Raw genomic sequence first — 40,676 nt, 5'->3', positions numbered from 1 at the left:
GCCACCTGGTCGCCACGCGACAGGGCGGCCTCGACGAAGTCGCGGCCGAGGCCGCGGGACGAACCGGTGACGAACCAGACCTTGCTCATGATGTCTTTCCGTTCTTTCTGCGGTGGCGGTCACGCGACGGGGTCAAGGCGATCACTCGTGACGTCGTGGTGCCGCGTGGATCGTCCGCGCGGCGTCCCGACGACCATGAGGCACCGGCGACCCGACCTTTGTGACAGCGCGGTCATGTGACGTATGCCACCGATCACGGGTGTCACAAAGCGGTCATGGGCGGCGTCTCGTGAATGGACCACAGTCGAGAGCGAACAGGCAGGAGCCGCCTATGAACGAGCGCAGCGGGCCAACGACGGGCACAGTCGAACCGCCCGCCGGCGGCGGCCGGATGGCTCGCGCCACCGAGGTGTTCGTCGCCCACCGCAACCTGCTGTTCACCGTCGCCTACGAGATGCTCGGCTCGGCGGCCGACGCGGAGGACGTCCTGCAGGAGACCTGGCTGCGGTGGATGAAGGTCGACCTGAGGCAGGTGCGTGACCAGCGCGCCTACCTGGTCCGGATCACGACCCGGCGCTCACTCGACCGGCTGCGTGCCATGAGCCGCCGTAAGGAGGACTACGTCGGCTCCTGGCTGCCCGAGCCGCTGCTCACCGCGCCGGACGTGGCCGAGGACGTCGAGCTCGCCGCAAGCGTGTCGATGGCGCTCATGATCGTGCTGGAGACGCTGTCGCCGACCGAGCGCGCCGTCTTCGTGCTGCGCGAGGCCTTCGGCATCAGTCACGACGAGATCGCGGCCGCCGTCGGCAAGAGCCCCGCGGCCGTCCGGCAGATCGCACTTCGCGCCCGCCGGCACGTCGATGCCCGCCGCCCTCGCGAGGAGGTCGCCCCCCACCAGGCCCGGGCGGTGTTGGAGTCGTTTCAGGCCGCACTCGAGACCAAGGACCTGCAGAGCCTCCTCGACGTGCTCGCCCCGCAGGTCGTCCTGATCAGCGACGGCGGCGGCGTCAAGCGGGCCGCGCCGCGGCCGATCACCGGAGCCGGCAAGGTGGCCCGTTTCGTCGTCGGCGGCCTCGGCAAGGCCCAGGTCGCGCTCACCACTGACCACACGGTGGTCAACGGCAACCCGGCACTCATCCTCCGCGTGAACGGCGAGATCGACGGCGTCATAGCAGTCCGGGTCGAGCACGCCCGCATCACCGGCCTCTACTACGTCCGCAACCCGCAGAAGCTGACCCGCGTTGAATCCAAGACCCCACTCACGCTGACGTAATCCTTCAGCCGCCGCATGATCACGATTGCGCGACCGTGGGGAGCTCCCCGAGCGAAGACATCTGCTCATCGTCAGAAGCGCGTACTGGTCACCCCGTAAAGCACGCTCTCTTCGAGGAGCGGACATGGCCCATGACGGCCGTGCGATCACGCTGCCCAGGTCGCCGGCAAGCAGCACAAATCTCGGCCAGATCCATTACCAGGAGGTCATTCATGACGAAGAACGTCGCCGACGAACTCGCCGGTCTGCAACTGCCGGTCGAGCGGGGCTGCCCCTTCGCTCCGCCCGCCGCCTACGAGCGACTGCGCGAGCAGGCGCCGATCAGCAAGGTCCGCCTGACCAGCGGCGGCGAGGCGTGGTGGGTGTCCGGGCATGAGGAGGCCCGTGCCGTCCTCACCGACGGCCGCTTGTCCTCCGACAAGCGCAAGGACGGCTTCCCGCTCTTCACCCTCGATGCGGCGACCCTGCAGCAGCTCCGCAGCCAGCCGCCGTTGATGCTCGGCATGGACGGCGCGGAACACTCCGCGGCCCGCCGGCCGGTGATCGGCGAGTTCACCGTGAGGCGGCTGGCCGCGCTGCGCCCGCGGATCCAGGACATCGTCGACCACTTCATCGACGACATGCTCGCCGCCGACCAGCGGCCGGTCGACCTGGTGCGGGCGCTGTCCCTGCCGGTGCCGTCCCTGGTGATCTGCGAACTGCTCGGCGTCCCCTACACCGACCACGACTTCTTCCAAAGCCGCACCACCATGTTGGTGCGCAGGACCTCGCTGGAAGACCGCCAGCGAGCCTTGGCCGAACTGCGCGCCTACCTCGACGACCTGGTCACCCGCAAGGAGTCCGAACCCGCCGACGACCTGTTCGGCCGACAGATCGCCAGGCAACGCCAGGAGGGCACCCTCGACCACGCGGGCCTGGTGAGCCTGGCCTTCCTGCTGCTGACCGCCGGACACGAGACCACGGCGAACATGATCTCGCTCGGCGTGGTCGGGCTGCTCTCCCATCCGGAGCAACTGGCCCTGGTCAAGGCCGACTCGGGCAGGACGCCCATGGCCGTGGAGGAACTGCTGCGCTACTTCACCATCGCCGACGGGGTCACCTCCCGCGTGGCCACCGAAGACGTGGAGATCGGCGGGGTGAGCATCAAGGCCGGCGAGGGCGTCATCGTCTCGGCCCTGTCGGCCAACTGGGACCCGGTGGCGTTCAAGGATCCGGCCGAACTGGATGTCGAGCGCGGGGCCCGCCACCACCTCGCCTTCGGATTCGGCCCGCACCAGTGCCTCGGCCAGAACCTGGCCCGGATGGAGCTGCAGATCGTTTTCGACACGCTGTTCCGCCGCATCCCCACCCTGCGGCTCGCCGCACCGGTCGAGGACCTGCCGTTCAAGACCGACGCCGTCATCTACGGCGTTCACGAACTCCCGGTCACCTGGTGAGCAGGACATGATGTGGATCAAAGCGGACACTGGCCTCTGCGTCGGCTCCGGCCAGTGCGTCCTGACCGAGCCGGCCGTCTTCGACCAAGACGACGACGGCATCGTGGCGCTGCTGACCGATCACCCCGACGACCGGAGCGCCGCGCAGGCGCGCCACGCCGTCACCCTGTGCCCGTCCCGAGCCCTGTCCATCCTGCAGGAGTAGGCGCTACCCGGGTGGACTACACGTCCGTGCCAAGGCCTTGCCTTCAGTTCGTCCGAACTGGAGGCAGGACGAACCGGGCCGCTGCCGACCGCGCGGATCAGTGAGCCGTAGCCGGTCGTGCCCCCGCTCAGCTCGGCCTTGCGCCCGGCCGCGTCGATCCGGGTCACGTTGTCGATCACCAGCCGTACGCCCTCAGCCAGGATCTCGCGGTGGTCGACGACCGCGTCGTGGGATCCGCCCACCAGGTGGTGGAGGCGCAGACGCGGGACGAAGACCCGGCGCGGGTTCGCAGCGCGGGTGCTGCGCCTGGCCGCGGTCGGCGCCGGGTCACCACTGGGAGATGAGCGGCGTGTCCGGTTCGTGCTGCCGCCAGGCTTGGGTGAGGCGGGCGAGGCGGGTGGCGGCGGCGATGCCGCGCACGGTTGCGATCTTGCCGTCGGTGATGTCGAACGTCACGGCGCCGACGACGTGGTCGCCGAGCACGAAGAGGATGGCGGGGGCGCCGTTGACGAGCGCGTAGTGGATGGCGGGCGTGCCGCCGGCCAGTCGCCGTTTCGCGGGTGTGGGTTTGAAGCCGGCCCGTGCGATGGCGGCGATGCGCTGCGGAGTGTCGTACCGCAGCAGCGTCTCGGTCAGGCCGGCGCCGTCGGAGATCGCGGTCGCGTCGTCGGTGAGCAGCGCCGCCAGCCGTTCGGTGCGGCCCGAGGAGGCAGCGGCGAGGAATTCCTCGACGATCCTGCGGGCGGATGCCAGGTCGACTTCGCCGCCGCCGCCGCGGCGCGCGGCGGTGATACGGCGCCGGGCCCGGTGGAGGTGCTGCTGGCTTGCGGACTCGGTGATGTCGAGGATCTCGGCGATCTCGGCGTGGCTGTAGGAGAACGCTTCGCGCAGGAGGTAGACGGCCCGCTCGACGGGTGACAGGCGCTCCATGAGAGTCAGGACGGCCAGGGAGACCGATTCGCGCTGCTCGAACGTGTCGGCAGGGCCGAGCATCGGGTCGCCGTCGAGGAGCGGTTCGGGCAGCCAGGCGCCGACGGTGCGTTCGCGGCGGGCTTGTGCCGAGCGGAGCCGGTCGAGGCACAGGTTGGTGACGACCTTGGTCAGCCATGCTTCCGGCACCTTGATCCGCTGCCGGTCGGCGGCCTGCCAGTGCAGGAACGCATCCTGCACGGCGTCTTCGGCGTCGGCGGCGGAGCCCAGCAGCCGGTACGCCAGCGAGGCCAGCCGGTTCCGGCTGGCCTCGAACCGACTGGTGTCGAAGCGATCAGTGGCGGTGCTGTCCACGCGGACCAACCCTAGTCAGGCGGCTACGCGAGCGCCTTCTCGGCGGACGCGTCCGGCGCGGCGGCCAGGCGGCGCCTGCGCTTGGGCAGGCCGAAGGTCGGGTGCGAGATGCCCCACAGCGAGATCTTGAGGATGCCCGTCTTGATCCGCGCGGCCTTCCGGCCGCCCACATACGTCGGCTTCGCTTGCGCTTCGTCGTCGACCATCTGCAGGATCCCGTCCCGCCGCCCGAGGCTGATGTGGTTGCCCGGGTAGACCAGCTTGGTGTTGGCAATCTCGCGGCCGGTCAGGCGTCCCACGATCGCGTCCGTGGCCTGCCGGCCGGTGTAGCCGGCGGTAGCGCAGGACATCGGCAGCGGCCGGCCGTTGTCGCCGATGGCGTAGGCGCTGTCGCCGGCGGCGTAGACGTTCGGGTGCGAGACCGACCGCATGGTGCGATCGACGACGATCCGACCGTTCTCGGTGACCTCCAGCCCGCCGGCGGCGGCGATGGGGTTGACCGCGAACCCGACCGTCCACACGGTTGCGTCGGACGCCAGGGCGGTGCCGTCGGCGCACAGCACCCGCGTCGCTTCGACGGCTTCGACGCTGGTGTGCTCCAGGACGGTGATGCCCAGCCGGTCGCAGGCCTCGCGCAGGTGGCTGCGGGCCCCGGCGGAGAGCCGCGCGCCCAGCTCGCCGCGGGCGACCAGCGCCACCGACAGGCCGGGCCGGGATTCGGCGATCTCGGTGGCGGTCTCGATGCCGGTCAACCCGTCGCCGACGACCAGCACGCTCCCGCCTTCGCCCCGCCTGCCCAGGCTGTCCAGGCGCTCGCGCAGGCGCAGCGCCGAGGGCCGGCCGGTGACGTCGAAGGCGTGCTCGGCCACGCCGGGGAAGCCGCGGTCGGCGACGTGGCTGCCGAGCGCGTAGAAAAGCGTGTCGTAGGCGAGCTCGCCGCCGCCGTCGGCGTCGGCCACGGCGACGACCTGGCGCTCGGGGGCGACGGCGGTGACACGGGCCAGGCGCAGCCGTATCCCCGTGCCCGCGAAGACGTCGGCGAGCTTGCGAGCCTCGATCTCCTGGCCGGCAGCGAGCTGGTGCAGCCGCAGCCGCTCGACGAAGTCCGGCTCAGCGTTGACCACGGTGATCTCGGTGTCCGCCGGCGACAGCCGGCGGGCCAGGTTCCCGGCCACGTAGGCCCCGGCATAGCCGGCGCCGAGGACGACGATGCGGTGCTTCATGCGTTGCTCCTGTCGGTTCGCTTGCTCCCGGTGACTTGAGCGGAACGGCGCCCCGATTGCTGACAGGAACTGCCTGTGGCATGGGTCACAGAGCGGCAGGAGCGCCGCCCGACGATGCTCGCGACGCCGAGGCGGCGCAGACACAGGCCGAGCTGAACGAGCCGGCAAGGCCGAGCAGCCGGCTATTCGCGGGGCAGCGTGCGGGCGAAGTGGGCCGCTGCGGCGTCCACTGCCCTCGTGACCTGCGGTTCCTGGTCATAGAAGGCGAACTGGTCGCCCTCGGTCCAGACGAACTCCTTGGGCCCGGCCAGCGCGGCGTGGAAGCGCCGCGCCCCGTCCGGGATGGCGGCGTCCTCGCTGTGGACGAGCAGGACGGGCTGGGTGAGGCGGGAGGCAAGGGAGATCGAGTCGTAGCCGAGCCAGTCCCGCCATGCCATCACCGCGAAGCGGTTGGGCCACTGCGGCAGGCCGCCGCGGTCGGGGTTGAGGTAGAAGTCGATGTCGAACGGCATGGCCGCGCGAGGGTCGGAGCCGCTGACGACCGGCACGTACTCGACCTCGCCGGTCGCCTCGTACTTCGCGCGTGCCCGTGCGGCCTCGGCGAGCCTGCCCGCGACGCCCTCCTCGCCGCCGTACACCTCCCGGCAGATCTCGGGGTCGTGCAGCCAGGGCGCGACGAGCGCCAGCGATCGGATGCGCGGATCGTCGACGGCGTTCCCGCTCATGTACATCGCGGCCGCGCAGACGCCGAGGGCGCCCAGACGGGCGGCGTTCACCGCAGGATGTTCGGCGAGGAAGGTGACCGCGTGGTTGATGTCGCCGACCTTCCGTTCCGGCATCTCGTAGTCGCGAGGCTCGCCCTCGGATTCGCCATAGCCGGTGAAGTCGAAGGACAGGGCGGCGAACCCGCGGTCGGCGAGCCGTTCGGCGTACCGGTCGGCCATCAGCTCCTTGACGCTCGTCCAGGTGCCCGCCACCACGATGCCCGGCGCCGGGCCGGCGCCGCCGGGCAGAAACAGGTTCCCGGTCAGCGCCACGTCGCCGGCGGAGAACTTCACCTTCTGCACAGTGGTCATGAACGTCTGCTCCTTCGGTCAGTTCGCATAGGTCAGTTCGGCTCTGGTGATGGACGAGCCGTCGACGGTGAAGGCGTAGTAGGCGTCGAAGCCTCCCTGGCCGCCGGGGGCGAAGCGCACCAGGAGGCGCTGGTGACCGGGCCGGTTCTCGGTGACTTCGATGACGGTCAGGCTGCCGCCGATGACCTCGGCCCTGGCCCAGTCACGGATCGCGGCGCGACCCTTGAAACGCCGCCCGACGTCAATGAGCTCCGCGTCGGCGGCGAACGCTCCCGCCAGCGCGTCGAGGTTGCGGTCGTTGACCGCGGTGACGTAGGTGTTCACCGGCGCGAGCAGCCCGCCCGCCCCTTCCTGGGGGGTGTCCGCGCAGGCGGCGGGCGTCTTCGCAGGGTCCTCGGCGGTCAGCTCCCGCGCGACGGCCTTGATGTTCTCCTGCACGATGGTCGGAAGGTCCGCGACCGGTGGATGGCCGGGGTAGGCGCGGTCCAGCTCGGCGGTGATCGACTTCTGCTCGCCGGGGGCGACCGTCCTGCCCTCGGGCGAGTCAGGGGCGACGGCCGGCCGGACCAGCCCGCGGAACACCTGGAGATACCGGCGCTGCTCGTCGATCAATGCGCGGGCCGGGCCTGCGGCACCGTGCCCCGGGTACATCGTCCTGGCCCCGGAGAAGCGCCCACCGAGCTGATCGAGGATCTGGAGCCAGCCGCAGCTGGTGCCCTCGATCAGCGCGGGCGTGACCTTACCGGTCGCCAGGTCGCCGGAGAAGAGGTCGCCGGTGTCGGGACGGTAGTAGACGTTCGCGGTGTCGGACTCGCCGTGGGCGAACGTGGCGGTCTCGAAGCGGAGGCCGCCGACCTGCAACGGTGCGCCGTCCTCGAAGGTCCGGTCGGCGTAGGTGATCTTGGCGGGGAAGTCCGCGTTCGCCGAACGGGCCAGCGGGTAGAAGCCCCGGCTGTCCTCCCGCATCGTCTTGTCGGTCGCCTTGGACGCGTAGATGGGCGCTTGGGGGAACGCCTCGTGGAAGGCGCCCGCCCCGCCCACATGGTCGGGATGGGAGTGGGTGAGCAGGATGGCGGCGACCGGCTCGCCGGTCTTCTTGATCTCCGCCACCGCTTTCCTGGCATCGGTCGGCGTGCGGAGGGTGTCGATGATGACCAGGCCTTCCGGTGCCTGGACCCAGTAGGTGTTGACCGAACCCGGGTTGGACGAGGCGAAGCGTCCCGGCTCCACCTTTCGCGTGGGCTGCGCCACGGGCTTGTCGTCGTTCGAACAGCCCGCCACCGACGCGATCGCGCATGCGGCGGCGGAGCTTGCGGCGAGAAGGCGCCGCAATCTCTGGTTCATCTGGAGCTTTCGTGAAGTCGGGATGCGAGGGGGTTCAGCGGAAGTCGTCCGCGTGGGCCTGTGCCCACTGCTCGAAGGTGCGGGGCTCGCGGCCGGTGACCTCGCGGACGGTCGGGCGGACGATCGACTCGTCGAGCGAGCCGTTCACGTAGAAGTCGAAGAACGCGTCCACATACTCGACGGGCATGGTGGCGAGCAGGTCGGTGCGCGCCTCCTCGTTCGTCAGGCCCACGAACTCCAGATCGCGGCCGAGGGCCCTGGCCAGCACGGCGACCTGGTCGGCGGGCCACATCGCGACCGGACCGGTCGGCCGGAGGATCTCGCCCCGGTACTCGTCCGACAGCAGCGCGCGGGCGGCGACGGCCCCGATGTCGTGCGGGTCGACGCTCGCCGTGCGGACGTCAGGGAACGGGACCCGCACCCGATCGCCGGACCGGAGTTGCGGCAGCCAGCGCAGGGCATTGGACATGAACGCGCTCGGCCGCAGGAACGTCCACGGCAGCCCGGACTCCCGCACGGCGGCCTCGGACGCGGCCATGAAACGGGTCACCGCGTTGGTCATGTCGCCGCTCCCGGCCGAGCCGCCGGACAGCAGCACGACCTGTTCCACTCCCGCACGCCGGGCCTCGGCCACCAGGCCCGGCATGTCCTCGTACCCGGGGAGCAGGAACACCGCGCGGGCCCCGCGCAGCGCGCCGGTCATGCTCTCCGGCCGGTTGAGGTCGCCCGTCACCGCCTCGACGCCGTCCGGCAGCGGTACGGTGTCCGGCTTCCGCACCAGCGCCCGGACGGGTTCACCGGCTGCGGCCAGGGCCCGGACCACTTCGGAGCCGACGTTGCCTGTCGCGCCCGTCACCAAGATCATTTCATTGTCCTTCACAGGGTGTCTACCAGGGGAGGGGACGGCCGTCGCGGAAGAACCCGCCGGTCGGGCCGTTGTCGGGCAGCGTGGCCGCCCAGACGACGCCGGCCGCGCCCTCGGAGACGGGACGGCCGCCCGGTCCTCCCATGTCCGTCGCGACCCAGCCAGGGCAGATCGCGTTCACGAGGACGCCGTCACCGCGAAGCTCCGCCGCCAGCATGCGGGTCAGGGCGTTGAGGGCCACCTTGGTGGTGCCGTACGCCGGGGTGCCGCCGCCCATGTTGGTCAGCGAGGCCGCCTCGCTGGACACGTTGACGATCCGGGGATGCGCGCTCTCGCGCAGGAGCGGCAGCAGCTCCTGGATCAGCCGCCAGGGACCGTACAGGTTCGTCTCGGCGGCCTCGCGGACGACGTCCAGGTCGGCGGACGCGCCGCCCTGCCAGGTGTCGTAGGTGATGGCGGCATTGTTGACCAGAGCGTCCAGCCGCCCGTACCGCTCGGCGACGGCGGCCGCCGCCCCCGCGATGTCCTCCTCGGAGGTGACGTCGAGCCGTAGCGGGACGACGTCACCTCCGAGTTCCTTGGCCGCGGTCTCGGCCGCCTCCGGCGATCGGGCAGTGAGGAGGACGGTGTGGCCGAGTGCCGCCAGCTGGTGGCAGACCTCCCGGCCGATCCCACGGTTGCCGCCGGTCACGAGGGCGATCATCCGTTCCCCGCCGCCAGGGACATGAGGTTCCGGTTGCCGTCGGCCCAGGTGGCGGTCATCACCACAACGCTGATCTTCCACACGCCGTCCGACCGGACCAGGTCGAAGCGGTAGGTGCCGCCCAGCGTCCACAGCGACGAGCCGAACGGATCGGTGAGGCGGTGCGTGGCCTGGAACGACGCCGTGCAGAGCGCGGTGTCGCCGTCGACGGTCACCAGGTGGTTCGTGATCAGGTGCTGCGTGGCGTCGAACGCGCCGAGCAGGCCCGACCATGCCTCGACGATCTGCGCCGGCGTCAGCACGGCAGGCTCGCCGCCGTTCAGGCTGGTGTAGTCCAGCGTCACCGAGTCCGCGAACACCTCGCCCAGGCGGTCCCATTCGCGCTGGTCGGCGTGCCATGCCATGCGGGTACAGGTCTCGATGATCGCCAGGCGATCCTCCGTGGTACTCATGCCGCAATCGTGGCGTTGACCTTTCCCGCACGTCCAATATCTGCTGTAATAGCCGACGGTTATGGATGCTCATCTGCGTGACATGAGGTATTTCGTGGCCGTGGCGGAGGAGCTCAGCTTCACCCGCGCGGCCGAGCGCCTGTTCATCTCGCAGCCGGCGCTCAGCAAGCAGATACGCCAGCTCGAAGAGCTGATGCGGGTGAGGCTGTTCGACCGCGACCGGCGCACGGTACGGCTCACCGCACCGGGCGAGGCGCTGCTGCCGGCAGCCCGCGAGCTGCTCCGGCAGTGGGACGAGGCTCAGCGGGCCGTCGGTGACGCCGCGGCCGCCGAAGCCTCACGGCTGACCGTGGGCATGTCGACCAGTGTCGGACGCGGCCTCCTGGGAACGCTGCGGGAACGGTTCACCGCCCGCCGTCCGGGCTGCGACCTGCGGCTGCGCCAGGTCAACTGGACCGACCCCACGGCGGGCTTGGCCGAGGGCGAGGTCGACGTGGCGTTCGTCTGGCTGCCGTTCCCCGGTCAGGACGATCTCAACGTCCGGGTCGTGGCCCGAGAGCCGCGCTGGGTGGCGTTCCGGGACGACCACTGGCTCGCCGAACGGGACGAGGTCGACTTCGCCGAGCTCCTGGACGAAGAGTTCCTGGCGCTCCCCGAAAGCGCCGGCCCGCTCCGCGACCACTGGCTCGCGACCGACGAGCGCGGCGGGCGGCCACCGGTCGTCTGCACGACCGTGACGAACGCCGAGGAGACCTTCGCGGCGCTTGAGAGCGGCGACACCATCGTCCTGCTCGCCGCCGGCAACGCCGAGATCTACCGGCGGCCGGGGATCATGACCATCCCGGTCACGGGTCTGTCCCCGAGCGCGCTCGCCCTCGCGTGGCGGCCCGGCGATCACCGCAGCACCATCCGCGACCTGGTCGAGGCCCTGTCGCCCGCCCCGCAGCGCCTCCAGACGTGATCCCCCGTACACCCCTGGTGGTCGTGACACGGGTGCCGCCCCCTGCCCGCATTATTCGATAGATCCGCTTTCCTGGTCGCTTGTACAGTGACGCCAGGCGTCAGGGGAAGGGGATCATGCGCGTGCACTGTCGGTCTTCTCGGTCGCCACGGCGGGGCGGCGCCCGCCCTTGCTGCCCTTGGCCTCGGCGGCGCGCAGTCCGTCGTAGGTCAGCTCGCGCTGGAGGTCGCGCTGGAGTTCGCCGGCGGCGAGGGTCTGCACCATGAACTTCACGGTGGACAGCAACTCCCCGGTGCGCGGGTGGCGGGCGGTGAGGTCCATCGCGGAGAACGCGCCGTCGTGGATGCGCAGCGCCACCTGGTCGCGGTGAAGGACGTCGAGCACGTCGAGGATGTGCCCGGTGCCGCGTACGAGGCGGAACGTCTCGGAGATGTGCACGGTGTCGCCCGGTGAGCAGTTCGCGGAACTTCGGGCGCTGAAGGAGGTGGAGGCGGCTGGAGGTTCCCGGGTCCTCCTCGAAGACGATCGGGTCCTCGATCCCGACCTCGTCCAGGACGAGGTTCTGCCGGGCGGTGGACTGCTGGTCGGTCGAGACCCGCTTGGAGACCAGGTTCGCCACCGAGGGCCCCTTCCGTACGGAGGATCGGACCCTATCTGTCATCCAACCCTGTCAGAAATCGCCATCGGATCTGATTGGTTTCGCGGCGCCGTGAACCCCCGGATTGCACGGGTTCATTGGACGCGTCGCTCGCCTGTCGTCAAACGATTCGTTTGACGACAGGTGTAGCGAGATCGGCTCGTACAGGCCCGCGTGCCTGCCAGTATGAGTGTCTACCGACTGCAACAGCCAAGGGAGTCGTCCACGTACCGCCGCTCGCCGTTAGGAGACTGATCATGTCCGGCTTAGCTCTCTACTACCCAGATGTGTTCGTTCAGGACGAGACATGCCTGAAGGCTGCTGCCCTTTACTGGCCCAAGATCGCGCGCTTGAGAACCCTGGACTACCCCGATCTTGACTCACCGACTGGCAGAGCGCTGCAGGACGAGTTGAACTTCTTCGTCGACATAGATCCCGAGCTCTACGGCCGGGACGTCGCGGAGGACTTCATCCGTTGGTTGCGAAGCTCGGATGATCCGGAGCGTTGGGCAGAGGAGGCGCGCGTATCGCGGGAGAGTTTCGACGAAGACCTGTTGACTCGCCCGTCCGTGCAGGTCCCCGGTATGCCACTCACCTTTCCTTACCGATGGGTCGAATCGGAGGTCAGCGGTGATGTCGGGCTCCCGTTCTGGGTCCTGGAACGGGGCCTCGCGGTGATAGCCAGAGACAGAGTCGGACGGTCTTGGGTGCGGTTGGAGCGACGCCTCGCGCAGGTGTACATCGCTGCGCTCGCACGCAACGTTGCCGAAGCCAACGGCATGGCGATGGTCACGGATCAGTCCGGCCTTCCCGGACTCCCCCATGGGTGGGGGAGCGAACCGGCCGTGTATGACTACACCGGCATGAACCCGGAGGCGATGTACGCGGTAGTGGCGCTTCGCTCGGTGCTGCCGCGTGGTTTGGAGGACATCCCGGTCCAGCGCATTGTGCAGGCCCGCCGGATGCTGGCGGACGAATTCGATGCCTTCCGGCAGCGTGTCACCGAGCTAGGAGATTCATTCGCCGAGATGGCAGCGAGCCAGGACCCGGCCGTTCTGCGCGCTCGTGTGGAAATGGCGGCAGACCGAGACATCCGCACCATACTCGGAGACCTTGAGCAGGGCCTGCGCTCGCAGCGCCTCGAACCCATTCGGGCAATCTTCTCCCTCCAAACACCGGAGGTGCCGATCGTGCTGTCCGTCCTGGGCACGACGTTTGCGGGCCACGGGACTTTGTCCGAGACCGCTCTCGGCGCCAGTGCGATCGCGGCGTGTTTCGTGAGTGCGGGCTCACGTGTGGCAGCCAGCGCTGCTGCTGCTCGCCGATCGCCTGCGGGGTATCTCCTGGGACTGCGCGAGGAACTCGATCCGCAGGGTCTGATCGACCGGATTCGGAGGAACAGGCGCCATGTCCGCCGCAGGGGTTAGGGGCGGTGGGTCATGCCGAGTCAGGCGCTGGCCGATTAGCTACCAAGAGCTGCTGTAGATCCTGTCCACGGTGGTAGTCGAGCAGATCTGACTCAGCCGCGCCAACGCCGGCAACGTTCCCGGGGCAGCAGCCATCACGGAGAGGGGCCGCGTCTTCGCCGCCCGGTTGCGGGCCGAGATCGAGGGCTCCGCGTAGCCGTCGTACAGCATGCTCACGCATCGCCATCGTCGTTCTCGTCCAGCTCCACCGCGTCCGGGTCGCGCAGCGGGCGCAGGGCGCCGGCGGCCGGGGTGGAGGCGGTGAAGCTGTAGCGGCCGAGCAGGTTCAGGTTGCGGTGCTTGAGCGGGGAGAGCCGGGCGACATCCTCGTCGCGGAGCTCGTGGCCCTCGGCCTGGAGCTGTGCGACGGCGGCGTCGATGTACCGGGTCGTCCAGAGCACGATGGCGTTGAGGACCAGGCCGAGTGCGCTGAGCTGGTCCTCCATGCCGTCGCGGTATGCCTGGTTACCAGGGAGCCTGCGGCCTTCAGCATGTCCGGCCAGTGCGTGATCACCTTGTTCAGGCTCATGCGGTTGCGGGCCAGGTCCTCCACCACGCCGTACGTGCCCGTCTCGACGCCGGGCATCGTGGCCCGCCAGAACCGCTGGTCGTCCAGGTCGCGGAACCGCGGGCTGAAGTTGTAGCCGAGGATCTTGAACAGGCCGAACACCATGTCGGAGTACGAGGCGTTGTCGGTCGCCACCATCTCCGGCTTCACCCCGTCGTCCAGGTTCAGCAGCGCGTCCAGGATGTGCAGGGAGTCGCGCGGGGGTGCCGGGGACGACTATCTGCCCGATGCCCGCGACCTGGTCGTTTACTGCGTTGAGACACCGGGCACGAGTTCAGCACCAGCCTGCTCCGGATGGTGCTGGCGTTCCCTCCGGTCGATCCGCTCGCCGACGCGCTGGAGGACGGCTGGGACGCTCCCAGCGTGCGGACGCAACTGCTGGACGCCGTCGCCCGCCAGTTGATCCAGCGGCCCTGGCCGACCAACACCGATGAGCGACTTCAGGTCCTGTCTAAGATGATCGCCGCCGACCGGCGCTTCCCGGACTACGAACAGAGCGCCTGAGGAAAGTGTTTCGACAGAAACATGGAGCCACCCGGACGGCGACGAGCGGTTGCACGCGAAGCTCGACTACACCCTGGCGGGCACCCTGCCGGTCGACAACTGACCGCCCAGACCACGCCGGACAGCCCGCCGCACCCAGGGAGAGAGATGACCGAGTTCCGTCGCGTGAAGGCCTCTGGCGGCCGCGACGACGAAACCCCGGCGCCGGACGTGCGCTGCCTGGTGTGCGGTGCGGTGATCGGACAGCCGCGCACCGGCCGCCCGGCCCGCTACTGCGGAACCCCGTGCCGCCAGGCCGCCCACCGCGCCCGCAGCCGCACTACCGAGGCCGCCTCACACGCCGCATGGTTGTGCGGCCACCTGGCCGCCGACCTTGCCCGCGCCTGCGACCTCGGCGCCGAGCTGGCCGCTGCGCTCGACACCACCCCCGCCACCGCTGGCCCCGCCGCCGGCCGTGCTGGCGACGACGGCCAGGCCGTGCCCGAGAACGAGCCGCCGACCGGGTGGGAAGCAGGGCTCGGCGAGCTGGCCAGCCGCCTGAGCAGGCTGGCCACCGCCATCAGCGGCAGCGCCCGCGAGCACCAGGCCGTCGCTGTTGCCCAGGAGGAGAGGCCCACCAGGTCGAGGGTGTCGCGGCGGTGTAGCCCAGCGACTCATACAGCGGCCTGCCCAGTTTGGATGCGGTGAGGGTGAGCGGTAGATCCGCGAGGTGGGCCAGAGAGGCGAGCATGACGGCCCGCCCCACGCCACGCGAGCGCAACGCCGGTGATGTAGCGACCCAGTAATGGCTGCCGACGCCGTCGTCCACGACGCTGACGCACGCTCCCGCGGCCACGCCGTCGTGAGATACGACGAACACCTCCACGCCCGGCTGCTCGATCAGCGTCATCGGAAACAGCTCGCCGGGGCGGTAGGGCTCGAATCCGGTCAGCTCGAAACCCTCGATCACGATCCGCTCGGCCGCCTGGAGGTCCTCGGGCCGCCGTACCCGGATCACCTCGAGCACCGGTTCGCCAACGGGCCCGGGCGGGCGCAGCATGACCGGCATCTGCCAGCTGCGCATGCCCAGGTGGCTCAGGTCGGTCGAGCTGAACGGGTCCTCGGCGTTCACCGGGCCCACGGCCCGGCGGGCCAGCTCGCTCAACTCGGCCAGTTCGCCCAGGTCGAGGTCGGGCTCCTGGATCAAGATCCGCAGACCTGCACGCTCGTCGCCGTCGACCGCGACGAAACCGCGGCGCCGGATCACCTCATGCCCCCGACATCGTCCGGTCGCGCTCCAAAAAGCGGCTGAGTTGCGGGCCTGACGCATCGGCGCCCCGGCCAAGGGCAAGGAGGTGAGCTGGTCAGTCGGGGTGGATCCCATCGTCATTGGGCCGAGGGTAGCGCGCACGATTGACTCATCACACGGGCCAATTTCTCACGAGCTGACTGGGCCATCTTTGGGGCGGGCCAGGCTCAACTCCCGACGTGTCGAGAAGCGCCACTCTGCCCGAGTGGAAGATCGTCGCCCTCGACCAGCTCGGCTTGGTGTGGGATCCCAGGCTGGCGCGCTGGGAGCGAGAACTGGCTGCGGCCCGGCGATTCCGTGAGGAGCACGGCCACCTGTCGGTGACGGACCACTACATCGATGCCACGGGCTACCGCCTCGGCGACTTCATAGCCCATCAGCGAGCAAAGCGCCGAGGTTCTAAGCAGGGCGGCCTCATTGAAGAAGAGATCGCCGCCCTCGACGAGCTCGGCATGGTGTGGGAAGTGAAGCGTCAGTACACGGGGTGAGATCACACCGCGGCCTGCGCCGCCGACCGGGCCGTGAGCTTCAGCCCCCTGCGTACAGGGGGCTGAAGCTCGTCATGTCGTGGCCGGCCCCCGGACCGCAGCGGGGAACTCGAAGATCTCGACGAACTCCGAGAGATCAACGAGTTGGGCAACCTCGGCGCTGTCCCGGCAGTCGGCTACCCGCCAGCGCTTGCCACCGCGCCAGCGGTCGATGCGGAATCGCGGACGCCCGTCCAGGACGATCGGGACGACTTCGATCCCGTCAGGCCCACGGAAGTACGACATGCCGAAATCGTACAAATCGGACAGTGTGTCGAGGTGAGCTGCGCGCGGCATCTCAGCCGGCGCGCCGCCGACCGATGCGCGGAACGTTGGCCGGTGACATGTCCGTGCGCAGACCCCTCCAGGAGGGATGCCGCAGCAGGCCGTCGCCGGTCCGTTCGGCGAAACGCACCTCGCCCACCAGGGCCGGCCGCACCCAGCGGGCGGCCCGCGCCTGCTCTATCGGGACGTGCCCGGCGAACGGGCTGGCCTCCTGCGCCAGCCGGGCCGGCCGAGTGGCCAGGTCGGCGCGCACCCGCTCGGTGAACCCCGTGCCGACGTGCCCCACGTACTCCAGCCGCCCGCGCCCGTCGGGCACGCCGAGCAGCAGCGAGCCCGCCAGGCCGGCGTGGCGGCCGCCGCCGGCCTGCCACCCGCCGATCACCACCTCCGCGGTCTGGTGGTGCTTGACCTTCACCCAGTCGGCCGAGCGGCGGCCCGGCCGGTACGGCGAGTCGACCCGCTTGGACACGACGCCCTCCAGGGCCAGTTGCAGGCTCGCCTCCAGCGCCGCCTGCGCGTGGCCGGTGAAGTAGAGGGGCACCTGCCAGCGGGCTCCCCGGCCGCACGATCTGCTCCAGCAGGGCCCGCCGCTCCAGGTACGGCAGGCGCACCGCGCTGGCGGCGTTGATGTGCAGCAGGTCGAACAGCATCACCGTCACCGGCACCGCCCGCACCAGGTCGGCCACCCGCGACGGCCGCCGTACGTGCATGCGGGGCTGCAGCGCCCCGAACGAGACCCGGCCGGCCTCGTCGAAGGCGACGATCTCACCGTCGAGCACCACATCGTGGCCGCCGACCGCGCCGGCGAGCATCTGCAGCTCCGGGTAGGCGGCACTCACGTCGGCGCCGTTGCGGGAGCGGATCCGCACCCGGCCGTCCTCGACGTACAGCAGCGCGCGGATGCCGTCCCATTTCATCTCCACCGCCCACCGATCCCCGTCGCCCGGCGGAGTGGTGCCGGCCTGGGCGATCATCGGGCCGGAGATCGCCCGCGAGCGCGATCGCAAACGTCTCGTCCTGGAGCCGTTCGACCCCCACCACATCCAGCCGAACTCCTACAACCTGGCGCTCGGGGAGACGCTGGTCTACTACACCGGCCAGGTCCTGGACACCCGACGGCCCAACCCGTTCGAGGAGGTGCCGATCCCTGCGGACGGCCTCGTGCTGCAACCGGACCGGATCTATCTCGGATCTAGCGTCGAGGTCCTGGGCAGCGACCACCTCGTGCCGGTCGTCCGCGCTCGCTCGGGGGCGGCGCGGCTGGGCTTGTTCGTCCACGTCACTGCCGACCTGATCGACATCGGCTCCATCGGGCAGTCGACCTTCCAGCTGCATGCGGTCCAGCCCGTGCGGGTGCACGTCGGCGACCGGCTGGCGCAAGTCACCTTCTGGCGCCCCCAGGGGGAGATCATCCTGTACGACGGCAAGTACCAGGGCTCCCGCGGGCCGCAACCCTCACAGATCCACTGTGACCACGCCCAGGTGCCCCGGTGATCGGCCGCCCCGTGCTGGACCCGGCATCCGACTGTACCGATCCGACCGCCAACGCCCTGGTCACCGCGGCGTTCGCCGCGATCAACAGCCGCTATGCGCTGGCACGGCACCAGATCGCCGCCGCGATTCTAGACGCTGACGGCGGCATCCATCTCGGGTTGCACGTCGACGCCATGGTCGGGCGCGCCGCGGTGTGCGCCGAGGCTGGCGCCCTGTCAGCAGCCCGGCTTGCCACCGACGCGCCGTTGCAGGCGGTGGCAGCCGTCCGCTACCCCAAACCCTCCGAGCCCGCCCTGGCCCGGATCGTTCCTCCGTGCGGGCTATGCCGCGAACTGCTGCTCGATCACGCGCCCAGCCTGCTCGCCGTCGTCCATGACGGCGCCTACCCGGTGCTGACGCCGATGGCCGAGTTGCTCCCGCACAAGTACGTGGGCACCAAGTGGCCCGCCGCCGCCCGCCCCTGACCAGCCCGAGCCTGGCCCGACTCAGCGGCCAGGCCACCATCGACAAGGAGAGCACCGTGGCCCAGACGAACTTCCGCACCCCCGCCCTGGACGCCCTGGCCCAGCAGATCATCCCCGAGGAGCACTTCGAGTTCTCCGCCGCCACCGCCCGCGACCGCTTCTTCAACGACACCCGCATGCTCGACGTCAAGCAGTGGGTCCACAACGCCTTCCGCACCAACCCCAAGTCGATGCTCGACCACATGCTCGACAACCTCGCCCTGACCGGCAGCGAGGACCTGCTCGACCTCGGCTGCGGCAACGGCTTCATCCTGGAGCACCTGCGGCCCCACCTGGCCGAGGGCAGCATCACCGGCCTGGACATCGCCCCGCCGTCCTGGCCGCCGCCCAGCAGCGCCTGCACGGCACCGCCACCCCGTGCACGTGGATCGAGGGCAGCGCCGATGACCTGTCGCAGCTGGCCGACGACGCCTTCGACCGGGTCATGGCCAACTACATGATCCACTACGTGCCCGACCTGGACCACTGCTTCGCCGAGGTCCGCCGGGTCCTGCGTCCCGGCGGGATCTTCCAGCTCACCACCGACCGCACCGACAGCATGCTGGAGATGTACCAGGTCCACTTCGCCGCCCTGGAGACGATGGACGCGCCCAAGGAGCTGTTCAAGGCCACGCCCAAAGGGCGGCTGTCGCTGGCCAACGGCGCCACTGTGCTCGAGAAGCACTTCGAAACCGTGGAGAGTGTCTTCTGGCAGGACCAGCTGCGCTTCACCGACCCCGAGCCGTTCATGCGCTTCTACGAGGTCGGGCACAACCACTGCTGCGCCTCCTCCGAACCCGACTCACGCCTGGACGATGCGTTCTTCACCGAGCTGCGCGCCCGTGTCCGCGAGCAGGTCGAGGACGAGATCGCGGGTACTTCGCCGTGAAGAAGTACACCGGCAGCTTCCTGTGCCGCTGAGCGGCCGGGCACGCCGCAAGATCGAACAAAGCCCAGCCGGGCGACGGCGCGTTGGTAGCGTCGGAGCGTGCCGCGCCGGCCGGTGCGGCCTGCCTCCCGACTGAAGGAGTCCCGATGCCGTCGACGATCCGCAAGGCCGTGATCCCCGCCGCCGGACTCGGTTCCCGGCTCCTGCCGCTGACCAAGGCCATCCCCAAGGAGATGCTGCCGGTCGGCGACAAGCCGGTGATCGAGCACACCGTGCGCGAACTCGTGGCCTCTGGCATCACCGACATCACCATCGTCGTCTCCGGCGGAAAGGCGCTGATCCAAGACCACTTCCGGCCCAACCCCGCGCTGGTGGCGCAGCTGCGCGCCGACGGCAAGTGCGCCTACGCCGACGCAGTGGAGGAGGTCGCCGAGCTCTCCCGGCAAGGGCACATCACCTACCTCGACCAGCACGGCCCGTACGGCAACGGCACCCCCGTCCTGAACGCCGCCCACGGCCTCGGCGACGAGCCCATGCTCGTGCTGTGGCCCGACGACGTGTTCGTGGCCGAGGTGCCCCGCGCCCAGCAGCTGATCCACGCCTATGAGCAGACCGGCTGCCCCGTACTGGCCCTGATGCCCATCGACCCGCAAGATTCCGACCGCTACGGCGTCCCGGTGGTCAAGGAGCACCTGGACGACGGCCTCCTGCGAATCACCGGCTTGGTCGAGAAACCGTCGCCCGCCGACGCCCCATCAGCCTTCGCCGCCATCGGCGGCTACGTCGTCACCCCCGTCATCATCGACGAGCTGCGCAAGCAGACCGCCCGCTGGTACGAGCACCGCACCGGCGAGGTCTACCTGACCGACGCCATCAACGCCTACGCCGGCAGCAACCTCGTGTACGGGCAGGTCATCGCCGGCCGCTGGTACGACACCGGCAACCCGGCCGACTACCTCATCGCCCAGTTCGCCTCAGCACTGGCCAACCCCGACTACGGGCCGCTGCTGCGCCAGCTCTTCCACGACCTCGGCGACACCGAACGGCCCAACTCCTCCAACATCACCATCTGATCCGCCGCTGCCTGGGGCCGACCTGCCCGGCCAGCGGCTCGCCCAGGGAGCATCAGCATGCCTACGCCCACCCGCCTGTTCGAGCCCATCATCGACCAGCACGACACCTGGCTCGTGGTCAACCCCGTCCAGGGCTGTCCCAAGGGCTGCACCTACTGCTACCTGAAAGACCTCAACCTCACCCGCGCCGAGCCGACCGTGCTGGCCACCCCTGCCGAGACCCTCGACCAGCTCCTGGGCAGCCCGTACTACCACCCCGAGCTCGTGCTGGCCCTCTATACCTGCACCGACGCCCTGGCCACGCCCGTCACCCACGCCCACCTGATGGGCCTGCTCGATGTAGGCATGGAAGGCTGCGTTTGATCAGCTGATCACCCTCTCCACAACGAAACGCCCCCACGGCCCGGACTTCGACCCCTACGTTGAGGAGTTGACGCGCGAGGTCGGTGCGCTCATCGAGAAGACCCAGCCGAATGCCATTCACGCGCAGCACCTTGGGTTCGCTCTCAGCCTGGCCTTCACCCGAGCCGCCGGCAACGTCCCGATCATCGCCATCGCCCACGGCCGCGACGTGATGGCGGCCGAGCGCAGCGAGCGGGACCGCGAGCTGCTGCACGAGGTCGTCGCCGCGAGCGCCTCGGTCGTAGCGCCGACCGCCGCCCTCGCCGGCCGGATCGACCAGCTCACCGGAAGGCGGTGCGGCGACCGAATCGCCGTCATCCCGTGGGGCATCCCCCTGGGCGACGTCCGGGTGCGCGAGTACCCGTCCACCGGGACCGGACCGCTGTCCCTGGTCTACGCCGGGCGACTGGACGCCAACAAGAGCGCGGTCACCGGGATCGAGGCCATCGAGTTGGCCGGTCAGCCGCACCGACTGACCATCATCGGCATGGGCCCCGAGGAGCAAGCGCTTCGCGAGCGGGCCCGCTCCCTCGGCATCCAGGACCGGGTGGCGTTTGCGCCGTTCCTGCCCCGCCAGGAACTGTGGCAGCGCCTCCCCGAGTTCGATGCCTTTGTTTTCACGACCTTGTTTTCACGACCTCCGACTCGGAAGCGTTTGGCCTGGTGGCCATCGAGGCGCAGGCCCACGGCCTCCCCGTCGCCTCCAGGCGATGTCCACGACGACGACATCGGCGGCTGAGACGTGTGGCGTGCCGTGGCGATCGCCGTCACCGCTCACCATGCGGCTTGCGCCAGGTCATGATCTCGGTTGCCGGAAGACGCTCCGCAAAGCGGTTATCGGGTGATGTTTGCTGCAGGACCGCGCGCAGGTCCCGCTCGAAGTCCTCCAGCTTGTCGCCGAACAGGTGCGGGGCGGAGTCGGATCGGGAGAAAACCCACGCCACGATGTCGTCCGCTGTACGGTCGACCACTTCCCCGGCCGGCCCGGTCCCGGCAGATGATCTCGACTTCGGGGTGGCCTTCCAGCCAGGCGGCCAGCGTGGCGCTTTCGCGGTCCTCCAGCAGATCGATGACGGTGTTGCTGTCCAGGTCGACCAGCACGGTGCTGTACATCTGGCCGCGGCGTCGGGCGGATTTCGCAGAGCGCCAGCACCCCTAGGGTAGATCAGATGACCCCCGCCTTCCGTCGTTACGTCACCGCCGACGGCTTCAGCCAGTTCGGCACCCATGTCACGCGCGTGGCCCTCCCGCTGGTCGCGCTGCTGGTGCTGGACGCGGGCCCGTTAGAGCTGGGCCTGCTCAGCGCGGCCGGGATGATCGGTTTCCTCCTCTTCGGGCTGCCCGCCGGTGTGTGGGTGGACCGGTTGCGCAGGAAGCCCATCTTGGTGACGGCCGACGTGCTGCGCGCGGTCGCCCTGGCCTCCATCCCGATCGCCGCGCTGTTCGAGGCGCTCACGCTGGCGCAGCTCTACGCGGTCGCCGTGATCGTCAGCATCGGCACGGCCTTCTTCGACGTCGCCCATATGAGCTTCCTGCCCTCCATCGTGACCAAGGAGCAGCTGCCCAAGGGCATGGGGACCCTGGAGTCCGTGCGCAGCCTCTCCGTGCTCTTCGGCCCGGGGCTCGGCGGCTGGCTCGTGCAGGTGCTCACGGCGCCCATCGCCATCGTGGTCGACGCGGTCAGCTACCTGATCTCCGCCACCCTCCTGGCGACCGTCAAGGCCGAGGAGACCCCCTCCGGGGGGCGCGTGAGCCTGATGGAGGGCCTGCGCTACGTGTTCGGCCACCGCATCCTGCGCCTGATCGGCCTCGTCGGCGCCATGAACATGCTCATCAGCGGCATCTGGGCCATCGTCCAGCCGTTGTACCTGGTCGACGAGTTGGGCGTGAGCGCGACGGCCTACGGCCTGATGATCTCAGGCGCGGGGGCAGGCGGCCTGCTCGGCGCGCTCCTCGCGCCACGTGTGATCGCCCGCTTCGGTCACGGCCCCACGATGTACGGCGCAGCCGTCCTCATGCTGCCGCTCAACGTGCTCGTCGCCTTCACAGGACCAGGCTGGCGGCTCGCCCTGTTCCCGATCGGCATGGCGCTCATGTTCCTGGTCGGGGTCATGTACAACGTCGCCCAGGGCAGCTACCGCCAGGCGATCTGCCCTGAAGCCCTGCGCGGCAGGATGAACGCCAGCCTCCGCTTCCTCATGTGGGGCTCGCTGCCGCTCGGCGGTGTCGTCGGCGGGCTGCTGGGCGAGGCGGTCACCGTTCACCAGCTCCTGTGGATCGCCTGCCTCGGCTCCGCGGCGGCCCACCTACCCTTCGTGCTGGCTCCCGCCGTACGAAAGCTCAAGATCACGGACGACGGCGGCCGTGTGGACGCCGACGCCAAGCAGGACAGCCGCGCGTAGGTCGTCGGGGGGTCGACGTCGCTTCCAGACGGTCTTCCACTTCCACCTTCACGTCATCCCGCGCTATGCGGGGTGCCGGTAAGAAATGTGTCATGAGCCCCCAAACGGCGTTGATCTTGCTGTGACTTGCCTGGTCGGCTGGGTGGTCATGAAATACCCCCCGATGCACATCGACGAGCTGGTCGAGCACTGGACGATCCTGGACGAAGAGCGCGACCTGATCGCCGGAAAGCGTGACGCCACGCGAATCGGCTTCGCGATCTTGCTGAAGTTCTACAGGGGGCAGACCAAGTAAGCCGGAAAGGGCTAATAGGGCTGGTCAGAGGCGATTGCCGAGGGCCTCGGTCCTGCTGATCAGAGGTCGCCCTTGGCCCGCTGATCCGAGCGAGACATGGGCGCGAACACCTCCGCAGCGAACGCCTCAAGACGTTGCCGCACAACCGAAAGCTCCTCAGGGGTCACTGAAGCATGAAACTACCCGGATCGCCCCGACAACCCCACGACACGCCGACCTAACAAAGCACTACTAGAAGCAGGGGTATCTCCGGCAGCGGTCACGCCAGCGATCCAAGATGCCGGATCGCTGGGAGAGCAGGAAGGCGTGACCCTCAGCACCCGGTCGTGGCCTCCGGGATTTCGTCGCCGACCAGGGTGGCCATCACCGCGCGGTCAGTCCTGCCGGACATCCCCCAGGTTCGATGGCTTTCACGCCATGCGCGCCACCGCTTGCACGATCTCGTCCACGTCGGCACGCGTCGCGTGCGGGTTCAGCAAGGTGAGCTTCAGATGGACCCGGCCGGCCAGCTCAGTCCGTCCCACCAGGGCTATGCCTTCCCGCAGCAGCTTCCGCCGCAACTCGGCGTTCGCGTGGTCCGTGCCCTGGACACGAAAGACGACGGTGGTCAGCACGGGAGGCGCGATGAGTTCCAGTTTGGGATGTGAGCCGATACGTTCGGCCGCGTAGTGGGCGAGATCATGACAGTGGTCCACCATGGCGCCGAGGCCGCCACGGCCAAGCGCCCGCAGTGTTACCAGCATCTTGACGCAGTCCGGTCGTCTGGTGGTGCGCATCGAGGAGCCGAGCAGCCCCACATAGCCCGCGTCCTCGTCGTCTTCCGGGTTGAGGTAGGCGGCCCGCCGCTCAAGGGAGACAAGCGCCGCTCTCTCCCGAACCAGGAAGACCCCCGCCGCGGCCGGCACCCAGCCGAGCTTGTGCATGTCGATGGAGATCGAGTCCGCGGCGTCCAGCCCATCCAGCAACGGAGCTAGCCGGTCAGAGCACAGCGCCATGCCACCGTAGGCCGCATCCACGTGGATCCACGCGCCGTGGCGCCGGGCGAGGGCGGTCACCTGGCGGAGTGGGTCGATGCTGCCGAAGTCCGTGGTTCCTGCGGTGGCGACCACGGCGACAGGGATCCCGCCCTCCGCCTCGCACCGGTTGAGCTCGCTTTCCAGGCTGCGGACGCTCATCCGCTGCCGGGCGTCGACGGCGACCGGCCGTACCGCGCTCTCCCCAAGCCCGAGCAGGGCCGCGGCTCGCTGAACTGAAAAGTGCGCCAGCTCAGAGCAGAAGATCCGGGCGTCGCGCGCGGCGCTCACCGCCCCGTGCGAGCGGCCCAGCGCCTGGTCACGGGCGAGCATGAGCCCCATGAGGTTGGACTCGCTGCCGCCGGTGGTCACCGTCCCCGACGCCCGCCCGTCGTAACCGGCCAGCTCCGCCAGCGCGCCGATGAGCTCCCGTTCCAGAGTGACGGCGGCCGGCGCCTGATCCCAGGAGTCCAGCGAGGGATTGAGCATCGACACCGCCCAGTCGGCGGCGACGGCCACGGGGAGCGGAGGGCAGTGCAGGTGGGCGGCGCACCGGGGATCCGCAGGGTCGGCAGCGCCGTACGCGAGAATGCGGATGATCATATCCAGCGCCTCCGACGCACCCGTGCCGACCTGGGGCAGCGGCTCCCCGAGCGTCTGCTTTACCCACCGCGCCAGTCCATCAGGCTCACCGGCGGGAACCGGGCCGCCGCGTTCGGCAGTGCCCTTCGCCAGGGCCTCCAGCACGTGGCCGATGAGAATCCGCATCGAGTCAGTCATCTTTTAACGGTGAGCCATAAACGCGGCCACGAGGATGGCGGACCGAACGAAGAACTCTTTTCAGATTGTCGCATCGGCCAACACCTGGGCCTGCTGGGTGGGGCCGTGAACATCCTCTTGAAGGCCATCCCTAGGCTGTCGGCCGCGAAGAGCCCGCCGGCACAAGTCGCGGGAGCCGGCATCCTCGACGTCCACGACCTGCACTATCACCTCCGGCTCCCTGTCATGTCCGCTCATGTCGTGTTGGTGGCGGCCCCGGCCGACGGCGCCTTCGGCCCAACTTCTGCGGTGTCGCCTTCCACCCTTGGCGATGGCCGATGGCATCGAAGAACCGCGACTTCGGTATCGGCCACCGGCGCTCAATCCTTGGCCAAGATCGCAGACGAGCCGCGGAACAGGGCAGGAGCTCGCCGCCGGCCTTTACCTCATCGATGGCGGTCCGCGGATCGGACGTCAGGGCGGTGACGAGGGCCTGGCCGCCGCCCAGGCCCGCAGGCAGCGCCTGGGTCGGCCGCCGACGATGACCGACGAGCAGATCCGGCACGCCCGCGACCTGCGCACCCGGCCGGCGAACACCTTGTCCTCCATCGCCCGGCTGCTCGGGCCTGATGGCTTCTCCCGAACGGGCCCAGGCTTTGAAATCCTTGCGCCCGACGAGCGAGGTCTCCCGCCGGCAGACGGCAACTGGTAGCGGCTTCGGCTCGAGGAGGAGGGTGAGGTCGCCTCACCCTCCTCTCACACCACCGGACATGCGGGCCTGCATCCGGCGGTTCGTCAAGCCGTGGTTCTGAGCCTGCGCCATGTGTTCTGAAGACCCGGCAAGCCCCCGTTCCCCCGTCTTATGGCCGGGTATGCCCAAGCCGGTCAAGCCTTGTCGCCTACCGGCCCGGTGGGGCGGTCAGCGGCCCGGTGTCTGTGAGCCGGGCGCGGGCCTCCTCCATGGCCGAGTCGCGCCCGCCGCCGAGCTCTTCGTCGGTGAAGACCGGCGTGCGGATGTGGGGCGGGAGGCCGGCGCCTTCGAAGGTCCGCCCGGCGGGGGTGCGGTAGTCCTCGTTGGACAGCCCGAACTGCCAGCCGTTGGGCAGCCGCCGGCCCAGGATGTCGGAGAAGGCGCCCTGTGTCTCGCCACCGATCCTGATCGGCTCGGGCTTGCGGTCCATGAGCGCCATGGTGAAGGTCTCGCCGGCGCTGACGGTCATGTCGCTGGTCAGAACGGCGACGGGACCGTCGTAGATCGGGGCGCGGGCCGGCCGGACCGTGACCGTCTTCGGCGGCGTGAAGCGGTCCGGGTCGCCGGGGTGGTTGCGGGCCCGTTTCGTGTAGGCGGTGTAGGAGCGGTGGGTCAGACGGGAGGCGATCCGCAGCCCGAGATCGTCATATCCGCCCGTGTTATAGCGCACGTCGATGATGAGCCCGCGCAGGTCGCGTGTGCGCGACCGGGTGAACACGGCGTCAAGCGCCCGATCCAGCTCGGCCCGCTCTTCGGCCAGCGTGCCCTTCTCGCCGGCGTACCCGCCGAAGCCCGTGACCCGCAGATAGCCTAGCCCGCCGGGCAGGTCGGCGTAGCCCAGCTCCCCGTTCCCCCAGGTGCGCATCGGGACACCCAGGTACGCGGCCATGGCCTTGTCGATCCTGGGCCTCAGGTCATCGCCCACTGGCAACCGCGTGCCGGGGCGCCTGCCGATGAAGAAGTGCCGCTCGTCCCAGCCGAGACTGGTGTGGGCGTCTCCGAGCGGTTTGATCATGTCGCTCAGGATCTTGAACAGGCGCTCGTCGCTGGTGCGGGAGTTCACCTTCGGCCGGTAACGGTCTCGTGCCGCCCGCCAGTCGACCTCTTTGGCCGCGAAACTCAGGTAGTTCTCGTCGAAGGTCTTCCAGAAGACGTCGAAGGACGTCACGGGGTCCTTGGGCGTGGGGCGTGAGCAGCGCGGGGGCAGCGCGCGCAGCCGCATCAGGCCCTTGTCCGCCACATCGCCCACGTAGCGGGCTCGCGCGCGATCGCTGCCCTCGGCCCAGACGGTCAGCGCGGCCACGCTGCCGCCGCCGAATGTCACCGCCCCGTCGCGGGCCGTCCCGAGCTGCTTCATAGGGTCTCCGGTCGGCAGGCAGCTGATCTCCGTGATCTGGTACATCCGCAGGCGCCCGCCCTCGATCGACAGGACCATGCCGTAGCCGTCCGTCTTCCAGGCGCCGTCCAGCGCTCCGGGCGAGGCGGCGCCGGCGGGCCCCGCGAACGCCGTGGTGACCGTGGCCGCCAGCACGGCAGTCGCCGTCAGCGCCGCCGCCGTTCTCGTTGTGATCTTCATGGCCACGACGCTATTGACGGTGACGGCGCCAGGCATCGCCCTGTGGTGCGGTCTCGACCTCGTGCCGAGGGCGTAGCCCGCCCGCTGAAAACAAGACTTTGTGGATACTCGATCTAAGACGTTCGTATAGGGAAGCCGTCTCGCAGGGATGCTCATCCAACGAGCGAATCCGCACGTTCAGCCAGGACGCTGTGAAGGCGGCGGTCGGAGGAACACGCCGTGGGCAACGCGGTCAGCTCGGCCTGCTGCACCAGCATGAGCCGGAGGCGGCCATCGGGGCCACCTCCGAGGAGCACGTCATGTCCGGCGGCGTCGTCGATGACCACGAACGCGTGCTTTGACGCTTCAGCCATGGCGGCCGTCTACACCGGCTGTGATCCCAGTTAGAAACTGACAATCGACGTGGGAGGCCGGTGTGGTGCGCGCTGTCACTAGCGCAGCCGCGCTCCGCGAGGCCCAGACCGTTTCGCTGATCACACCGCCGAGCCGGAGATTGCCGATGTGCGATAAGACCCCGCCCCCGGCCGACAGAAGCAGATCTAAGATCGAACTGTTATGCGTGAACGACTCAGACGACCTTCGGCACGAACCAGAAGAGGGGGAGATGGTGGCGGTCACTTCTGTGCTCAGCCTCGATGGAGTGCCGGTCAGGGAACGATTCGACTTTTGGTGGCAGGCTGTGGCGCAGTCGGTGGTGTCAGTGGACGCCGCCAGTGACCAAGCGGAGAATTACTGGGCCGAAATGCACATGCTCGATCTGGGGATGGCTCAGCTATCTCGGGTGCGATGTGTTTCTTTCGGCGCACGCCGCGGCATTGATCACATCCGCCGCTCCGACGTCGGCCTTTACCAGCTCTCACTGACCTTGAGCGGCCGGTCAGGGATAGAGCAAGGAGGCCGCGAGGCTGCTCTCGCGCCGGCAGACTTCGTTCTGTACGACACCTCGCGTGCCTTCCGGGCTTGGACAGTCGGCGACGCTCCGAAGTGCGACAGCTCATGTGGGATCCCCGCAAATGTGGCCGACGGGATCATTCTTCGGTTTCCGCACGAGGCTCTGCCGCTCCAGAACTCCATGGTCGCCCCCCTCCTAGGTGTGCGACTCCGTGGGGACGATGGCTTCGGTGCGTTACTCAGTGGGATCCTCCGCCAGGCGATCCGACAGTCCACGTGGTCCCCCAGTGACCTCTTGCGGCTGACCACAATCGTGCTGGACCTGGTCAGCGCCTTACTGGCGCATCACATCGACGAGGACGTGACCGCGTACCAGAACGATCCTCAGCGCGTACTGTTCCTACGCATCAAGGCCTTCATCGAGGAGAACTTGGCAGACCCGGAGCTGTCGCCCTCGACTATCGCAGCCGCCCACCACATCTCCCTTCGCCACCTGCACAAGATCTTCCAGAACGCGGACCTCACGGTCGCGGGCTGGATCCGCGAACGCCGACTCGAACGCTGCCGCCGCGGGCTCACCGACCCCATGATGGACCGCCTTAGCATCGGCGCCATCGCGGCCCGCTGGGGCTTCCCCAGCCATGCCCATTTCACCCGGATCTTCCACCACACCTACGGCACATCGCCGAGCAGGTACAGAGCCCTCCATCGCGGTCATGGCAACGCGGCGCATCAGCGGGACATGCGCTGACAGGCAAACGTGGTGCGTGGACGGGCAAATGCCGGGATGCCGACGCGCGGTAAATATCTATACGACCGCTCTCCGCGCGACTCGCGAAAGGGCACCGGCTGACCGCGATGTGGCACACGCTGGTCAGCGATCGTGACGGCCGGCGGAACGTGGGCGCTGGCAAGCCCGGACGGCAACCACTGCCATGCACAAGTAGGGATCATATGAACCTGACGCGGATCAAGTCGGCAGCTGCCATCGGCAGCCTGGCAACGGCGCTCTTTCTAGCACCGTCGACGCCAGCACAGGCAGTCGCCAGTTGCGCCAACGGCACCCAGACAGACATTGGGTACACCATCCTTTCCGGCGGATACATTAAAGGTTCGGCCAGCTACACAAGCTGCCCGGATCGGCCGATATCCCGGGCCGAGATTTGGATACGCAGAAACGGTGGCCGGCTGTTTGCCACAGAGGTTGAAATCAAGGGCATTGCTACACCATCGAGTCGGTCCTTTTCGCCCAAGGATCGTATTTGCCAAAACCCGAGGATCACGAGCAGATACGACACTTTTGTGGTCTTTTACCATTCGGACGGCGGAAAGACGGAGTTGCGCTCAAACTCGATCACCGTTCCGTGCGAGTAGCTTCCCCGAAGCATGAGTCACGTCCATACCTCCGATTAGCGGAAGAACGTAATTCCATGAGGCGCAACGGGGCCTCCTTTGAAGCACCAGCCGTACCGTTCCCACCATGGAATATCGCCTGGAGCGCCCCAGCGCCAGGCTAGTGCCTGCCTGATCCGGACGGCTGGGTGTGCTGAGAGTCCTACACCCGCATTACTGCGTATCGGAACGGCGCAAGGGTGCCGAAAAGAATCGGAACAACGCGACGGCTGAGGCGTGTCGGGAAACCCACGTTGCAACAGCCGTGTTACACGAAGTTTCGCAAACCAGGGAAGGATTATCTGTGCGGAAGACTGTTGCTCACCTAGGCGTACTTGCCATTTCGCTTGGGAGTGCGATCGTAGGGCAGGTCCAGCCAGCTAGTGCGGCCATCAACTGCAGTAGCGGTACCAAGATGGACATCGGGTACACAATCAAGGATGGCGCATACATCAAGGGGTCGGCGAGCTACACCAGTTGCCCGAACCGCGCGATCCAGTCAGCCGAAATTGTGCTCCAGACACGGATTGCGATTGGGGGCTGGAGTGACGTGAGTCAAACTCGTGTCAGGATATCAGGGATCGTCACGCCTTCTCAGAAGTCGTACTCTTTCAAGGATCTTCCTTGCAGGGCGGACACTATGATGGATTGGCGGGATTGGCGTGCGAAGGCCGTCTGGAAGCACACCTCGGGTACTACTACTAAATACTCGAATGTATTGCGGACAGTAGCGGACTGTCGGCCATAAGAGCTGAAGGAGCTGGGACCAAGCTGAATCTGGCCAGGTTGGTCCCAGCGACGAACGCTCACGGCACCGGCGCGGCAAGGTGCCGAGACGCGACCCCCAACGCCCTTTCAGTTATAGGAGAGTAGCAAGTGAAACCCCTCAAGAAGGTTGCGGCAGTTATTGGTGCGGCGGGAATTGTAGCCAGCGGCGTCTTGGCCGCCGCCCCGGCACAAGCCGCAGGTTCCGTCATCGACATCGGCTACACCATCGTCGATGGGCGGTACATCAAGGGGTCAGGCAGTATGACGAACAACGGCGACTATACCAACGTTTGTGTGGTAATCATGGGAAAAAAGAACTCGAGCGGCTACTCGGACTACACGATGGCTTGTCGCACCAACCGGGGCTCCGTGTCGTGGAGCGCTCCGGATGTGTTCACCGGGAACTTGGAGGCACGTGCCTGCTATGAGTTCTACACTCGGATTAGCGCTTACAAGAATGGCACTCGCGTGGCCAACAAGAACTCGAATCACGTCAAGGTAGGCACCTGCGGGTAGATTCAGTGGTTGTGGGCGGCAAGTGCTGTGACCGGAAACGATCGCCGGGTTGGGGGATGGTTTCAGGCGGCGGGCGTGAGGGGTCGGCCGCCCCAGCGGATGCCCTTCTCGCTGCGGACACGGGCGCGTTCCCGACGCTGGGCGGCCAGCACGTCGGGATGACGGGCGTGGGCGTTGCGCCAGCGCAGGTAGGCCTGAAGTTCGCGGGTCTGCACGGTGTGGTTGGGATGGTTGGAGTTGGACAGGGTGAACTGGCGCAGCGGCCCGAAGTGTGCCTCGATTGGGTTGGCCCACGAGGCGTACGTCGGGGTGAACAGCAGCTCGACCTTGTGCTTGCTCGCCCAGGCTCGGATGCGCCAGTTCTTGTGCACCGACAGGTTGTCGAGGATGACGTAGATCGGGGCGCCGTCCGGGCGGGCCGCGCGGATGGAGCGCCGAGCGGCCCAGGTGTGGTCGATGCCCTTGCGGCTGCGGTTGACGCCCCACAGCAGGTCATCGCCGACCGAGCAGCAGCCGTGGAAGTAGGTGACGCCGTGGGTGCGGCGGTAGGTGGCCGGCAGCCGGTCCGGCCGGCTCTGCTTGGCCCAGCCGGCTCCGGCGACCGGGCGGATGCCCAGCGGCCCGAACTCGTCGAAGGGGAAGGTGCGCTCGGGCCGCTGGGTCAGGGCGTACTCGATCCGGTCCAGCTTGGCCTCGACGTCGGGATCGGGCGACTCTTTCCAGGTCTTGGTGCGCTGGAAGGTGATGCCGTGCCGGGCCAGGAGCAGGCGTAAGGCTTCGCGGCCGATCCCGATCGTGCGGCCGGGCAGCCGATGAAGATACGCCAGGAGCTTGCGGATGGACCAGCGGGTGAAGGGCTGGCCGAGCTTGACCGGGCGGGTGGTGGCCGTCTGGATGAGATCTCGCGCGCGAGCGTCGCCTCCAACACGTCGAGCACCGTGATGGAGCTGGCCTCCTGCAGTGCCGCGAATCTCAGGCGTCCGCCCGTGACGTCCTAGAGCCGGGACACCGGCATGGCGGCGAGCTCCGCGGTGGCCTACCGTCCGCGGAGCGGTTCGAGAGCTGGACCGGACCTCCGCCACCGCCCCGTCGTGCTCGGCGATCAGGCCCCACGCGTCGCCCAGCAGCCGCGCCGCCCGCCGTGACAGGTCCCGGACTTCCTCGGCAGACGCTGATCCCATGGGCCCGACCGTACCGCCCTCGGCCTGCCCGGCACACCGGTCGTCGCCTGTCAGCGATCGGCCAGCATCCCGGCGTCGTGGGCGACGATCGCGGCCTGGACGCGGTTGCCGCAGCCGAGCTTGGTCAGGATGCGGCTGATGTGCGTCTTGACCGTGCCCTCGCCCATGAACAGGGCCTTGGCGATCTCGATGTTGGAGTAGCCCGCACCCACCAGGACGAGCACCTCGCGCTCGCGCCCCGACAGGGCGGCGACCAGGGCGCGGGCACGTCCGTCGCCGCCCTGCAGGTAGCGGTCGATGACGCGGCGGGTGAGCTGCGGGGCGAGGATGGCGTGGCCGCCGGCCACCGTGCGCACGGCGTGGATGAGCTCCTGCGGGCCGGTGTCCTTCAGCAGGAACCCGGCCGCGCCCGACCTCAGCGCCGCGGCCAGGTTCTCCTCCTCGCCGAAGGTGGTCAGGACGATCGCTTTCACGCCGGGGGCGGCGTACGCGAGTTCGCGCAGGGCGGTCAGGCCGTCCATGCCTGGCATGCGGATGTCCAGCAGCGCCACGTCCACCTGATGCTCCAGGGCGGCCGCCACGGCCTCCGCGCCGTCGGCCGCCTCGGCCACCACCGCGATGTCCTCAGCGTGTTCCAGGATGAGCCGCACGCCGGTGCGGAGCAGGGCCTCGTCGTCGGCGAGCAGGACGCGGATGGGCGGCATGAGGATCATTCTCCCGGGCCGGTCCGGACGGTGATGATCCGTCTGTCCACGATGCGGTCGCCGGCCAGGCAGTAGCGGACGACGCGGACCGAGTTCCGGGTGACGTCGTAGTCGGCGTCGAAGTACCAGCAGCGGGTGCCGGGCGGGCGGGGCGGCTCATGGGCGGCCACGGCCAGCTCCGCGATCGGCTCCGAACCGCCGACGAGCGCGCGCAGGGCCGCGTTGGCCATGCCGACGTCCAGCATCGCGGACCGCGAGGGCAGGGGCAGGTACGCCGGTACGACGACCAGCAGCACCGCGGTCAACGCGACACCGCCGGCCTGCAGCAACGCCATCCCGATCCGGTTCGCGAGCCGTTCCACGGGGGTGGAGGCAGGGGGACGCGGGCGAACGGCAGGGGTGACGTCCGGGTGCGGGACGGAGGGGACGGCGTCAGTCCAGGGGAGGCGGGCTTCCACGCGGAAGCCGCCGCCCGGTGCCCGGCCCGCCGAGAACGTGCCGCCCAGCAGGCGTACCCGCTCGCCAAGCCCGGCCAGGCCGCTGCCGGAGCCGGTCTCCGCCGGGGCGGCGGCTCCGGGCGGCGGGCCGTTCTCCACGGTCAGGGCCAAGTCGTGCGGCCCGTGCCGCACCTCCACCCGGCAGGGCGCGCCGGGCGCGTGCCGGTGGAGGTTGGTGAGCGACTCGCGCACCAGCCGGTGCGCGGCCAGGCGGAGCGCCCGGTGCTCCTGCCCGACGTCCGGGCCGGTCCAGGCGAACGACACGGCGTGCCCGCCGGCCTGTGAGGAGGCGGCCAGGCGCTCCAGGTCGGCGCGGGTGCCGGTGGCGTCGGTGAGGCCGTCGGGCGACGCGGCGGCCTCACCGTCGGCGCGTAGCACGTCGAGGACGGTCCGCAGCTCGCGCATGGCCGTCGCCGCGGTATCGCGCACCAGGCGGGCCCGTTCGGCCAGCGGTGGAGCGGCGCTCAGCTCCAGGCCGCCCGCGTACAGGGAGATGAGGCTGAGCCGGTGGCCGATCAGGTCGTGCATCTCCTGGGCGATCCGAGACCGTTCCAGCAGCCTGGCGCGGGAGGCGGTCAGCTCGTGCGCGCGTTCCAGCACGTCGTTGCGTTCGCGTAGGGCGCGCAGGAGGCGTTCGTGCTGGACGACGACGAGCCCGAGCAGCCCCGGCACGGCCGCGCAGATCACCGAGACGGCGATCGTCACCACCACGACCTGCTGCCAGGCGGCCTGCGAGGTCGTGACCAGGCAGACCGCGAGCGGCAGCACACAGGCCAGCCCGCAGACCGGCACGTGCCTCTTCGCGGGGACACGGCCGGCCGCGCCGTACGCGGTGACCGCCAGCGCGACCCCGGTCTCGATGAAGCGGCCGAACAGCAGCGCGGCGCCGACGAGCGCCAGGAGCGGCCACCGCCGCCGGGCCAGCACGAGCCCGGCGGCGAGCGCGCACGCGATGGACACCAGGGCCGGGTGGGTCAGGGTGGTCGTGGACGGCCAGGCCAGCCAGGTCGCCACGCCGGACAGCGCCACGACCAGCGCGGCGACGAGCAGCGCCAGCGCGGCCTCGATGACCAACCGGTATCGCATGGGTCCATCTAAGGGGTCGGGCCGTCACCCTGGGGCACGGGCGTGGTGTTGGGGCGGCACGGCTGGCGCATCGTCGTACCGCAGGCGGGCAGCGACTCGGCGTGCGGGTAGTCGACGTGGCCGAGCACGATGCTCGACGGCCTGCCGCGGTCGAGCCAGACGGTGTTGGTCGAACGCTGTTTGACGTGCCCGAAGCGCCAGTAGCCGGTCTGCGACGGCGTGTCGACGGTCAGCCTGATGCCGGATCCGGCGCGGAACACGTGTGCGAAGCGCGGGATCTCCACCCGCAGCAGGGCGGGCTCGCCCGGGACGAGCGGCTTCACCGCGGAGGCGCGGAAGTCGCCGTAGGGGCGCAGCTCGGTGGAGCGGCCCTTGTCGAGCACCCGCTTGGACGCGCGCAGCCAGCCGCGCTGGACGAACATCTCCTGGCCGTCCGGCCGCACCTCCGACAGCGTGACCTGCACGTCGGTGTCCGGCGCGGTGGCGCTGAGCCACAGGTCGGCCGAGCCGGCGCCGTAGAAGCCGAGATCCTGCGGGAGCGCGCCGGTGGTGAAGGCGAGCTGGCCCTTCTTGTCCTTCACGGGCTGCCAGCCCTCGTCCTCGGGGTTGTTGACGACCGGGCTCTTGGCGGGGTAGCGGTAGCTCACACCCGCCTCGGCCTTTGTGGGCTTCTCGTCGTTCATGCGTCCGCCCTCGTGCAGCCACAGCCGCTTCGGGCGCACGGGGACGGGCAACTGGTCGAACTCGGCCACCGCCCTGGGCTTCTCCTCCGGCCTGTTGCTCAGCTCCTGCAGCACGCGGACCCGCGGGCCGTTCTCGAAGCCGTTGTCCTCGCCCTTGACGAACCGGGCGAGGAACTGCTTGAGCGTGTCGTCGATCTCCCGAGTGCCCTCGTCGGTGTGGTGGTCGCCGTTGGAGCCGAGCAGCCAGCGGTTCTTCGCGTCGACGGTCTCCTCCGCGTAGCCGGCGCGCGGGCCGACCTGCTCGTCCTGCCAGGACTGCAGGAACAGCGCCGGCACCTCGATGCGGTGGGTCTTCCGCATCGCGCTCATGCGGAGGTGCACGCCGCCGTCGTGCGGGTTGTCCTTCAACAGGACGCTCACGTCGAGGTCGGGGCGGCTGATCTTGGTGATGTTGGCGAGCACGGTGCGCCGGCACGCCTCGTCGCCGTCGAGCTTGGCGGCCGTCTTGGCGGCGTTCTTCCAGATGGCAGGGAACATGGACCACCAGCTGTACGGGAAGCCGATGTTCGGGATGCCGCCCGGGTAGGCCACGTCGCGGTAGGTGTCGGCCACCACCTTGCTCGGCGTGATCGCGACCAGCCCCTTGGGCCGCTGCAGGGCGGTCCAGAGCTGGGTGTGGCCCGAGTAGGAGACGCCGATCATGCCGACCCGGCCGGTGGACCAGGGCTGTCTGGCCACCCACTCGATCGCGTGCTTCCCGGCCGCGCCCACCGAGGCGTCGAAGACCTTGTCCTCGCCGGTCGAGCAGCCCGTGCCGGGGACGTTGACGCCCACGATGGCATACCCCTCGCGCAGCCACCGCTTACCCACCTCGGGGTCAGAGCCCGCGCCGTAGCCGTCGTACTCGACGAGCACCGGGAAGCGCCCCGTGGCCTTCGGCAGTAACACGGAATAGCGCAGCTTGTCGCCGTTGGGCAGGTTGAGGTAGCCCCAGTGGCGGGTGGGCGTGGGTGGGTCCTGCACGGTTGTTCCGGTGGCGGCGAGGACGACCGCCAGCGCGAGATGTCGGATCATGACGGCCACGTTCCCCGGAGCGGCCCCTCCCGCGCATCTGCCGATCGGCTCCCCGCCTGTCAGCCGTCCGGGTCGATCTCGCCCTCCGCGCCCTCTTACGCAAGATCGTTCTTGCCGATAATGACTGCCCGCCGGGTGCCCGAGTCCGAGCGGGTCCGGCTGCTGGTGGAGACCGAGGGCGCGATGTCGGCCGCGGAGGGCGTCGCCCGCCGGATCGACGACGGCGGCCCGGACGAGTCGACGCTCGCCGACTCGCTGTACGTCCGGTACGGCGTGCAGGACGCCCTCTCCCGGGTGGCCCCGCGCGCGGTCGAACTGCTCGCCGACCTCGACTCCACGGCCTCCGGTGAGGTCGGCTACCTCGCCACCTGCGCCAACGGGCTGACCCTGCATCCGCCGGCACGCTCCCAGATGACCGGTCCGCTGGCGGCGTACCTGGTCGACGGGCGGCTCACTATCGCCTGATCCCAGGCATCCAACAGCCAACGGCTGTTCCTGCCCTTCCTCGCCTCCGAGGAAGGGCAGGACGATGAGAGCATCCTCCAGGACGTCCCGCACAACGTCCCCGCCGACGCGGATGTCCCTGGGCCCGGGCGAGGGCGGGCGGGAGGTGTGGCACGCTGTGATCGCCCCCTGGAGCCTTCCGGCGGCGACGAACGGTGATCGTCCCGTCCATCGCGGGAACGGCCGCCATGATCGTCGATCGTTATCTTGGATTCTTGGCCCCTTCATAGCGAGATGATCTTGCCGGGCGTGTAAGGCACGGTGCCGAACCGGCAGCCATAAGCGCGAGGTTCGCGGCCCTGTCCCGCAACGCGGTGCGATATGCGTTTGGTGTATCGCGCCTTCAGTTGTGCCCGTTTTGCTGGTTTGTCGCCTGGTTGCGCAGCCCGGCCACATGAGCATGCGGGCGCTTCCAGGTGGTCGCGAGAGTCCGGCTTTCGCGAAGGCCAGGCGGAGAATTCGGCGAATAGATGATCGCGAAGAGGTCATCGCCGTAGGGTCATGCCCCTCCCTCTGCCCCAGAAAGGATCCGATCATGGATTTGTCCAGCAGGCGGAAGCTGGCGAGCTCACTCACTCCGTTGATCTTGCTGATGGCTGTCCTTATGGTGCCCTTCCAGGCACAGCCAGCCCAAGCGGACGACGGAATGAACAACATTCTCGATCACAAGTACGGTCTCTTCGTCCACTACGTGCCCCGCCTCACGGTGAACTCCAACGGCGTGGCCGTCACCGATCCCAACTCCCTCGCCAACAGCTTCGACGCGAACCGGTTCGCAGGCGATCTGGCTGCTGCCAAGGTGCAGTACGTCATCTTCTCCGCCTGGCACTCCAAGATGGTGACGCTCTGGCCAAGCCAGAAGATGCTGGACTGGAGTCTGCCGAACCACCGCGTCAACCGCGACTTGATCGGCGACATGATCACCGCGGTCAAGGCCAAAGGCATCCATGTCTACCTCTACACCCATCCGCGCGACGGCATGGAGTTCACCGACGCCGAAAAGCAGAGGACCGGCTGGGGCACCCAGCCCCCGGCCGAGGAAAAGAAGTGGAATCCGGGCTCGGACTTCGACCGCCCGAAATGGAACTCGTTTATCAACGACATTTACCAGGAGATGATGCAACGCTACGGCAACCGGATCGACGGCCTGTTCCTGGACGAAGGCACCCCCAAGGCGACAGCCAAACAGTGGTCGACTACCCCCGATTGCGGGGGACCATCAAAGCCGCCAGCCCGCGCGCCGTCCTCATCCAGAACAACTACGGCAACCTGTATGGCCTGGACAAAGGCATGAAGGAGTACGGCGGCTGGGGCGAGTTCGCACAGCCGAACGGAGCCCTCTGGCCGGGCCACACCGAGCCCGTAGCGTCGATCTTCACTGAACAATGGTGGGCAGAGCGGTCCTCCAGCACGCTGCGCTTCTCGCCGCGGAACATGTTCCGCTACACCGTCCTGGAGGCAGCCACCAACACCGACGGCGGCGGCGTCGCCTGGGCGACAGGCCCCTACGCCGACGGCGGCTGGGAACCGGGCGTCATGCCGACGCTGACGCAAGTCGGCACCTGGGTCGACCAGATCAAGAAGTCCATCCTCGGCACCCGGCCCAGCACCTCCTACCCGACCAAAGCCGGGACTCGCATCGCCGACCTGGCCTGGGGTGTAGCGACCAAGTCACCTGACGACCGCACCGAGTACCTCCACGTGCTGAAGCCACCGGCCGGGCACACCCTCACCCTCCCGCTACCTCGCGACGGCAAGGTCTTCGCAACAGCCTCCCTGGTGAAGGACGGCACGCCAGTCGTGCTCAGCCAGGACATCAACCGGGTGAGGCTCACCATTGCAGGCTCCTGGGACGCCAACGACACCGCGATCAAACTGACCGTCGCCAGCCGCTCCGGCCCCATCTCCCTCTACCGCTGTTTCAACCCCCAGCACCGCAGATCACATGGGTACCACCGACTCCGGTTGCGAGGACCGCCGCCGCTACTCCTTGGACGGCCCCGTCGGCTACATCTACCGAACCCAGATTCCGGGCACTGTTCCCCTCTACCGCTGCTACAGCCCCAGCGCCGGAGATCACATGGACACCACCGACCGCAAGTGTGAGGACCCTCAGCGCTACTCCTTGGACGGCCCCGTCGGCTACCTCTACCGCACCCAGATCCCGGGCACCGTTCCCCTCTACCGCTGCTTCAACGCCAGCACCAGTGATCACATGGACACCACCGACCGCAGATGCGAGGACACCCGCCACTACTCCTTGGACGGTCCCCTCGGCTACGTAATCGCTTGAAAGCTATGCGTGGCGCAGCGCGCACCGACACCCTGGACTCGGGGACCACGACATCAGAGTGGGCGATCGTCACGGCCTCGACTGGTGACTTCGTGCCCCGCGCCGGTCCCACGTGAGCGCCTACTTGCAAATGGGAGCCGGTCACGACGTAGAGGGCTCTTGACCCTGGTCACATGCTGGATGCGATCTGGTGGCGTGTGATCGTGCGAGGGGCCGTGCTGGATCCCGCTGCTGTAGGCACACCCCGGTCGGCGGCCCCGCCCCAACGCCACCCGGTCGTACTCACGAGTTGTGATCACGATCGGGTGGCACCGCGGGGGCTTGCGTTAGCCCTGTTACTACGGTTCGCGGTCGGAGATCTCGAGCGCACTAGTGATGTCCGACCCGTACACCCAGAACGTGCCCGTGTTGCCGTACATGTCGTGCGCAACAATTGTCGGATTAAACCACGCCTTCCATAGATCTACCGGCCCGTTCGGGATGTGCCATCCGTCGCCACCGGTGGTGGAGTGTACCCAAGTGAAGCACAGGTACCGCTCGGGATGTTGCCTGTCGTAGATCTGCGCGAAATCGCACCAGTTGTTCCCCGCGGGGAAGTTGACGATCTGCGCCCTATACGCGGAGTCGTGCGGCTCGCGATACCAGACATAGCCGCCGTAGAAATCCTTATGGCCGCTCTCGGGGGTGATGTTGTACGCGAAGAGCCCGTCGTAACCATCCTCGCTGAAGCAGCGATCCACCGAGAAAGCGACGAAGTGGTTATCTACGGCTCTCAAGGAGAGATAGTAGTTCCAGGCGTCTGTCGTCACATTCTTTGCGTCGCCGCCCAATTGGGTTGTTGTACGCGAGTAATCCCAGACGATGTCCCCCCGCATGTAGGTTATGGGTGTCCGCGGATTGAGCATGACTTTGCTGGAGTATGTTCCGTGTTGGGAGCTGTTGACGGTATCGCCGGAGTCGGTCCTGACTTGGACGCCGATCGACTTCCGGTCCACCCCCGGCGAGCAGTATACGTAGAACGTGACCTGCTGGGTCCCGTCGTCTTCGATCGTGGCTTCGGCGGGCTCGCCGGACTCGCCGGGGATTGCAGTGAACTCGTTCGCGGTGTCCGTATATCCCCAGCCCCAGCCCGAGTTCCAGGTGAGTTTCGACTCGTCAACGTAGTCGATGAGCCACAAATTGGCGGTCAAATGCTGAGGGTCAACCTCGATGGGATTTCCGTTTTCGTCGGTTGGTTCGACACTGATCGTGACGCCGATCCTATTCCGTTCGTTCGCGTAGATATCGCAATTCTGGGAGCCGCTCTCGAGTAAGACCGAGAGCTTCGACACGCTCGTCCATTTTGGCATGTTTTGTCTCTTTTGTTCGTGTGAGATGGTGCGGTATGTGAGGCCCGGCGATAGGCGGTCCCGACCGCTTCCGTCGCGCCCGTAGGTACCCGGTAGGGCCTCACGTCGAACATCACCGCGCCACCCCCACAGCGCCGTGTGATCACGGGCCACACCCGAACGCCTTACCGGCCTCGGTGCTGGTGGAGTCGCGTAATCAACTGTCGCGTATTCGTCCAGCCGTCGAGTGCTGATGTGGCCGACAGTAGTCGCAACGGAAGCTCTGCCGTACTGGGGCATGCTGAAGTCATGACTGGTGATCAGGTAGCCGCCGCAGTCCGTGCATTGATCAATCGGTACGACCCCGAGGGCCTGTTGGGCATGGGGGCTCCTGAGGACGAATATGACCCCGAGGTGGGTGATCTCGCAACTCTCGTCTGCGGTAGAGAAGAGATCACTGCTGATGCTGTCGGCTCCGTCTGGAACCGATGGTTCAACGATGTCT

45 protein-coding genes and 2 pseudogenes are annotated in these 40,676 nt (G+C 68.5%); 25 read left to right on the top strand and 22 right to left on the bottom strand.

Annotated features, from left to right (window positions below; translation table 11 throughout):
* The 4 genes from ACWDLG_RS44260 to ACWDLG_RS44245 form a co-directional block, all read left to right on the top strand.
* Window positions 1-224, top strand: a 224-nt coding sequence (locus ACWDLG_RS44260) for a hypothetical protein (protein ID WP_449931553.1), incomplete at its 5' end; no start/stop codon positions are given.
* A 107-nt stretch (window positions 225-331) separates the two neighbouring features.
* Entirely contained in the window at window positions 332-1,273 is a 942-nt protein-coding gene (locus ACWDLG_RS44255; protein ID WP_449931551.1) for an RNA polymerase sigma-70 factor, read from the top strand.
* A 212-nt stretch (window positions 1,274-1,485) separates the two neighbouring features.
* Window positions 1,486-2,709, top strand: coding sequence for a cytochrome P450 (locus tag ACWDLG_RS44250; RefSeq protein ID WP_449931549.1), 1,224 nt, complete (start codon window positions 1,486-1,488; stop codon window positions 2,707-2,709).
* 7 nt (window positions 2,710-2,716) lie between these two features.
* Window positions 2,717-2,914 carry a ferredoxin gene (locus ACWDLG_RS44245; protein WP_449931547.1) on the top strand — a complete coding sequence of 66 codons (198 nt, stop codon included), beginning with the start codon at window positions 2,717-2,719 and terminating at the stop codon, window positions 2,912-2,914.
* 327 nt (window positions 2,915-3,241) lie between these two features.
* On the opposite strand, the gene ACWDLG_RS44240 is transcribed toward ACWDLG_RS44245, so the two are convergent.
* From ACWDLG_RS44240 to ACWDLG_RS44210, 7 genes are all read right to left on the bottom strand, one after another.
* Window positions 3,242-4,198, bottom strand: a complete 957-nt coding sequence (locus ACWDLG_RS44240) for a sigma-70 family RNA polymerase sigma factor (protein ID WP_449931545.1) — start codon at window positions 4,196-4,198, stop codon at window positions 3,242-3,244.
* A 23-nt stretch (window positions 4,199-4,221) separates the two neighbouring features.
* Entirely contained in the window at window positions 4,222-5,421 is a 1,200-nt protein-coding gene (locus ACWDLG_RS44235; protein ID WP_449931543.1) for an NAD(P)/FAD-dependent oxidoreductase, read from the bottom strand.
* A gap of 182 nt (window positions 5,422-5,603) precedes the next feature.
* The gene (locus ACWDLG_RS44230) at window positions 5,604-6,497 is read right to left on the bottom strand and encodes an alpha/beta hydrolase (RefSeq protein ID WP_449931541.1); all 894 of its coding nucleotides are present in this window, start codon (window positions 6,495-6,497) and stop codon (window positions 5,604-5,606) included.
* 18 nt (window positions 6,498-6,515) lie between these two features.
* The gene (locus ACWDLG_RS44225; RefSeq protein ID WP_449931539.1) at window positions 6,516-7,778 is read right to left on the bottom strand and encodes an MBL fold metallo-hydrolase; all 1,263 of its coding nucleotides are present in this window, start codon (window positions 7,776-7,778) and stop codon (window positions 6,516-6,518) included.
* Window positions 7,779-7,875: 97 nt separating this feature from the next.
* A complete protein-coding gene (locus tag ACWDLG_RS44220; protein ID WP_449931537.1) occupies window positions 7,876-8,706 on the bottom strand; it encodes an NAD(P)H-binding protein in 831 nt (276 codons plus the stop codon).
* A 22-nt stretch (window positions 8,707-8,728) separates the two neighbouring features.
* On the bottom strand, window positions 8,729-9,409 hold the full coding sequence (locus ACWDLG_RS44215; RefSeq protein ID WP_449931535.1) for an SDR family oxidoreductase: 681 nt from the start codon (window positions 9,407-9,409) through the stop codon (window positions 8,729-8,731).
* Window positions 9,406-9,861, bottom strand: coding sequence for a nuclear transport factor 2 family protein (locus tag ACWDLG_RS44210; RefSeq protein WP_449931533.1), 456 nt, complete (start codon window positions 9,859-9,861; stop codon window positions 9,406-9,408). The genes ACWDLG_RS44215 and ACWDLG_RS44210 overlap by 4 nt, the downstream gene beginning before the upstream one ends.
* Before the next feature lie 82 nt (window positions 9,862-9,943).
* Here ACWDLG_RS44210 and ACWDLG_RS44205 point away from each other — a divergent pair, with 82 nt between their 5' ends.
* Complete coding sequence (locus ACWDLG_RS44205; protein ID WP_449931531.1) at window positions 9,944-10,822, top strand: LysR family transcriptional regulator; 879 nt, start codon at window positions 9,944-9,946, stop codon at window positions 10,820-10,822.
* 114 nt (window positions 10,823-10,936) lie between these two features.
* On the opposite strand, the gene ACWDLG_RS44200 is transcribed toward ACWDLG_RS44205, so the two are convergent.
* On the bottom strand, window positions 10,937-11,260 hold the full coding sequence (locus ACWDLG_RS44200; RefSeq protein ID WP_449931529.1) for a hypothetical protein: 324 nt from the start codon (window positions 11,258-11,260) through the stop codon (window positions 10,937-10,939).
* 456 nt (window positions 11,261-11,716) lie between these two features.
* Between ACWDLG_RS44200 and ACWDLG_RS44195 the strand changes: the two genes are divergently transcribed.
* On the top strand, window positions 11,717-12,886 hold the full coding sequence (locus ACWDLG_RS44195) for a DUF6236 family protein (RefSeq protein ID WP_449931527.1): 1,170 nt from the start codon (window positions 11,717-11,719) through the stop codon (window positions 12,884-12,886).
* Window positions 12,887-13,098: 212 nt separating this feature from the next.
* Here ACWDLG_RS44195 and ACWDLG_RS44190 read toward each other — a convergent pair.
* Window positions 13,099-13,749 (bottom strand): annotated as a pseudogene (locus tag ACWDLG_RS44190) (Tn3 family transposase); the annotation flags it as partial.
* Between the two features lie 38 nt (window positions 13,750-13,787).
* On the opposite strand from ACWDLG_RS44190, the gene ACWDLG_RS44185 reads away from it, so the two are divergent.
* Window positions 13,788-13,997: a hypothetical protein gene (locus tag ACWDLG_RS44185; RefSeq protein WP_449931525.1), complete on the top strand. Its 210-nt coding sequence runs from the start codon at window positions 13,788-13,790 to the stop codon at window positions 13,995-13,997.
* Between the two features lie 559 nt (window positions 13,998-14,556).
* Here ACWDLG_RS44185 and ACWDLG_RS44180 read toward each other — a convergent pair.
* On the bottom strand, window positions 14,557-15,387 hold the full coding sequence (locus ACWDLG_RS44180; protein ID WP_449931523.1) for a GNAT family N-acetyltransferase: 831 nt from the start codon (window positions 15,385-15,387) through the stop codon (window positions 14,557-14,559).
* A 77-nt stretch (window positions 15,388-15,464) separates the two neighbouring features.
* Here ACWDLG_RS44180 and ACWDLG_RS44175 point away from each other — a divergent pair, with 77 nt between their 5' ends.
* Window positions 15,465-15,773 (top strand): helicase associated domain-containing protein, encoded by a 309-nt coding sequence (locus ACWDLG_RS44175; protein WP_449931521.1) that lies wholly within the window; start codon window positions 15,465-15,467, stop codon window positions 15,771-15,773.
* 72 nt (window positions 15,774-15,845) lie between these two features.
* On the opposite strand, the gene ACWDLG_RS44170 is transcribed toward ACWDLG_RS44175, so the two are convergent.
* The 3 genes and pseudogenes from ACWDLG_RS44170 to ACWDLG_RS44160 form a co-directional block, all read right to left on the bottom strand.
* Window positions 15,846-16,058, bottom strand: a complete 213-nt coding sequence (locus tag ACWDLG_RS44170; protein WP_449931519.1) for a hypothetical protein — start codon at window positions 16,056-16,058, stop codon at window positions 15,846-15,848.
* Between the two features lie 52 nt (window positions 16,059-16,110).
* Window positions 16,111-16,638, bottom strand: coding sequence for an ATP dependent DNA ligase (locus tag ACWDLG_RS44165; RefSeq protein WP_449931517.1), 528 nt, complete (start codon window positions 16,636-16,638; stop codon window positions 16,111-16,113).
* Between the two features lie 76 nt (window positions 16,639-16,714).
* A pseudogene (locus tag ACWDLG_RS44160) lies at window positions 16,715-17,014 on the bottom strand (ATP-dependent DNA ligase); the annotation flags it as partial.
* Between ACWDLG_RS44160 and ACWDLG_RS44155 the strand changes: the two are divergent.
* From ACWDLG_RS44155 to ACWDLG_RS44125, 7 genes are all read left to right on the top strand, one after another.
* A complete protein-coding gene (locus ACWDLG_RS44155) occupies window positions 16,998-17,591 on the top strand; it encodes a dCTP deaminase (RefSeq protein ID WP_449931515.1) in 594 nt (197 codons plus the stop codon). The pseudogene ACWDLG_RS44160 and the gene ACWDLG_RS44155 sit on opposite strands and share 17 nt — an antisense overlap.
* Window positions 17,588-18,055: a hypothetical protein gene (locus ACWDLG_RS44150; RefSeq protein WP_449931513.1), complete on the top strand. Its 468-nt coding sequence runs from the start codon at window positions 17,588-17,590 to the stop codon at window positions 18,053-18,055. The genes ACWDLG_RS44155 and ACWDLG_RS44150 overlap by 4 nt, the downstream gene beginning before the upstream one ends.
* A 56-nt stretch (window positions 18,056-18,111) precedes the next feature.
* Window positions 18,112-18,555, top strand: a complete 444-nt coding sequence (locus ACWDLG_RS44145) for a hypothetical protein (RefSeq protein ID WP_449931557.1) — start codon at window positions 18,112-18,114, stop codon at window positions 18,553-18,555.
* Window positions 18,453-18,983: a class I SAM-dependent methyltransferase gene (locus tag ACWDLG_RS44140; RefSeq protein WP_449931555.1), complete on the top strand. Its 531-nt coding sequence runs from the start codon at window positions 18,453-18,455 to the stop codon at window positions 18,981-18,983. Before ACWDLG_RS44145 ends, ACWDLG_RS44140 begins: the two co-directional genes overlap by 103 nt.
* Before the next feature lie 146 nt (window positions 18,984-19,129).
* Window positions 19,130-20,056 carry a UTP--glucose-1-phosphate uridylyltransferase gene (locus ACWDLG_RS44135; RefSeq protein ID WP_449931511.1) on the top strand — a complete coding sequence of 309 codons (927 nt, stop codon included), beginning with the start codon at window positions 19,130-19,132 and terminating at the stop codon, window positions 20,054-20,056.
* 57 nt (window positions 20,057-20,113) lie between these two features.
* Window positions 20,114-20,419 carry a hypothetical protein gene (locus ACWDLG_RS44130; RefSeq protein ID WP_449931509.1) on the top strand — a complete coding sequence of 102 codons (306 nt, stop codon included), beginning with the start codon at window positions 20,114-20,116 and terminating at the stop codon, window positions 20,417-20,419.
* A 67-nt stretch (window positions 20,420-20,486) separates the two neighbouring features.
* Window positions 20,487-21,197 (top strand): glycosyltransferase, encoded by a 711-nt coding sequence (locus ACWDLG_RS44125; protein WP_449931507.1) that lies wholly within the window; start codon window positions 20,487-20,489, stop codon window positions 21,195-21,197.
* Between the two features lie 28 nt (window positions 21,198-21,225).
* On the opposite strand, the gene ACWDLG_RS44120 is transcribed toward ACWDLG_RS44125, so the two are convergent.
* Complete coding sequence (locus tag ACWDLG_RS44120) at window positions 21,226-21,429, bottom strand: hypothetical protein (RefSeq protein WP_449931505.1); 204 nt, start codon at window positions 21,427-21,429, stop codon at window positions 21,226-21,228.
* A gap of 198 nt (window positions 21,430-21,627) precedes the next feature.
* On the opposite strand from ACWDLG_RS44120, the gene ACWDLG_RS44115 reads away from it, so the two are divergent.
* Window positions 21,628-22,860: an MFS transporter gene (locus ACWDLG_RS44115; RefSeq protein WP_449931503.1), complete on the top strand. Its 1,233-nt coding sequence runs from the start codon at window positions 21,628-21,630 to the stop codon at window positions 22,858-22,860.
* Window positions 22,861-23,008: 148 nt separating this feature from the next.
* Window positions 23,009-23,155, top strand: coding sequence for a hypothetical protein (locus ACWDLG_RS44110; RefSeq protein WP_449931501.1), 147 nt, complete (start codon window positions 23,009-23,011; stop codon window positions 23,153-23,155).
* Window positions 23,156-23,565: 410 nt separating this feature from the next.
* On the opposite strand, the gene ACWDLG_RS44105 is transcribed toward ACWDLG_RS44110, so the two are convergent.
* Window positions 23,566-24,948, bottom strand: a complete 1,383-nt coding sequence (locus ACWDLG_RS44105; RefSeq protein ID WP_449931499.1) for a pyridoxal phosphate-dependent decarboxylase family protein — start codon at window positions 24,946-24,948, stop codon at window positions 23,566-23,568.
* 310 nt (window positions 24,949-25,258) lie between these two features.
* Here ACWDLG_RS44105 and ACWDLG_RS44100 point away from each other — a divergent pair, with 310 nt between their 5' ends.
* Complete coding sequence (locus ACWDLG_RS44100; protein WP_449931497.1) at window positions 25,259-25,639, top strand: hypothetical protein; 381 nt, start codon at window positions 25,259-25,261, stop codon at window positions 25,637-25,639.
* Window positions 25,640-25,826: 187 nt separating this feature from the next.
* On the opposite strand, the gene ACWDLG_RS44095 is transcribed toward ACWDLG_RS44100, so the two are convergent.
* Together ACWDLG_RS44095 and ACWDLG_RS44090 are read right to left on the bottom strand one after the other, a co-directional pair.
* Window positions 25,827-27,254: a S41 family peptidase gene (locus ACWDLG_RS44095; RefSeq protein WP_449931495.1), complete on the bottom strand. Its 1,428-nt coding sequence runs from the start codon at window positions 27,252-27,254 to the stop codon at window positions 25,827-25,829.
* A gap of 152 nt (window positions 27,255-27,406) precedes the next feature.
* Complete coding sequence (locus ACWDLG_RS44090) at window positions 27,407-27,580, bottom strand: hypothetical protein (protein ID WP_449931493.1); 174 nt, start codon at window positions 27,578-27,580, stop codon at window positions 27,407-27,409.
* 233 nt (window positions 27,581-27,813) lie between these two features.
* On the opposite strand from ACWDLG_RS44090, the gene ACWDLG_RS44085 reads away from it, so the two are divergent.
* The 3 genes from ACWDLG_RS44085 (at window position 27,814) to ACWDLG_RS44075 (ending at window position 30,821) form a co-directional block, all read left to right on the top strand.
* Window positions 27,814-28,896, top strand: coding sequence for a helix-turn-helix domain-containing protein (locus ACWDLG_RS44085; protein WP_449931491.1), 1,083 nt, complete (start codon window positions 27,814-27,816; stop codon window positions 28,894-28,896).
* A gap of 203 nt (window positions 28,897-29,099) precedes the next feature.
* Window positions 29,100-29,519, top strand: coding sequence for a hypothetical protein (locus ACWDLG_RS44080; protein WP_449931489.1), 420 nt, complete (start codon window positions 29,100-29,102; stop codon window positions 29,517-29,519).
* An 894-nt stretch (window positions 29,520-30,413) separates the two neighbouring features.
* Window positions 30,414-30,821: a hypothetical protein gene (locus ACWDLG_RS44075; RefSeq protein ID WP_449931487.1), complete on the top strand. Its 408-nt coding sequence runs from the start codon at window positions 30,414-30,416 to the stop codon at window positions 30,819-30,821.
* 62 nt (window positions 30,822-30,883) lie between these two features.
* Here the strand turns inward: ACWDLG_RS44075 and ACWDLG_RS44070 are convergent, their stop codons facing one another.
* The 4 genes from ACWDLG_RS44070 to ACWDLG_RS44055 are packed head-to-tail and all read right to left on the bottom strand — an operon-like array spanning window position 30,884 to window position 36,046.
* On the bottom strand, window positions 30,884-32,002 hold the full coding sequence (locus ACWDLG_RS44070; RefSeq protein ID WP_449931485.1) for an IS630 family transposase: 1,119 nt from the start codon (window positions 32,000-32,002) through the stop codon (window positions 30,884-30,886).
* A gap of 50 nt (window positions 32,003-32,052) precedes the next feature.
* A complete protein-coding gene (locus ACWDLG_RS44065) occupies window positions 32,053-32,706 on the bottom strand; it encodes a response regulator (RefSeq protein WP_449931483.1) in 654 nt (217 codons plus the stop codon).
* Window positions 32,707-32,711: 5 nt separating this feature from the next.
* Window positions 32,712-34,289 (bottom strand): sensor histidine kinase, encoded by a 1,578-nt coding sequence (locus ACWDLG_RS44060; RefSeq protein ID WP_449931481.1) that lies wholly within the window; start codon window positions 34,287-34,289, stop codon window positions 32,712-32,714.
* Between the two features lie 8 nt (window positions 34,290-34,297).
* Window positions 34,298-36,046: a CocE/NonD family hydrolase gene (locus ACWDLG_RS44055; protein WP_449931479.1), complete on the bottom strand. Its 1,749-nt coding sequence runs from the start codon at window positions 36,044-36,046 to the stop codon at window positions 34,298-34,300.
* 111 nt (window positions 36,047-36,157) lie between these two features.
* Between ACWDLG_RS44055 and ACWDLG_RS44050 the strand changes: the two genes are divergently transcribed.
* The 3 genes from ACWDLG_RS44050 to ACWDLG_RS44040 all read left to right on the top strand — a co-directional run bounded on the left by ACWDLG_RS44050 (window position 36,158) and on the right by ACWDLG_RS44040 (window position 38,843).
* Window positions 36,158-36,511 carry a hypothetical protein gene (locus tag ACWDLG_RS44050; protein WP_449931477.1) on the top strand — a complete coding sequence of 118 codons (354 nt, stop codon included), beginning with the start codon at window positions 36,158-36,160 and terminating at the stop codon, window positions 36,509-36,511.
* Window positions 36,512-37,085: 574 nt separating this feature from the next.
* Window positions 37,086-37,844 (top strand): alpha-L-fucosidase, encoded by a 759-nt coding sequence (locus ACWDLG_RS44045; RefSeq protein WP_449931475.1) that lies wholly within the window; start codon window positions 37,086-37,088, stop codon window positions 37,842-37,844.
* A gap of 651 nt (window positions 37,845-38,495) precedes the next feature.
* Window positions 38,496-38,843 carry a hypothetical protein gene (locus ACWDLG_RS44040; protein ID WP_449931473.1) on the top strand — a complete coding sequence of 116 codons (348 nt, stop codon included), beginning with the start codon at window positions 38,496-38,498 and terminating at the stop codon, window positions 38,841-38,843.
* A 338-nt stretch (window positions 38,844-39,181) separates the two neighbouring features.
* On the opposite strand, the gene ACWDLG_RS44035 is transcribed toward ACWDLG_RS44040, so the two are convergent.
* Complete coding sequence (locus ACWDLG_RS44035; RefSeq protein ID WP_449931471.1) at window positions 39,182-40,174, bottom strand: hypothetical protein; 993 nt, start codon at window positions 40,172-40,174, stop codon at window positions 39,182-39,184.
* A gap of 306 nt (window positions 40,175-40,480) precedes the next feature.
* Between ACWDLG_RS44035 and ACWDLG_RS44030 the strand changes: the two genes are divergently transcribed.
* Window positions 40,481-40,676 (top strand): hypothetical protein (locus tag ACWDLG_RS44030; RefSeq protein WP_449931469.1); only part of this gene is annotated, 196 nt, incomplete at its 3' end.

The organism is Nonomuraea sp. NPDC003727 (assembly GCF_053586935.1).
Note: the sequence above shows the minus strand (reverse complement) of the source record. Positions and strands in the feature narration are given on the sequence as shown.

Coding starts and splice junctions, on each gene's coding strand:
- ACWDLG_RS44255 (WP_449931551.1), top strand. CDS start 332: ATGAACGAGCGCAGCGGGCCAACGACGGGCACAGTCGAACCGCCCGCC.
- ACWDLG_RS44250 (WP_449931549.1), top strand. CDS start 1,486: ATGACGAAGAACGTCGCCGACGAACTCGCCGGTCTGCAACTGCCGGTC.
- ACWDLG_RS44245 (WP_449931547.1), top strand. CDS start 2,717: ATGATGTGGATCAAAGCGGACACTGGCCTCTGCGTCGGCTCCGGCCAG.
- ACWDLG_RS44235 (WP_449931543.1), bottom strand. CDS start 5,421: ATGAAGCACCGCATCGTCGTCCTCGGCGCCGGCTATGCCGGGGCCTAC.
- ACWDLG_RS44230 (WP_449931541.1), bottom strand. CDS start 6,497: ATGACCACTGTGCAGAAGGTGAAGTTCTCCGCCGGCGACGTGGCGCTG.
- ACWDLG_RS44220 (WP_449931537.1), bottom strand. CDS start 8,706: ATGATCTTGGTGACGGGCGCGACAGGCAACGTCGGCTCCGAAGTGGTC.
- ACWDLG_RS44215 (WP_449931535.1), bottom strand. CDS start 9,409: ATGATCGCCCTCGTGACCGGCGGCAACCGTGGGATCGGCCGGGAGGTC.
- ACWDLG_RS44210 (WP_449931533.1), bottom strand. CDS start 9,861: ATGAGTACCACGGAGGATCGCCTGGCGATCATCGAGACCTGTACCCGC.
- ACWDLG_RS44205 (WP_449931531.1), top strand. CDS start 9,944: ATGAGGTATTTCGTGGCCGTGGCGGAGGAGCTCAGCTTCACCCGCGCG.
- ACWDLG_RS44195 (WP_449931527.1), top strand. CDS start 11,717: ATGTCCGGCTTAGCTCTCTACTACCCAGATGTGTTCGTTCAGGACGAG.
- ACWDLG_RS44185 (WP_449931525.1), top strand. CDS start 13,788: ATGGTGCTGGCGTTCCCTCCGGTCGATCCGCTCGCCGACGCGCTGGAG.
- ACWDLG_RS44170 (WP_449931519.1), bottom strand. CDS start 16,058: ATGTCGTACTTCCGTGGGCCTGACGGGATCGAAGTCGTCCCGATCGTC.
- ACWDLG_RS44155 (WP_449931515.1), top strand. CDS start 16,998: ATGCCGTCCCATTTCATCTCCACCGCCCACCGATCCCCGTCGCCCGGC.
- ACWDLG_RS44135 (WP_449931511.1), top strand. CDS start 19,130: ATGCCGTCGACGATCCGCAAGGCCGTGATCCCCGCCGCCGGACTCGGT.
- ACWDLG_RS44130 (WP_449931509.1), top strand. CDS start 20,114: ATGCCTACGCCCACCCGCCTGTTCGAGCCCATCATCGACCAGCACGAC.
- ACWDLG_RS44115 (WP_449931503.1), top strand. CDS start 21,628: ATGACCCCCGCCTTCCGTCGTTACGTCACCGCCGACGGCTTCAGCCAG.
- ACWDLG_RS44110 (WP_449931501.1), top strand. CDS start 23,009: ATGAAATACCCCCCGATGCACATCGACGAGCTGGTCGAGCACTGGACG.
- ACWDLG_RS44105 (WP_449931499.1), bottom strand. CDS start 24,948: ATGACTGACTCGATGCGGATTCTCATCGGCCACGTGCTGGAGGCCCTG.
- ACWDLG_RS44100 (WP_449931497.1), top strand. CDS start 25,259: ATGGCCGATGGCATCGAAGAACCGCGACTTCGGTATCGGCCACCGGCG.
- ACWDLG_RS44095 (WP_449931495.1), bottom strand. CDS start 27,254: ATGAAGATCACAACGAGAACGGCGGCGGCGCTGACGGCGACTGCCGTG.
- ACWDLG_RS44080 (WP_449931489.1), top strand. CDS start 29,100: ATGAACCTGACGCGGATCAAGTCGGCAGCTGCCATCGGCAGCCTGGCA.
- ACWDLG_RS44070 (WP_449931485.1), bottom strand. CDS start 32,002: ATGGGATCAGCGTCTGCCGAGGAAGTCCGGGACCTGTCACGGCGGGCG.
- ACWDLG_RS44065 (WP_449931483.1), bottom strand. CDS start 32,706: ATGCCGCCCATCCGCGTCCTGCTCGCCGACGACGAGGCCCTGCTCCGC.
- ACWDLG_RS44060 (WP_449931481.1), bottom strand. CDS start 34,289: ATGCGATACCGGTTGGTCATCGAGGCCGCGCTGGCGCTGCTCGTCGCC.
- ACWDLG_RS44055 (WP_449931479.1), bottom strand. CDS start 36,046: ATGATCCGACATCTCGCGCTGGCGGTCGTCCTCGCCGCCACCGGAACA.
- ACWDLG_RS44045 (WP_449931475.1), top strand. CDS start 37,086: ATGGATTTGTCCAGCAGGCGGAAGCTGGCGAGCTCACTCACTCCGTTG.
- ACWDLG_RS44040 (WP_449931473.1), top strand. CDS start 38,496: ATGGGTACCACCGACTCCGGTTGCGAGGACCGCCGCCGCTACTCCTTG.